The sequence below is a fragment of the Bradyrhizobium sp. INPA03-11B genome, from assembly GCF_040446015.1.
GTDB classification, from domain to species: domain Bacteria; phylum Pseudomonadota; class Alphaproteobacteria; order Rhizobiales; family Xanthobacteraceae; genus Bradyrhizobium; species Bradyrhizobium macuxiense_A.
In genome coordinates this window covers 1-44186 of the sequence record NZ_JASGSR010000069.1, presented here as the reverse complement: position 1 = coordinate 44186, position 44186 = coordinate 1, and the positions used below count along the sequence as shown (strand labels likewise).

At 65.0% G+C, this 44186-nt stretch carries 43 protein-coding genes; 16 read left to right on the top strand and 27 right to left on the bottom strand.

Annotated elements, in window-relative coordinates:
* Positions 1 to 248 precede the first annotated feature (248 nt).
* Positions 249 to 1481: a Zn-dependent hydrolase gene (locus tag QMZ05_RS25955; RefSeq protein WP_353703334.1), complete on the top strand. Its 1233-nt coding sequence runs from the start codon at positions 249 to 251 to the stop codon at positions 1479 to 1481.
* Positions 1482 to 1503: 22 nt separating this feature from the next.
* On the opposite strand, the gene QMZ05_RS25950 is transcribed toward QMZ05_RS25955, so the two are convergent.
* On the bottom strand, positions 1504 to 2409 hold the full coding sequence (locus QMZ05_RS25950; RefSeq protein WP_353703333.1) for a sulfite exporter TauE/SafE family protein: 906 nt from the start codon (positions 2407 to 2409) through the stop codon (positions 1504 to 1506).
* A 445-nt stretch (positions 2410 to 2854) separates the two neighbouring features.
* Here QMZ05_RS25950 and QMZ05_RS25945 point away from each other — a divergent pair, with 445 nt between their 5' ends.
* From QMZ05_RS25945 to QMZ05_RS25935, 3 genes are all read left to right on the top strand, one after another.
* On the top strand, positions 2855 to 3892 hold the full coding sequence (locus QMZ05_RS25945; RefSeq protein WP_353703332.1) for a PrsW family glutamic-type intramembrane protease: 1038 nt from the start codon (positions 2855 to 2857) through the stop codon (positions 3890 to 3892).
* Positions 3893 to 3927: 35 nt separating this feature from the next.
* The gene (locus QMZ05_RS25940) at positions 3928 to 4500 is read left to right on the top strand and encodes an HdeD family acid-resistance protein (RefSeq protein ID WP_353703331.1); all 573 of its coding nucleotides are present in this window, start codon (positions 3928 to 3930) and stop codon (positions 4498 to 4500) included.
* Between the two features lie 237 nt (positions 4501 to 4737).
* Positions 4738 to 5823, top strand: a complete 1086-nt coding sequence (locus QMZ05_RS25935; protein WP_353703330.1) for a 3-deoxy-7-phosphoheptulonate synthase — start codon at positions 4738 to 4740, stop codon at positions 5821 to 5823.
* A gap of 66 nt (positions 5824 to 5889) precedes the next feature.
* Here QMZ05_RS25935 and QMZ05_RS25930 read toward each other — a convergent pair whose 3' ends face one another.
* Genes QMZ05_RS25930 through epmA form a run of 4 tightly spaced genes read right to left on the bottom strand, consistent with a single transcriptional unit; the run spans position 5890 to position 8539 of the window.
* The gene (locus tag QMZ05_RS25930) at positions 5890 to 6156 is read right to left on the bottom strand and encodes a hypothetical protein (RefSeq protein ID WP_353703329.1); all 267 of its coding nucleotides are present in this window, start codon (positions 6154 to 6156) and stop codon (positions 5890 to 5892) included.
* A 22-nt stretch (positions 6157 to 6178) separates the two neighbouring features.
* Positions 6179 to 6427 (bottom strand): hypothetical protein, encoded by a 249-nt coding sequence (locus QMZ05_RS25925; protein ID WP_353703328.1) that lies wholly within the window; start codon positions 6425 to 6427, stop codon positions 6179 to 6181.
* The gene (locus QMZ05_RS25920; protein WP_353703327.1) at positions 6399 to 7490 is read right to left on the bottom strand and encodes a lysine-2,3-aminomutase-like protein; all 1092 of its coding nucleotides are present in this window, start codon (positions 7488 to 7490) and stop codon (positions 6399 to 6401) included. Before QMZ05_RS25920 ends, QMZ05_RS25925 begins: the two co-directional genes overlap by 29 nt.
* Positions 7487 to 8539: an EF-P lysine aminoacylase EpmA gene (gene epmA, locus QMZ05_RS25915; RefSeq protein ID WP_353703326.1), complete on the bottom strand. Its 1053-nt coding sequence runs from the start codon at positions 8537 to 8539 to the stop codon at positions 7487 to 7489. Before epmA ends, QMZ05_RS25920 begins: the two co-directional genes overlap by 4 nt.
* A gap of 243 nt (positions 8540 to 8782) precedes the next feature.
* Between epmA and QMZ05_RS25910 the strand changes: the two genes are divergently transcribed.
* The 3 genes from QMZ05_RS25910 (at position 8783) to QMZ05_RS25900 (ending at position 11976) form a co-directional block, all read left to right on the top strand.
* The gene (locus QMZ05_RS25910) at positions 8783 to 9511 is read left to right on the top strand and encodes a hypothetical protein (RefSeq protein WP_353703325.1); all 729 of its coding nucleotides are present in this window, start codon (positions 8783 to 8785) and stop codon (positions 9509 to 9511) included.
* Positions 9512 to 9674: 163 nt separating this feature from the next.
* Positions 9675 to 10241: an elongation factor P gene (gene efp, locus QMZ05_RS25905; protein WP_106326324.1), complete on the top strand. Its 567-nt coding sequence runs from the start codon at positions 9675 to 9677 to the stop codon at positions 10239 to 10241.
* A gap of 157 nt (positions 10242 to 10398) precedes the next feature.
* On the top strand, positions 10399 to 11976 hold the full coding sequence (locus tag QMZ05_RS25900) for a M23 family peptidase (protein WP_353703324.1): 1578 nt from the start codon (positions 10399 to 10401) through the stop codon (positions 11974 to 11976).
* Positions 11977 to 11993: 17 nt separating this feature from the next.
* On the opposite strand, the gene QMZ05_RS25895 is transcribed toward QMZ05_RS25900, so the two are convergent.
* The 6 genes from QMZ05_RS25895 to QMZ05_RS25870 form a co-directional block, all read right to left on the bottom strand.
* On the bottom strand, positions 11994 to 12998 hold the full coding sequence (locus QMZ05_RS25895) for a catalase family peroxidase (RefSeq protein ID WP_353703323.1): 1005 nt from the start codon (positions 12996 to 12998) through the stop codon (positions 11994 to 11996).
* Positions 12999 to 13114: 116 nt separating this feature from the next.
* Positions 13115 to 13507 (bottom strand): tautomerase family protein, encoded by a 393-nt coding sequence (locus QMZ05_RS25890; protein WP_353703322.1) that lies wholly within the window; start codon positions 13505 to 13507, stop codon positions 13115 to 13117.
* Between the two features lie 317 nt (positions 13508 to 13824).
* Positions 13825 to 14247 carry a chorismate mutase gene (locus tag QMZ05_RS25885; protein ID WP_353703321.1) on the bottom strand — a complete coding sequence of 141 codons (423 nt, stop codon included), beginning with the start codon at positions 14245 to 14247 and terminating at the stop codon, positions 13825 to 13827.
* 105 nt (positions 14248 to 14352) lie between these two features.
* Positions 14353 to 15246, bottom strand: coding sequence for a dihydrodipicolinate synthase family protein (locus QMZ05_RS25880; RefSeq protein WP_353703320.1), 894 nt, complete (start codon positions 15244 to 15246; stop codon positions 14353 to 14355).
* Between the two features lie 179 nt (positions 15247 to 15425).
* Positions 15426 to 15932: a cupin domain-containing protein gene (locus tag QMZ05_RS25875; RefSeq protein WP_353703319.1), complete on the bottom strand. Its 507-nt coding sequence runs from the start codon at positions 15930 to 15932 to the stop codon at positions 15426 to 15428.
* A 30-nt stretch (positions 15933 to 15962) separates the two neighbouring features.
* The gene (locus QMZ05_RS25870) at positions 15963 to 16442 is read right to left on the bottom strand and encodes a carboxymuconolactone decarboxylase family protein (RefSeq protein WP_353703318.1); all 480 of its coding nucleotides are present in this window, start codon (positions 16440 to 16442) and stop codon (positions 15963 to 15965) included.
* A gap of 82 nt (positions 16443 to 16524) precedes the next feature.
* On the opposite strand from QMZ05_RS25870, the gene QMZ05_RS25865 reads away from it, so the two are divergent.
* Positions 16525 to 17091 carry a MarR family transcriptional regulator gene (locus QMZ05_RS25865; protein ID WP_353703317.1) on the top strand — a complete coding sequence of 189 codons (567 nt, stop codon included), beginning with the start codon at positions 16525 to 16527 and terminating at the stop codon, positions 17089 to 17091.
* A gap of 54 nt (positions 17092 to 17145) precedes the next feature.
* Positions 17146 to 18381 (top strand): lytic murein transglycosylase, encoded by a 1236-nt coding sequence (locus QMZ05_RS25860; RefSeq protein WP_353703316.1) that lies wholly within the window; start codon positions 17146 to 17148, stop codon positions 18379 to 18381.
* Between the two features lie 94 nt (positions 18382 to 18475).
* On the opposite strand, the gene QMZ05_RS25855 is transcribed toward QMZ05_RS25860, so the two are convergent.
* The 7 genes from QMZ05_RS25855 to QMZ05_RS25825 all read right to left on the bottom strand — a co-directional run bounded on the left by QMZ05_RS25855 (position 18476) and on the right by QMZ05_RS25825 (position 26186).
* Positions 18476 to 19288, bottom strand: coding sequence for a glucose 1-dehydrogenase (locus QMZ05_RS25855; RefSeq protein ID WP_353703315.1), 813 nt, complete (start codon positions 19286 to 19288; stop codon positions 18476 to 18478).
* 18 nt (positions 19289 to 19306) lie between these two features.
* Positions 19307 to 21148 carry a single-stranded-DNA-specific exonuclease RecJ gene (recJ, locus tag QMZ05_RS25850; protein WP_353703314.1) on the bottom strand — a complete coding sequence of 614 codons (1842 nt, stop codon included), beginning with the start codon at positions 21146 to 21148 and terminating at the stop codon, positions 19307 to 19309.
* 55 nt (positions 21149 to 21203) lie between these two features.
* Entirely contained in the window at positions 21204 to 21923 is a 720-nt protein-coding gene (locus QMZ05_RS25845) for a haloacid dehalogenase type II (RefSeq protein WP_353703313.1), read from the bottom strand.
* A gap of 114 nt (positions 21924 to 22037) precedes the next feature.
* Complete coding sequence (gene glpX, locus QMZ05_RS25840) at positions 22038 to 23036, bottom strand: class II fructose-bisphosphatase (RefSeq protein ID WP_050420275.1); 999 nt, start codon at positions 23034 to 23036, stop codon at positions 22038 to 22040.
* Between the two features lie 79 nt (positions 23037 to 23115).
* The gene (locus tag QMZ05_RS25835; RefSeq protein ID WP_353703312.1) at positions 23116 to 24435 is read right to left on the bottom strand and encodes a homoserine dehydrogenase; all 1320 of its coding nucleotides are present in this window, start codon (positions 24433 to 24435) and stop codon (positions 23116 to 23118) included.
* A gap of 39 nt (positions 24436 to 24474) precedes the next feature.
* Positions 24475 to 25695 carry an LL-diaminopimelate aminotransferase gene (locus tag QMZ05_RS25830; RefSeq protein ID WP_074129372.1) on the bottom strand — a complete coding sequence of 407 codons (1221 nt, stop codon included), beginning with the start codon at positions 25693 to 25695 and terminating at the stop codon, positions 24475 to 24477.
* Between the two features lie 215 nt (positions 25696 to 25910).
* On the bottom strand, positions 25911 to 26186 hold the full coding sequence (locus tag QMZ05_RS25825) for a hypothetical protein (RefSeq protein ID WP_353703311.1): 276 nt from the start codon (positions 26184 to 26186) through the stop codon (positions 25911 to 25913).
* Between the two features lie 292 nt (positions 26187 to 26478).
* On the opposite strand from QMZ05_RS25825, the gene phaC reads away from it, so the two are divergent.
* Both phaC and QMZ05_RS25815 read left to right on the top strand, forming a co-directional pair.
* The gene (gene phaC / locus QMZ05_RS25820) at positions 26479 to 28287 is read left to right on the top strand and encodes a class I poly(R)-hydroxyalkanoic acid synthase (protein WP_353703310.1); all 1809 of its coding nucleotides are present in this window, start codon (positions 26479 to 26481) and stop codon (positions 28285 to 28287) included.
* A 107-nt stretch (positions 28288 to 28394) separates the two neighbouring features.
* Positions 28395 to 28793 (top strand): MAPEG family protein, encoded by a 399-nt coding sequence (locus QMZ05_RS25815; RefSeq protein ID WP_074129380.1) that lies wholly within the window; start codon positions 28395 to 28397, stop codon positions 28791 to 28793.
* A gap of 50 nt (positions 28794 to 28843) precedes the next feature.
* Here the strand turns inward: QMZ05_RS25815 and QMZ05_RS25810 are convergent, their stop codons facing one another.
* The 6 genes from QMZ05_RS25810 to QMZ05_RS25785 form a co-directional block, all read right to left on the bottom strand.
* Complete coding sequence (locus QMZ05_RS25810; RefSeq protein ID WP_353703309.1) at positions 28844 to 29434, bottom strand: class I SAM-dependent methyltransferase; 591 nt, start codon at positions 29432 to 29434, stop codon at positions 28844 to 28846.
* 14 nt (positions 29435 to 29448) lie between these two features.
* Positions 29449 to 30426, bottom strand: coding sequence for an N-acetyl-gamma-glutamyl-phosphate reductase (gene argC, locus QMZ05_RS25805; protein WP_353703308.1), 978 nt, complete (start codon positions 30424 to 30426; stop codon positions 29449 to 29451).
* Positions 30427 to 30550: 124 nt separating this feature from the next.
* Positions 30551 to 31597, bottom strand: coding sequence for an N-acetyl-gamma-glutamyl-phosphate reductase (argC, locus tag QMZ05_RS25800; protein WP_353703307.1), 1047 nt, complete (start codon positions 31595 to 31597; stop codon positions 30551 to 30553).
* Positions 31597 to 32268 carry an FMN-binding negative transcriptional regulator gene (locus tag QMZ05_RS25795; protein WP_353703306.1) on the bottom strand — a complete coding sequence of 224 codons (672 nt, stop codon included), beginning with the start codon at positions 32266 to 32268 and terminating at the stop codon, positions 31597 to 31599. Before QMZ05_RS25795 ends, argC (QMZ05_RS25800) begins: the two co-directional genes overlap by 1 nt.
* Positions 32269 to 32487: 219 nt before the next feature.
* Positions 32488 to 33477, bottom strand: coding sequence for an MBL fold metallo-hydrolase (locus tag QMZ05_RS25790; RefSeq protein WP_353703305.1), 990 nt, complete (start codon positions 33475 to 33477; stop codon positions 32488 to 32490).
* 151 nt (positions 33478 to 33628) lie between these two features.
* Entirely contained in the window at positions 33629 to 34159 is a 531-nt protein-coding gene (locus QMZ05_RS25785; protein ID WP_353703304.1) for a DedA family protein, read from the bottom strand.
* Between the two features lie 205 nt (positions 34160 to 34364).
* On the opposite strand from QMZ05_RS25785, the gene QMZ05_RS25780 reads away from it, so the two are divergent.
* The 4 genes from QMZ05_RS25780 to QMZ05_RS25765 all read left to right on the top strand — a co-directional run bounded on the left by QMZ05_RS25780 (position 34365) and on the right by QMZ05_RS25765 (position 38903).
* Positions 34365 to 34715: a hypothetical protein gene (locus tag QMZ05_RS25780; protein ID WP_353703335.1), complete on the top strand. Its 351-nt coding sequence runs from the start codon at positions 34365 to 34367 to the stop codon at positions 34713 to 34715.
* A 128-nt stretch (positions 34716 to 34843) separates the two neighbouring features.
* A complete protein-coding gene (parE, locus tag QMZ05_RS25775) occupies positions 34844 to 36904 on the top strand; it encodes a DNA topoisomerase IV subunit B (protein ID WP_353703303.1) in 2061 nt (686 codons plus the stop codon).
* Positions 36905 to 37131: 227 nt separating this feature from the next.
* Complete coding sequence (locus QMZ05_RS25770) at positions 37132 to 37923, top strand: porin family protein (RefSeq protein ID WP_050420262.1); 792 nt, start codon at positions 37132 to 37134, stop codon at positions 37921 to 37923.
* A 209-nt stretch (positions 37924 to 38132) separates the two neighbouring features.
* Positions 38133 to 38903: a glucose 1-dehydrogenase gene (locus QMZ05_RS25765; RefSeq protein WP_353703302.1), complete on the top strand. Its 771-nt coding sequence runs from the start codon at positions 38133 to 38135 to the stop codon at positions 38901 to 38903.
* An 88-nt stretch (positions 38904 to 38991) separates the two neighbouring features.
* Here the strand turns inward: QMZ05_RS25765 and QMZ05_RS25760 are convergent, their stop codons facing one another.
* The 3 genes from QMZ05_RS25760 to QMZ05_RS25750 all read right to left on the bottom strand — a co-directional run bounded on the left by QMZ05_RS25760 (position 38992) and on the right by QMZ05_RS25750 (position 42775).
* Entirely contained in the window at positions 38992 to 39768 is a 777-nt protein-coding gene (locus QMZ05_RS25760) for an outer membrane beta-barrel protein (RefSeq protein WP_353703301.1), read from the bottom strand.
* A 200-nt stretch (positions 39769 to 39968) separates the two neighbouring features.
* A complete protein-coding gene (locus tag QMZ05_RS25755) occupies positions 39969 to 41213 on the bottom strand; it encodes an FAD-dependent oxidoreductase (protein WP_353703300.1) in 1245 nt (414 codons plus the stop codon).
* Positions 41214 to 41278: 65 nt separating this feature from the next.
* Entirely contained in the window at positions 41279 to 42775 is a 1497-nt protein-coding gene (locus QMZ05_RS25750; protein WP_353703299.1) for a caspase family protein, read from the bottom strand.
* Positions 42776 to 42995: 220 nt separating this feature from the next.
* On the opposite strand from QMZ05_RS25750, the gene QMZ05_RS25745 reads away from it, so the two are divergent.
* Positions 42996 to 43949 carry a helix-turn-helix transcriptional regulator gene (locus QMZ05_RS25745; RefSeq protein ID WP_353703298.1) on the top strand — a complete coding sequence of 318 codons (954 nt, stop codon included), beginning with the start codon at positions 42996 to 42998 and terminating at the stop codon, positions 43947 to 43949.
* The last annotated feature ends 237 nt before the right edge of the window (positions 43950 to 44186 follow it).

Sequence of the window (44186 nt, the reverse complement as noted above, 5' to 3'; positions counted from 1 at the left end):
GAGAATATTGCGCGCAGGCGCCGAGCGCGATCGGAAGAAACAGCACAGCGGCCTTGCGGGCCCAGTTCCGGGATGCAGACATGATCACACTCACACGCTATTCGTACCGCGACCTAAGAGCAGAACCGCTAAGAAATCGTTTGCCCTGATTGTTCCGTCGCATTCAACCGCGACGGCATCAAGACGGGATTGCGGCGCCGAGCCGCCAATCGAGCCGCAAATCAGAGACGCTAATCCGGAGTCCAATCATGCCAGGCATCAACGGTCGCTTCGACGGCAAGCGCGTGCTAGCCGATCTCAATGCGCTGCGCGCGATCGGCGCCTACAAGACCGGCGTGCACAAGCCGACATTCTCGGAACCGCATCTGCGCTCGCTCGACTGGCTCGCGGCGCGCCTGCCCGACGCGGATCTTGTCGCGACGATCGACGGCATCGGCAACGTGCTCGGCACCAGCGCGAAAGCAGGGCCGAAGCTGCTCGCGGGCTCGCATCTCGAAAGCCAGAACCATGCAGGCTGGCTCGATGGGCCGCTTGGCGTGGTCTATGCGCTGGAAGCCGCGCGCGTCATCAACGGCGATCCCGGCATCAACGGCGCGGTCGAAGTCGCCGCATGGTGCGACGAGGAAGGTCATTTCGGCAGTTTCCTCGGCAGCCGCTCCTTTGCCGGCGCCGTGACCGAAGCCGATATCGATGCGGCGCGCGACCGCTCCAGCGATCGCACCATGCGACAGGCATTGCGCGATGCAGGCTTTGCCGGCCGCCCGCGCCTCAACGCCGAAGCCGGCCGCCATATCGGCTATCTCGAAGCGCATATCGAGCAAGGCGACACGCTGGAAAGCAGCGGGCTCAAGATCGGCGTCGTCACCTCGATCGTCGGCATCTGGCAGTATCGCATCAATTTCACCGGCGAGCAGAACCATGCCGGCACCACGCGGATGGCGGTGCGCCGCGATGCGGGCCTGGCGCTGGCGCGATTCTGCGTCGCGATCGACGACAACTTCCCTGCCCTCTGCGGACCACGCACGGTCTGGACCACCGGCCGCATCACGCTCGACCCCGGCGCGCCGAGCATCATCCCAGGCGGCGCCGAGATGCTGTTCCAGATCCGCGACGACAATCCCGAAGTGATCGCACGGCTCGAGGCGCAGTTGCATCGGATGGCCGACGAGGCCACCGCACACGGCCGCTGCGGCGTGAGGGTCGAGCGCATCCGCACCGGCGTGCCCGCGATGATGACGCCTGCGTTCCAGGACACGATCGAGGCCGCGAGCGCAGCCTGCGCCGGAGGCAAATCCATCCGCATGCCGAGCGGCGCCGGCCATGACGCCCAGGTCCTCGCCACCCTCATGCCGGCGGCGATGCTGTTCGTGCCGTCGATCGGCGGGATCAGCCATCACTGGAGCGAGAACACCGACGACGCCGACATCGTCACAGGCGCCGAGGTGTTCGTCGAAACCTGCCGGCGGTTGCTGGCCGGCTAGTCGCCTCGTCACGACGCCGCGTTCAGGTCGGGCCGCCCCGGTTGCCGGATCTGAGCGAAGCCAGCGCGTGCGAACTTTGTACCGTCCCTCTCCTCGCGGTGAAGAAGACGTACAGCAAGCAAATGTCGATCAGGATCGTGGCGGCCATGACGCCATAGGCCCATGGGCTTTCCATCAGCTTCACTTCGATCAGCACGCGTGACAGGCCAAATCCAACGACCCACGCATCAAAGCTCATGCAGATCCGGCGAAACGTCTCGGCATCCAGCCGCCGGATCAGCCAGGCACCAAGCGGTATGCCGACGACGACGCAGGGAACGAGCACGAACAGGATGCTCCGGCTCTCCTCGATGAACAGACCGAGCTTGTAGTACGCGATCGCAGTCAGACTGGACTCCGTCACCCGGACGAGAGCGAGACCGGCCCGAAACTCATCTTTGACGAGGCCCTGATTGTTGAAGAGGATCGCCAGTGGCGGTCCGGAAATGGTCGTGACCGAGTACAGGACGCCAAGCGTCGTGCCGAAGGGCAAACCGACCAGCCATTTCGACTGGATCGGCTTCCGCCAACCGGCCGCCTGCAGCAGGATCAGCGGCAGGATGATCGAGTAGGTGGCGAATTTGATCCAGCCGGGCTGAAGCGACGTCAGGGCAAAGGCTCCGACCGCGATGCCGGGCAACATGCCGATGAGGATCGGGAATATGCGTCGCCACACGGCTGGGACGCCGCTCAGGTTGATGCAAAGAACGTAAAGGTTGACGAAGACTTCGACGATGACAATCGCGGGATTGAGAACGCGATTGGTGTAAAACACGAGTGCGACCGGCACGGTGAGCGACGAGAACCCGTACCCCAACGCACCGTTTACAAAGGCCGCAAACAGGGCGCTTACGGCAAGAACGATCACAGCAGAATCAATCGAAGGCATCTCTGGCTTTTACCGGATCAGTCACTGCCCGCTGTACTATAACCCAACGAAGGGAACGCGGTGCTCGAAACTTGCGGCGGGCCTTGCGAGGCACCCTGTGCTCGCCGCGACAGCGCACGCTCCGTTCGCCCAGCGAAGAGGCAGACGCCACGCCCGCGCAAGTTCACCGCAATTTGTGGATCGGTGATGCCGTCGTGGCGTAGGCGGCGGTGCCGGGGCGCCGGTCCGCCGTCAGGAACCGTCCGGCAGCCCCTACTCCGCTGATCTGATCGAGGCCCGTACCGGTAGGTTTCGGCCGCGCTTTCGCGGGCCCCGTGGCATATTGGACACGAGAACGGCGCCAGCCGAACCGATTCCGCCAATCGTCCATTTGCAATCCGCTGAACTTGCTGCCATTTCTTCAAAACGCATCGCTGTGGTGCCATTGAAGGGGCCCGTTCGGCTCATGTTGTTGCTCGAGTCGCTTCCGACTGTGATCGGCGCCGCCGCCATCGCACCCGCACTGCTGGTGTTATGGCTGGTGATTGCCGCCGACGAGCGGCCCGGACCGCCGGTGCAGGTATGGCTCGCCTTCGTGCTCGGCGCGGCCAGCATCTCGCTGCTGGGCCTGGCCCGCATTCCCTTCAATCCGCTGCTGGCCATTCCCGACAATCCCTGGGCGACGCAGGGGGTGCGGGCGTTATTTGGCGTCGCGGCGCCGGAGGAGATCGTCAAGGTCCTCGTCATCGTCGCCATCTCGACGCGGCGCCGCGCCTTCGCCGATCCGATGGATACCGTGGTGTATGGCGCGGCGGCCGGCCTCGGCTTCGCCGCCTATGAGAACCTCGCCTATCTGGTCCAGCACAAGGACATGTGGCGCGCGCTCGCGGCGTTGCGCAGCGTGCTCACCGTGCCGTTCCACGGCGCGCTCGGCATCATCGCCGGCGCCTATCTTGCGATCGCGCGCTCGGGCGGCGCGCTCGGCGCCTACCGGGGTCATCGCGACTGGGCGCGGATCTCCAACTGGGCGCTGGTGCTGGTCGCACCAGTCCTGCTGCATGCGGCGTTCGATTTTCCGCTGCTCGCACTCCAGCGCATTCCCGATCTCAGCTCGACCGCGCACCTGCTGCTCGGTTCGGCCAGCGTGCTGATCGGCTTCTCTTCGATCGGGTTCGCAGTCCGCCTGGTGCACCGCCTCGGCAAGCATCATGCCCCGCGCACCGACATCGCGCGCGAGCGGCTGAGCCAGTTGCGACGGATGTGGGCGCTGCTGCTGATCGGCGGCGGGACAGGCTTTGCCGGCGTCTCCTTCCTGCTCACCTCGCTGCACCATTGGTATGTCAATCCCGAGCGCAACGCCTCGTTCATCCTGATCCCGATCGGCTTCACCTCGATCCTGATTGGCCTGGCGCTGCTGATCGCGACCACCGCCGTCTACTTCCTCGGCCGCAACCGGATGCGGACCGCCGCCGAGGGCTTTCCGTCCGCGCCAAGCCAGAGCTAGGATACGCCGCACGCTCGCAGATCCGGAGAGCCGCGATGACCCTGTCCAACGACCTCGACAAGTTGCGATCGGAGATGCAGGCCGCGGTCAAGGCGCATTGGAAGGCCTTCCTGTTCGAGGGCATCCTGCTCGCGATCCTGGGCATTGCGGCGATGATCGTGCCGACATTCGCCAGCCTCGCCGTCACCATCTTCCTTGGCTGGATGTTCCTGATCTCCGGCATCGGCGGGCTGATCGTGACGTTCTGGGCGCGCAACATGCCGGGCTTCTGGTGGTCGCTGATCTCGGCGGCGCTCGCCGTGCTGGCCGGCATGGTGCTGCTGGCGCGCCCGATGCAGAGCGTGCTGACGCTGACCATCGTCATTGGCGCCTATTTCGTCGCCGAGGGCGTCGCCACCGTCATGTACGCGCTGGAGCATCGCCGCGAATTGTCGGGACGCTGGTCCTGGCTGTTGATCGCCGGCCTGATGGATATCTTGGTCGCCTTCTTCATCATCGCGGGCCTGCCGGAATCGGCGGGATGGGCGATCGGCCTCCTGGTCGGTCTCAACCTGATGTTCGGCGGGGCGACCCTGATCGGGATGGCGTTGGCCGCGCGCAACACCTGACGGCGAACCGCGGCGGGCTTGTATTTGGGGGGGTGACAGCCCCAAATCCCTGGGCTATAGAGCCGCCCCATGATCACCGTCGCCACCAGCTATTTTTGGTACTTTAGCTACGACAGCTCGCTGGCGGCAGGAGGATCGCGCTCAATCTGAAGAATTGCAGCAAACGTCCAAAACAAGCCGCCAGACCTGGCGGCTTTTTTGTGCCGGCAGGTCCCGAAAAATCCAAAGGAGCCAGCCGTGTTGAGTACGACAGACGATCTTCGCATCAAGGAACTGAAGGAACTGAATACGCCCGAAGAGGTGATGCGGGAGGTCCCGCGCACCCTGACGGCGACCCGCGTGGTGATGGGCGCCCGCAACGCCATCCACGCGATCCTCAATGGCACCGATGACCGCCTGCTGGTCGTTGTCGGCCCCTGCTCCATCCACGATCCCGCGGCGGCCGTCGATTATGCCGAACGTCTCGCCGGCCTGCGCGAAGAGCTCGCCGACCGCCTCGAGATCGTGATGCGGGTCTATTTCGAGAAGCCGCGCACCACCGTCGGCTGGAAGGGGCTGATCAACGATCCCGATCTCGATAACAGCTTCGACATCAACAAGGGCCTGCGGCTCGCCCGCAACGTGCTGTCGGCGGTGAACAATCTCGGCCTGCCGGCCGGCACCGAATTCCTCGACATGACGACGCCGCAATACATCGCCGATCTGGTCTCCTGGGCTGCGATCGGCGCCCGTACCACCGAGAGCCAGATCCATCGCGAGCTGGCGTCCGGCCTGTCCTGCCCGGTCGGCTTCAAGAACAGCACCGACGGTGGCGTGCGGATCGCGGCGGATGCGGTGAAGTCGGCATCGCACCCGCATCATTTCATGGCGGTCACCAAGGGCGGCCGTTCGGCGATCGCTGCGACCAGCGGCAACGAGGACTGCCACGTCATCCTGCGCGGCGGCCGGGTGCCGAACTATGATGCCGCGAGTGTCGATGCCGCCGCCGCCGAGCTCGGCCGCGCCGGTGTCGCAGCGCGGCTGATGATCGACACCAGCCACGCCAACAGCAGCAAGAAGCCGGAGAACCAGCCGGCGGTTGCCGCCGACATCGCGCAGCAGGTCGCGAGCGGCGAACAGCGCATTATCGGCGTGATGATCGAGAGCAACCTTGTCGCGGGACGCCAGGACGTCGTGCCGGGCAAGCCGCTGACCTACGGCCAGAGCATCACCGACGGCTGCATCGACCTCGATGCGACGACTGACGTGTTGAAGCAGCTGGCCGATGCCGTCGACGCAAGGCGCCGCGTGCGGCGCGACGGCCTGCAGGAGCGCTCGGCCTGACGCGGCCGAACGGATTGAGCGTTGCCGGCGGGGCGCATATCGCGCTCCGCCGGTCTCTTCCGTGGCCTAGCAGCCGCGACAGATGCTCTTGATCTTCTTGTCGAGCGCAGCATCTTCCTTGTTGGCCTGGCTGTTCGGATCGCTGATGCTCTTTTCGTTGCCAACGTCGCCGCGGCGCGGCTGACGATGTCCGACCGGCGCATCCGGCACGCCCGTATTCTTCTGCATGGAGGACGATCCGCCCTGTTGCTGCGCCAAGGCCAGGGACGTTCCAAGCTGGGGCGCTCCGACCGCAACAATCATCAGAGCCGTCAACAAAACAGTCTTCCGCATCTCGCCTCTCCGCTTCTCAACCCTATTGCGCCCGTTCCGGCACCCCAACGCTAGCACAGTTGCGTCGTCCCTGCGCTGCGCAATCCTGAACCTTCCGTATATCGGCCATGGCGCCAAGGAGCCATATTCCGGCGGCGACCAGCGCCACAAAGAAGCCGAACATCACAGCATTTTCGACGCTGCGGTTGCCCTTGTCCTCGGGCGGTTCCTGCCGTCCGTCCCCGGCCCCGCCCATCGCCGGCTCACGATTGCGGCGGATAAATATGAACATCCCCGCAATAATCGACGACACGGTACCGCCGTTCCACGGGATCTTCACGATCGCGGGAAACCGGCTGCGACAAATAGGTCGGCCCGATCGGCGCCTTGCCGTAGCCGCCGGGAACGTCGAGCACATAGTCGGGCTGGCACAGCCCGGAGACGCGTCCGCGCAACGCCCTCATCAAGTCCTGCCCGGTCTCGATCGTGGTGCGCAAATGCGCGGTGCCGGGCGCAAGGTCGCCGTGGTGCAGGTAGTAGGGCTTGATCCGGCACTCGACGAAGGCGCGCATCAGGGCGGTGAGCGTCGCGGCATCGTCGTTGATGCCGCGCAGCAAGACCGACTGGCTCACCAATGGAATGCCGGCGTCGGCAAGGCGAGCGCACGCCGCGCGGGCATTGGCGCCCAATTCACGCGGATGGTTGGCGTGGATGGCAACCCAGGTCGCAGCCCCCTCGACCCGCAGCGCCGCGATCATCTCCGGGCTGATGCGTCCGGGATCGGCGATCGGAACACGGGTGTGGAGGCGGATGATCTTCACATGGTCGATACCGGCGAGATCGGCCATGATCTCGGTCAGCCTGCGCGGCGACAGCATCAATGGATCGCCCCCGGTCAGGATGACCTCCCAGATATCCGGATGGCTCCTGACGTAATCGAGCCCCGCGCGGTAGGCGTCGTCCGACAACGCCGAGGCCTTGCCCGGCCCGACCATTTCGCGCCGGAAACAGAACCGGCAATAGACCGCGCAGACATGCACCAGCTTGAACAACACCCGGTCCGGATAGCGATGCACGATCCCGGCGACCGGCGAATGCGCGTCGTCGCCGATCGGATCGGCGTTCTCGCCGGGCTGCTCCACGAGTTCGTCGGCGCTCGGGATGAACTGCCGCGCGATCGGGTCGGCGGGATCCGCCGGGTCGATCAGCGCGACGAGCTCCGGCGTCACCGCGACGGCGTAGCGCGCCGCCACCTGTTCGAGCTCGGCAAGAGCGTCGACGGGCGCGAGGCCGGCATCGATCAGCTCGCGCGGCTGGCGCAGCGTCGCCGCCAGTTTCGGATCGATCCTGTTCATGGCTCTCCTGCAGGCGGCATCCAGACCACCTGATCAATTCGTGGCGCGCCGCTCGCCAGCATCACCAGCCGGTCGAAGCCGAGCGCGACGCCGCTGGCTTCCGGCATCTGGCCGACCGCGGCAAGGAAATCGTCGTCGAGCGGATAACGCTCGCCGTAGCGGCGGGCCTTCTCGTCCATCGCTGCGGTAAAACGATGGCGCTGCTCGGCCACATCGGTCAACTCGCCAAAGCCGTTGGCGAGCTCGACCCCGCAGGCATAGACCTCGAAGCGCTCGGCTACGCGTGGCTCGCCTGCCTTGGTGCGCGCCAGCGCGGCCTCGGGCGACGGGTATTCGAACAGCACCGTCAGGCGGCCCCGTCCGAGATTGGGCTCGACATGCTCGACCAGCACCTTGCTGAAAATGTCCGACCAGGTGTCGTCATCGGCGATCCGCACCCGCTCGCGCGCGGCTGACGCCAGCGCCTCGCGGTCGCCCTCGCCGCCCGAGATCGTCGCCAGCAGGTCGATGCCGGCGAAGTGCTCGAAGCCTGCGGCAACCGTCAGCAGCTCCGGCTCGGCAAAGGGATCGGCCACCTTGCCGCGGAATGAAAACCGCCCGATCCCGGTCGCCTGCGCCGCATGGGCGATCACGACGATCGTGTCGGCCATGATGGCGTCATAGCCGGCATTGGCGCGGTACCATTCCAGCATGGTGAATTCGGGCAGATGCAGGTCGCCGCGCTCGCGATCGCGGAACACCCGCGCGAACTCGTAGATCTTCGGCTCGCCGGCGGCGAGCAGCTTCTTGCAGGCGAATTCCGGAGAGGTGCGCAGGTAGCGCGTTGCCTGCGAGCCATCGGCCTGCCTGAGCTCGGTCCGCGGGGCGTGCAGATGCGTCTCGTTGCCGGGCGAGATCTGCAGCACGGCAGTCTCGACCTCAGCAAATCCCTGCTCCTCGAACCAGGCCCGGAGCGCCCGCGTGATTGCGGTCCGCGCCTGCAGGAACGGCCTGCGATCGGCGTAGCGCTGCGGCGTCCACCACGGCGAGGGCTGATCATGTGCGGTCATCGGCCGGCCGCCCCGACGGCTGCGGATTCAACATCAACAAGCCGCCGCCTCCACTTAAGATTGGACTGCAAATGCCTGATTCCAAACAGATACATGATCCACACGGCCTTGGCCTCCGCGCCACGCGGCGGAGCTGATCCCTTTCTTGTCGAAAGATGCTGGCGTTGTCCATGCGCAGCCTCGGCTGAACCTGAACGGGTGGTCCAGCGTCCCACACCCAGTTCAACTGGAACGGATCAAGCCATGTTCCGCCGATTGCGAGCCGCTGGATGCACATTGCTACTTGGGCTGGCCCTACTCGCGCCGGCCAACGCCGACGGCCCAGGAAAGCAGTTCAAGCGCGTCACCGATGCACCCACGTTCACCTCACCGGACGGCAACATAAGCCTCGAGCAATTCGCGCGCGACATGGGCGACGATGGCCTGCTGTTTCAGTTCTGGACCTTTGACCGTGCCCACAAGCACGCCGCTCTCCTGAACGCGGGCGAAACTACCGATCAGGCCGGATATCGGGCCGGCTTCCGCTTCAGCCCGGACAGCCAGTGGCTGGTGCGAATGCAGAAGATCGGCTCCGGCACTCACACCCTCCACCTCTACAAACGGAACGGCGACCGGTTCGCACCGGCAACCGCGAAGCCGCTCGGCGATGCCGCCTGGGACTATTTCTTCACCCAGCCGGCCGCCACGGGCGTTCGGCACGATCCCGACGATCCCTATTCGCTCGACCATATGCGGGTCGGCCTGATCAAGGGGCTCGAGGACAACTATGCCTGGCTCGGCCAGCACTGGCCGGACAACCGCTATCTGGTCCTCGGCCTGTCGTTCGACATTCAGGGGGAAGAAACACCGTTTCCCTGGGTCGAAGACTGGCGCTGCCTCTACGACCTGACGACCGGCACATTCTTGGTCCCCGGGAGCTTCGCCGAGCACAACCAGAACGCACTGAAAATACCCGATCCGGCCCGAAAATAGCGCCTGATGGCACCGGCGGAACGGTTGGCAAACTGCCGAATTGGGCCGCAAAAGACTGGCATCTCAGGGACAAATCAGTATGTTGCAGCCCGAAATCGCCGCCACGGCCGAGGGGCTGCCGGTCCGGTTTGCGCCCCCGCTTCTCAAATTCAGGAAGACACCTTTGAAAGTCATCGCCAGTTCCATCCGCAAGGGCAACGTCATCGAGCAGGACGGCAAGCTCTATGTGGTCCTGTCCGCCGAAAACATTCATCCCGGCAAGGGCACCCCGGTCAGCCAGATCGAAATGCGCCGCATCGGCGACGGCGTGAAGGTCTCGGAGCGCTACAAGACCACCGACCAGGTCGAGAAGGCCACCGTTGAGGACCACAACTACAACTACCTCTATGAGGACGGCGACGGCTTCCACTTCATGAACAACGACAACTACGACCAGGTCCAGGTCTCCAAGGAGATCGTCGGTTCGTCTGCGCCGTATTTGCAGGAGAACATGACCGTGAAGCTGTCGATGCACGATGGCAATCCGGTCGCGATCCAGCTGCCCCAGCGCGTGACGCTGGAAGTCGTCGAGACCGAGCCCGTGACCAAGGGCCAGACCGCCTCGTCGTCGTACAAGCCGGCCGTGCTGTCGAACGGCATCCGCACCGGTGTGCCGCCGCATGTTTCCACCGGCACCCGCATCGTTGTCATGACCGAGGACGGTTCCTACGTCGAACGCGCCAAGGATTGAGCGGAAGGACTGAGCGGCAACGCGCGGTGACGTTCGGCATGAACCATCGCTGCGCATCAGGTTGTTGTTTAAGCTCAAACTTTCCGGAAAACTGCTACACACTTTTCCGGAACTTGCTCTAAAATCTCTCGCGATCAGGCATGACCCGGGGGGTGCAGTGAACAGGACGATTGTCAGCTTCATCAGTTGCTGGCTGGCAGTCCTGCTCTTGCCTCCTCCCGGCGCTCATGCCGACGAATTCCGAACGCCTTCGATCTCGGCCATGCGGGTCGAATGGCGCGCCGTGCTCGACCAGCTCCGGCAAGAGATCGCCACCCGCCCGGCCATCGCCACCAGCTTCACATTCGCCGGACAGCGCCGCGTCCCGGCCACCGATCCGCGCGCGATGCCCGCGCTGGTGCAGCTGAACGCGGTGACATCGCCGCTCTTCCCCGGCATTGCGCAGAGCCCGATCCCGGTGCTGCTGCCGTTCGACCCCGCAAGCTTTCTCGATGCGCAGCAAGGCGGCACGCCGGACGGCCTGCCGGTCGCACGCTACCAGGCCGACTTCCGCGCGGCCGATGTCTTCCATGCCGGCGCGTCCGGCTATGACGCGGTGTTCTCGCTCGATCCGGGCGCCAGCGACGGCATGCCGCCGCGGACGTTCACAAAGCCGGTCGAGGTGCAGATCTCGGGCTCGATGCTGGTCTACGACCTCGCCGACCGACTCGGCGGCAAGGGTGAACCGGTCAAGACGCTGGCCACACAGTTTCCGGACCTGCGCCGCTTCATCCGCGAGGGCTATGTCCGCTATGCCTTCACCCGCTTCGGGATCCCCTACGTCGTCTCGATCCAATGCCTCGATAGTGCACCGCGGCCGAAGCGGCTGGCGTGCCGCGAGGCCTACCCGGTCGCCGAGCGCTTCCTGAAGGCGTTGCGCATCGCCGGTGGCCGGCCGTCACGGCCGCGCAGCGACACCGCCTCCGACATCTCCGAGCGGCCGATCACGCAGTCGGCCGATTTCACCTACCGCCCGAGCGGTGACATCATCGCGGGCAGCGGCGGCCGCAGGCAGCCAGGCGGCCACGCCGACGTCACCGTCTATTCGCAAATCCGCTTTCCGCTTGCTAAGGCACCGGCCTTCGCACATTCGCAGTCCTTTCCGAAGCGCGGGCGGGTCGACGAGTACCCCTGGCAGGACAATTTCTGCGAGGCGCGCAGCTTCGAGGTCGGCCAATGCGCCAGCGGCTTCGGCCATCAGGGCCAGGACATCAGGCCCGGCGCGTGTCCCGTCGACAGCAAGGATGGTTGCGACCCCAGGCAGCAGGCTGTCGTCGCCGTGCGCGACAGCATCGTGATCCGCTCGGCGCAGCAGCAGGCCGTGACATTGCAGGTCAACACCCGCACCGAGCACGTTCGCTTCCGCTACATGCACATGAACCCGTCGGTGATGGATGCCGACGGCCTGCTCAACGGACGCCGCCTCAGCGAGGGTGAGAAGATCGGCGTGGTGTCGAACTATCTCGACCATCCCAACGGCACGTCACGGCATCTGCATTTCGACGTGCAGGTGTTCACGCGCGACGGCTGGCTCTGGGTCAACCCCTACACCACGCTGGTGTCGGCCTATGAGCGGCTGATCCGCGGCCGCGGCCGCGAGATCGGACCGGAGCCCGGACCTGCGGCCGCCGTGGCGCATGCCCTGCCCGACGACGTCGTGCATCGCATCGACACCCAGGAAGGCGGCGGCAATTAGCGCGCGAACGGCGACGGCTATTGTTGCCGGCGGCCGTAGGAGACCGGATACGCGGCCGACCGCGCCTCGATCATCGGATCCTGCACCTCGATGCCGGACGGAAGCGCGTTGGGCAGGAACAGCAGTTGGCGCTCGGCCGCGTCGCTGTCCTGGACAGCCTTCGTGATCGAAATCATCCCGAGTTCGACAGTCTGGCGGGTGTCCGGCCAGGCAATTGACGGATCGTCGAGCTTGTCCTCGGCCGCGGCGACCTGAAGCAGCATCCTGAAACTGACCGGCGCTTGCGCGACCCGTGCCCGGATCTCCGTGCTCAGATAGTCGGCCGCTCGCTTGGCCGCCTCCGCGTCGCTCAGGAAGTGCGCGCCCGCCACCGGCTGGAATTGATAGCGGCCGTAGGTGACCTTGCCGGCGCTGTTGACGAACTTGAACGTGTTGACGCCAAAATGCGGCAGCGTGCCATAGCTCTCCGGCGCCGGCTTCGGCGCAGTCAGGAACGCCTTAGCGACCGGGTGCGTCGCCAGATATGTGTCGAGCGGCGTCGGCTTGGCTGCATTGGCACCACTGCTTCCCAACGCAACCAGCAAATCGCGAAAGTCGTCCGCGGTGGGTGACGGAAAGCCGTTGAACGAGTGAGCGACGATGTCGCTGTCGCTGCCATCAGGCAGCTTGAACTTGATCGCGAAGCCGCGCGGACTGGCCAGTTCGTGATTGTCGGGAATATCGGGAATCCCGGCAAAGTCCGAGAAGCGCACCGTTATGGGCACCGTCGTGCTCTGCAGATGCGGCGCCTTGCTGACGCTTGATGCTTGCGCAGCCGGCGTGAACGTGCCCTCCAGCACAATGCCCTTGGCATGCACCGCGCGCGCACCGGGATGCTTGCCGAATACGCCGTTCAAGGCATCGACCAGTTGCTCCGGCGTCGACGTCTGGGCAGCCGGCGCGCCGGTCGTCGTCTGGGCGCCGGCGGCCCCCGTGAACCCCAGAGAGATCGCGAGCATGAAGAACGGCAAACTGCGAGGCATGATCAGACTCCAAAGCAAATGAAAACGAGATCGCCGTCTCGCGGCTTCGTTGCCGCGAGGTGAGTACATAGCGAAACACACGCAAGATCGAACGGACCGAAACGCCGCGTCCGGGGCTACTTCAGTTCGCCGGTGATGAACTGCGCGCGCCCCATGCCGAACGACCAGTCCTCATCGTCATTGATCACGAAGTTGATGACGAGATCGCTCGGCGCGATCCCGCAGGCCGACGACAGCCGCTCGGCGAGCACGCGATAGAAATCCAGCTTCAACGCCTTGTCGCGCGGACGGCTGGTCAGCTGCAGCATCACCAGTTTGTCGGTCCGGCCAATGCCCAATCCGGTATCGAGGGCGACGACGCGAGATCGCGGATGAACGTGCACGACCTGATAGCGGTCGCGCTGCGGCACGCGGAGGGTTTCGACCAACACCTCATGGGTGACATCGAGCAGCCGCTGGACCTCGGCATCGCTTCGTCCCTCGATCAAATCAAACCGCAGAAACGGCATGTTGATGGCTCCTTGCCCAATTTTCCGAGGTCCTAAGCTTCGGTGCAACTGCCGGCGATCAGTTGCCACCGCATAGCGAACCGACCAGACTGGAGGCGATCCAATCTGCGTCAGTTTCAATGTTTCGAAATGTCACGAGCGATCGCAGCCCTCGGTTCCACCCATCAGGCAAACCGAGCTGCTCTCGTCCGACTTGCTAGACTAAAGCACGCAGCTGGGCCGTTGGATAATGATTATCCGAGATGGTTGCGATCTGAATCCCAGATCACGTCTCGTCGATGCGCCGAAGTGAGCAAGCCGATGGCCGGCGCGTCCGCTTACTTCTTCCAGGGCGCATCGCCGCGTGCGGCAGCGGCCGCGAAGACGCCCTGCTCGTAATCGATGAAGGCGCGTATCATCGCGCGATAGGCGGCTTCCGCAACTTTGGGCGACAGCCCGTCCGCTTCCGCAAGCGTCATCGCCTTCTTCACGACGGCCTCGGCGCGCTCGGGCGCCTCGACCTGCGCCGGGTTTGCCTTGAAGCGGGCGGCCTCATGGACGTAGCGGCCGCGCTCGGCCATCAGGCGCACGATCTCGCGGTCGAGCCGGTCGATGTTGCTGCGCACCTCGCCAAGCGTCTTGCAGCAGGCGCCATTGTCGACGGTAGGACTGCCCCAAAGCGCCGGCGCGTTGGTTGCGGGTTCCTCGGCCCACGCCACGGCGGGAATCAGAATCGTCAACAGAACCACCGGCAATCGCATCGAACGCCTCCCAGGCAGAGCGCACACCCGGCGATTGTTATGCCGATTTTGTGCGCCGATGGAAGCCACGATGGCGGGATCCATCTCGCGGCTGCCTTGGCGCGATCAGCCGATGTCCATTGCAGCCAGCACCTCACCCACCTTCTTCTGGGCGTCCGGAGGCAGCGGCAAGATCGGACGCGGTGGCTCGGCCGCGCAGATCCCTCTGAGATTGGCGATCGCGTAAACGACGCGCAGGCTCGAGAAGGTCTTGAGCAGCTGCCAGACCGGCTGCAGACGCGCATCGAGTTGCCGCGCCCTGGCGGCATCTCCACTTGCCACGGCGCGGACGATCTCGATGCAGACCTTGGGGAAAATTCCTGCAAGGACGCTGTACCAGGTCTCGCCGCCCGCCAGCAGCGCCTCGGCGCAATTCCAGTCGGCGCTGTAACCCAGCGAGAAGCCGCCCGGCACCACGGCCCGCAGTTCAGCGACATGGCCCGCCAAGGCAGACGCGTCCAGCGCGGGACTCTTCACCGCAATAATCCCCTCCACGCGACTCAAACGGCCGATCAAGGCCGGTGTGAATCGGAAATGCGTGGTGCCCGGATTGTCGTAGATGCAGATCGGCAATTTGCTTTCGCGCGCCACCGTTTGGAAATGCTCGAAGACCTCGTCATCCGTGAGGGGCGTATAGGACACCGCCGCCAGCAGGCCGGCCGCCGCGCCGGCATCACGCGCATCCTGCGCCAGCCGCACCGCTTCGTCGGTGCGCAGCGCGCCGACGCCGACCAGGATCGGCGTTCTGCCATCCGCGAGGGCGGCAGCCGCCTGCACCGCCCGGCGTCGTTCATCGCGGCTGAAATACGGATATGAACCGGTGCTTCCGAGCAGCCCGATCGAATCCACCTTTGCGGCGATCAAGGGCTCCAGCAAGGCGCGGAGAGCGCCCGCATCGACCTGCCCGTCTCGAGACGAGGGCGTGATCGGAAAGGCGGAAAGCCCCTTGAGATTGACCATCGATTGCTCCTGTTCAGTAACCGCCGCGCGAACGGCGAAATCGCATTCCGGCCGTTGCCGCCGCGCCATCAATCGCCGCGCGCAATACCGCTTGCAAGGTCCAGTTTGCTGCGGACTTCACGGCAAACTGGTCCGGTGCTCGACGGATCCCGCGATCCGCGGGATTGCGCGGGCTGCGGTTATTCGAGCATCGTGGTCAGCTGCGCGCCTTCATCCGCGACGAACACTGCGATCAGCTCCGCCGGTTCCGTGATGCTCGCATTCGCCGAGACCATGTGGGTCGAGCCCGGCGGCTCGAAGAAGGACTGGCCGACCTTGAAGGTCTCGACCGGCCCGCCGCCGAGCTGGGAGCGGATCTCGCCCTTGGTGATGTAGGCCGTCACCGAACCAGAGTGACGATGCGGCGGCGTGAAGCCGCCCGGACCGTAGAACACGCGCACCACGGTGACGCGCTTGCCCGGTACGTTCGGCAACGCATGCGAGGTGATGACCTCGACCTTGTCGAGCGGCGATGCCGCATTCGCACTGGCGCATAGCGGCGCGATCACCGAGGCAATCGCGTCCATTGGGGTCGGCAGCGACCTGCCGATCACGAAGGCCGAAGCAAGTCCCGCGATTGCGGCCAGCAAGACCGGCCGCGGCGGCCTCACGAATGCAAGAGATGGTGTCATCGCCATCGAGGTCATCGGTTGTTCTCCCCTGCTCTTGAAATCGTCTCACGACGCCGCAGCGGCGGCCCGCTGCCGGCGCGGCGGCGGCGTCCAGCGATAGGCTGCGCCGAACCGGTTCCAGACATTGATCGAAGCGATCGCCGAGGTCAGGTAGGTCAGCTCCTTTTCGGAGAATTCGGCGCTGGCCTCGGCATAGACCTCGTCGCTGACGCCATTCGGCAAGGTCGTCAGCGCCTCGGTCCAGGCCAGCGCGGCACGCTCGCGCGCCGAGAACTGCGGCACCTCGCGCCACACCACGACGAGGTTGAGCTTGTCGACGGGCACGCCGAGGCTCTCGCCCTGCAGGATGTGATACTGCACGCAGAAGGCGCAGCCGTTGATCTGCGAGGCGCGCAGCTTGACCAGTTCGAGCAGCTGCTTGTCGAGACCTGCCTTCGCCGCGAACTGGCCGAGGTCACGCACGACGGCGAAGACGTCGGGGGCGAGCTTCTCGAAGTCGGTGTATTCCTTGCGGGCATGTGACATCGGCTTGGCCTCATGTTATCAGTGTACTGATATATTATCAGAGCTCTGATATTGAGCAAGACGAGGCATTCGCGAAGGCAACATGGCGGCAATGCAGAAACGAGGGAAATCCGGCTCAGCCGAGCGGCGACCGGCGGGGAAAGCGGCGCCGGGCAAGGTCGCGATCGGGGCGGAAGCAGACGCCCTGCCCGCCCGCGCCATCCCGCCGCCTGGCGAAGGCAAGCGCGGCGAACAGGGTTATCTCGCCTATCTGCTGCGCCAGGCGCATGCAGCCTCACGGCTGTCGATGGAGCGTCAGCTGGGGAGCCTCGGCGTCACCTCGCCGCAATTCGTGGTGCTGACTATGCTGAAGGCGTATCCGGGCCTTTCAGGCGCCGATCTGGCCCGGGTGGCGCTGCTGACGCCGCAAACGGTCAGCGTGATCATCCGCAACCTCGAGCGCGACGGCGCGATCCGCAAGACGCCGCATCCGGTCCACGGCCGGGTGCTGCAATGGAGCCTGACCAGCCATGGAACCGCGCTGCTGGATAAGTGCCGGCACATCGCCCAGGCCCAGGAGCGCCGGCTCGCCGCCGGCCTCGATGCCAAGTCGGAACAGGTGGTCCGGCAATGGCTGTCAAAAATCGCCACAGATTTGCAGGATAGCTAGTTCTTGCGGCGTCATGACTTTGGCCTGTCCGGAAGGCGCCGCTAGACTGGATGTATGAAACAGCTTGATTCTCCGAATTCCCTTGCGCGCCGCGCCGTCTTGAAGGCCGGGCTCGCTGTCGGCGTGACGCTTACCAACCCGTTCGGCGCGCTGGCCGCGGCGCCTCCGGGCTTCGACCAGTGGCGCGACAATTTCCGCGCCCGCGCGTTGGCAAAGGGCATTTCGGAGGCGACATGGAATCGCTGCATGGCGCGGGTCGAGCCCGACATGAGCGTGTTCAAGCAGATGCGCAATCAGCCGGAATTCCACGAGCAGATCTGGCAGTACATCAACCGCCGCGTCTCCGACTGGCGCATCATCCACGGCCGCGAGGCGCTAAAGAAGAACGAGGCGCTGTTCGCCAGGATCGAGCGCGACTTCGGTGTCGAGCGCGGCACGCTGCTCGCGCTGTGGGGCGTCGAGTCCGCCTATGGCGATCCGCTGGTGCAGCAGAACCACATGACGCCGGTGTTTCCCTCGCTTGCCGCACTCGCCTGGAACGAGCCGCGCCGCAAGGCCTATTGGGAGACCGAGCTGATCAACGCGATGAAGATCGTGCAGCGCGGCTGGAGCACGCCCGAGGAGATGAACGGCTCGTGGGCCGGCGCGATGGGCCATTCGCAGTGGATGCCGGAAGTCTGGCTCAATGTCGGCTTCGACTATGACGGTGACGGCAAGGTCTCGCCGTTCGGCCGGCCCGACGACGCGCTGGGCTCGACCGCGAAGTACCTCGTCAATCGCGGCAAGTGGCACCGCGGCGAGCATTGGGGCTACGAGGTGCGCGCGCCCGGCGGCAATGCCAGCGGCAGCCGCAGCTACGCAGCCTGGGCCAGCGCTGGCGTCGTCAGGGCCGACGGCCAGCCGTTCCCGCAGCCGAATGCATCGGCGCAGCTCTGGATTCCCGTCGCCGGCGGTCCAGCCTTCCTGCTCGGCCCGAACTTCAACTCGGTGAAGAGCTACAACCCGTCGATGAACTACGCGCTGGCGATCTGCCATCTTGGCGATCGCTGTCTCGGCGGCCCGCCGTTCATCCAGCCCTTCCCGGGCTCCGAGCGCGCGCTGACGCTGGCCGAAGTGCAGGAGATGCAGACACGGCTGACCAAGGCCGGCTTCGACACCGGCGGCACCGACGGCCGCGTCGGCAACGACACCATGCAGGCGATCAAGGATTTTCAGATCAAAGCCGGCCTGCTACCCGCCGATGGTTACGGCGGGCTCAAGGTGCTGGCGCGGTTGCGGCAGGGCGGCTGACCGCCGTCATTGCGAGGAGCGAAGCGACGAAGCAATCCATGGCACCGCATGTGTGGATCGATGGATTGCTTCGCTTCGCTCGCAATGACGGAGATCAGTTCGGCTGCCGCACCACCCCGCCGGCATTCATGCCACCGTCGATCACGAGCTCGCTGCCCGTCACGTAGCGCGATGCATCCGAGGCGAGATAGAGCACGCCCTGCGCAATCTCGATCGCCTGGCCGGCGCGGCCGAGCGGCGTCGCGAACCTTGCGCGCTCCTCCGGATCGATCGGTGCGTTCTGGCCGGCGCCGGTCGCACCGGTCGGAATCTTGCCCCAGATCGGCGTGTCGATGATGCCGGGATGCACGGAGTTGACGCGGATGCCATCGCCGACCTGCGCGCATTCCATCGCGATCGACTTGGCGAACAGCCGGACCGCGCCCTTGGTCGCGCTGTAGCCGGAGAGCGTCGCCGCACCACGCAGGCCGGCCAGCGACGACATCATGATGATCGAGCCGCCGCCATGCTTGCGCATCAGCGGCAGCGAATGCTTCACCGACAGGAACACGCCATCGATATTGATCGCCGTCTGCCGGCGCCAATCCGCGAGCGACATCTCGACAATCGAAGGCGCCCCGATGCCGATGCCGGCGTTGGAGACCATGATATCCAGGCGGCCATGGCGCTTGCCGATATCAGCGATGACCTCGATCCAGCGCTCCTCGCTGGTGACATCCTGCGACAGGAAGCTCACCTTGCGCCCGGCTTTAGTGAGCCGCGCTGCAAGCTCGGGCCCCCTCAACTCGTCGATATCGGTCGCAACAACCGTCGCGCCTTCCTGCGCCAGCAATTCGACGATCGCCTCGCCGATACCCGACGCGCCGCCGGTCACCAGCGCGACCTTGCCTTCAACCTGTCCTGCCATGTCCTCTCCCAACGTTTCTTATCGGATCACCGCCGGGCCCTGATCCGGTGCCGCGACGTCGAGGACACGGAATTGCACACGTTCGCTGCCTTGCCAACGGTCGACCGCAAGAGAGCCCGCCACGTGCAATTGCTGACCGCGATTTTGCGTCAAGGCGCTGCCGAGCTTCTGTCCGACGGAGCGGAATGCGATACCGTTGACGATGGAACCATCGCCAGACTTGAAGCGCAGCCTCAAATGCGCCTGCCCGACCTCGTCGGCATAGACCAGCTGATGCGACGGCAACGCGATCACCGGCTCCGGATTGGCGCTGCCGAACGGACCCGCGCGATTGAGCGTCGCGGCGAATTCCGGCGTCACCGCGCGCGCGGTCACGGCGCCGTCGATGAACAGCTCGTTCTCGTGACGCGAATTGGCGACGTCGGCCGCCAGCGCGCTTTCCATAAAGGCCCGGAATTCGGCGAGCTTCTCCTTGCGCAGCGTGACACCGGCCGCCATCGCGTGCCCACCGCCCTTCATCAACAAACCATCATGCACCGCCTGGCGCACCGCCTTGCCGAGATCGACGCCGCCGATCGAGCGGCCCGACCCGGTGCCGATGCCGCCCGGCTCGAGTGCGATCGCAAACGCAGGACGCGCGAACTTCTCCTTCAGGCGTGCCGCGACCAGCCCGACCACGCCGGGATGCCAGCCTTCCGCCGCGGTGACGATGACCGCGCCCTTGTCCTCGAGCCCGAGCGAAGCCAATGCCTCCGCTTCGGCCTGTGCTTCAGCCGCCTGCTCGATCACGCGCCGCTCGGTGTTGAGGCGGTCGAGCTCGGCCGCGATCCGCGCGGCCTCAGAGACATCGCCTTCGAGCAGCAGCCGCACGCCGAGATCGGCGCGCCCGATGCGGCCGCCGGCATTGATGCGCGGCCCCAGCATGAAGCCGAGATGCCAGGCCTCCGGCGGGCCATTGAGCCGCGCCACATCCATCAGCGCGGTATGGCCGACATGATCGCGGCGGCGCATCGCGATCAGGCCTTTTGCAACGAAGGCCCGGTTAAGCCCGATCAGCGGCGCGACGTCGGCGACGGTGCCGAGCGCAACGTGATGCAGCACGCTGAGCAGGTCGGGCTCCGGCATCTCGCGGGTCCAGAAGCCGCGCTGGCGCAGCTCGCGATTGACGGCGACCAGTGTGACGAACACCAGGCCGACGGCGGCGAGATGACCGAGCCCTGAGAGATCGTCGGGCCGGTTCGGATTCACCAGCGCGTCGACCTCGGGCAATTCATCGCCGGTCTGGTGATGATCGATGACAACCACCGACATGCCGAGCTTCTTCGCTTCCGCCAGCGGCTCGATGCTGGTGGTGCCGCAATCGACCGTGACCAGCAGCGTCGCGCCCTTGGCCGCCAGCGCGCGGACGGCGTCGACGTTCGGCCCATAGCCTTCGAAAATACGGTCGGGAATGTGGATCAGCGGGTCCAGCCCGCAATGGCGCAGATGCCAGGTCAGCAGCGCCGCCGAGGTCGCACCGTCGACATCATAGTCGCCGAAGATCGCGACCTGCTCGCCGCGCGCTGCGGCATCGGCGATGCGCTTGGCGGCATGCTCCATCTCGGTGACCGTATGCGGATCCGGCATCAGCTTGCGGATGGTCGGGTCGAGGAAGTCGGTGACCTCGTCGATTGCGACGTCGCGCCCGGCCAGCACGCGCGCCAGCATTTCCGGCAATTGATAGCGCTGCACGATCGCGAGCGCCCGCGCCGCCCCGCGCGCATCCAGCCGGTCGCGCCAGAGCTTACCGGTCAGCGACCGCGTCACGCCAAGGAACGCCTGTGGCGTCTCGATGGGTAATGCGGATGCGTGGAGCGTCATGATTCCTTGTCCAATTAGCAGGAATCGTAGCGCTTCAGTGAATCCCAGGCCAGTTCTAGCAGCCCATCCGGCTGGCGATTTCCCCGAAATCCTTCGCCACAATGTCCCACGCGCCGGTGGCCTCGAAATCGACCTTCTGCAGTGGGCCGTATTCGGTCGGCCGCGCCACGAAGGCGGTCTTCAGGCCGTGCTTCTGCGCGTGCTTCAGGTCGTAGTTGTGGGCGGCGACCATCATCACCTGATCCGGCGGCAGGCAGAGCAGCTTCGCGGCGCCGAGATAGGTTTCCGGATCGGGCTTGTAGTGCTCGAACAGCTCGGCCGACATCACGAGATCCCACGGCAGGCCTGCGAACTTCGCCATGTTGGTGAGCAGCGCGACGTTGCCGTTGGACAGCGGCGAGATGATGTACTTGGTCTTCAGCCGGGTCAGGCCGGCGACACTGTCGGGCCACCCATGCAGGCGATGCCAGCCCTTCGTCAGGTGCTGCAAATCGTCCTCGGTGAGGCCCTTGATGTCGAATTGCGCGACCAGCTTCTCCAGCGAGCGGCGGTGCAAGACATCCAGGATCACGTAGCCGTTCTGCGGATTCTTGCGCACCTCGTCCATCGAGGCGGCATAGACCGCACGCCAGCCGTCGACCAGCGCGGTCCAGTCGGCCTTGATCCCGCGCTTCTCTCCCCATGTGGTGAAATCGTTGATCAGGCTGGTGCGCCAATCGACCACGGTGCCGAACACGTCGAACACCAGCGCCTTGACCCCGGACAGATCGGACATGCGCGTCTCCCCTTGTTGTTTTTGTTGTCGTCATTCCGGGGCGCGCGTGAGCGCGAACCCGGAATCTCGAGATTCCGGGTTCGTCCTTCGGACGCCCCGGAATGACCCGGCATATCAATCCAGGTGGAACTTCTCGAGCTGCCGGTGCTCGGCCTTGATGTAGCGCACGGTGCCGGTGACCGAGCGCATCACGACGGTCTCGGTCTCGATCACGTCCTTCTTGAACTTCACGCCCGTCAGCAGCGAGCCTGTGGTGACGCCGGTGGCGGCGAACAGGCAGTCGCCCTTGGCCATGTCCTCGATGCCGTAGATCATCTTCGGATCGGTGACGCCCATCTTGTGTGCACGCTCGCGCTTCTCCTCGGTGTCGAGGATCAGGCGGCACTGCATCTGGCCGCCGATGCAGCGCAGTGCGACCGCGGCCAGCACGCCCTCGGGCGCGCCGCCGGTGCCGATATACATGTCGACGCCGGTCTCATCGGGCTTGGCGCAGTGAATGACACCGGCGACGTCGCCGTCGGTGATCAGCTGCACGGCTGCGCCGGTCGAGCGCACGCTATTGATGATGTCGGCATGGCGCGGACGGTCGAGCACCAGCACGTTGATGGCGGTCGGGTCGACGCCCTTGGCCTTGGCGAGCCGGCGCACATTGTCGGCCGGCGGCGCGTCGAGCTCGATCACATTCTTGGCGTAGCCCGGGCCGATCGCGATCTTCTGCATGTAGACGTCGGGCGCGTGCAGCAGCGTACCGCCGTCGGCCATCGCCATGGTGGCGATCGAGCCCGGCATGTTCTTGGCGCACAGCGTGGTGCCTTCGAGCGGGTCGACTGCGATGTCGACCTTGGGACCGGCGTTGAGGCCGACCTTCTCGCCGATGAACAGCATCGGCGCCTCGTCGCGCTCGCCCTCGCCGATCACGACCGTCCCCTCGATCGGCAGCTTGTTGAGCTCGCGACGCATCGCGTCGACCGCGGCCTTGTCGGCGGCCTTCTCCTGGCCGTGGCCGCGCAGCCGCGCGGCCGACACCGCGGCGCGCTCCGTCACGCGCACGATTTCGAGCGTCAGGATGCGCTCGAGCAGCATCTGCGGCGGAACGGAAATATGGGTCGACATCGGCGTACTCCTTAAGCCTCGGGGACAGGCCAGCCTGCCCGCATCAATCGTCTCACGCCCGACCCGTTCAGGCCATGCGTTAGTTTTTCTCGATCCGGATCACCTGCGGCCGGCCGCTGATGACCTTATCGCGCTGCACTGCGGCCAGCGCACGATGCACGGCATCCTCGCTGGTCGCATAGGTAATCAGAATGACCGGAACCGGTGAAGGTTTTTTGGCCGCACCGTTCACATCGACGCCATCCGGATGCCGCTGCACGATGGATTCCAGAGATATCTTCTGTTCCGCCAGGCGGGTGGCGATTGTTGCGGCAGTGCCTGCAAGATCGCGCGCCATCAGGCGGATATAGTAGCCACCCTCATGGCGTTCCATCGGCGCCTTGGTGGTGTCGCGCAACCGTTCCACCGGACGGCCGAACGGCTTGGCGCGGATGCCGCGCGCGACGTCGGCGATGTCGGCGACCACCGCCGAGGCGGTCGCACCGCCGCCGGCGCCAGGGCCCACCAGCGTGATCGGCGGAATGCCCTCGCCGTCGATTGCGACCGCATTGGTGACGCCCATCACCTGCGCGATCGAGGATGATTTCGGCACCATGGTCGGATGCACGCGCTGCTCAATGCCCTTTGCCGTGCGGACGGCAACGCCAAGCAGCTTGACCCGATAGCCGAGTTCCGAAGCCGCCTTGAGGTCTTCCGGCGTGATCGAGGAGATGCCTTCGACGTAAACCGCGCTTTCCGCGACCTTGGTTCCGAAGGCGAGGCTCGCCAGGATCGCAAGCTTCTGCGCGGTGTCGTGACCATCGACGTCGAACGACGGATTGGCTTCGGCATAGCCGAGACGCTGGGCGTCCTTCAGGCATTCCTCGAACGACAATCCCTCCTGCTCCATCCGGGTCAGGATGTAATTGCAGGTGCCGTTCAAGATGCCGTAGACGCGGTTGACGCTGGTGCCGGCGAGGCCCTCGCGCAGCGTCTTGATGACCGGGATCGCCGCACCGACCGCGGCCTCGAAATTCAGCGCGCCGCCGTGCTTTTCGGCGGCTGCGGCGAGACGCAGTCCATGCTTGGCGATCAGCGCCTTGTTGGCGGTGACGACCGACTTGCCCGCCTTCAGCGCAGTCTCGATCGCGGACAGCGCGGGATCACCGGCGCCGCCCATCAGCTCGACGAAGCAGTCGATGTTGGGATCTTCGGCCAGCGCCTCGGGGCTCTTCGCCCAGGCGATGTCGCGCAGGTCGAGGCCGCGCTTCTTGGCCTTGGAGCGCGCCGTGACGGCGACGACGCGAACGGACCGGCCGCTGCGCTCGGCCAGCGCCCGTCCTTGCGTTTCGATGAGGCGGACGACATCGGCACCGACGGTGCCGAGCCCCGCTATGCCCACGTTCAGGGGTGCGACCATGGATTTAAGGGACCTGGAGATTAAGCAAACCTGGAAGGATTAGCGTCGGTTGGCGAGAGGAACGACGTTGTGCAACGTTTCGATGCCGCTTTCAAGGAAGCGGCGCACACCGCGCGCGGCCTGCCGGATGCGCTGCTCGTTCTCCACCATCGCGATGCGGACATAGCCCTCGCCGTGCTCGCCGAACGCGACGCCCGGCGACACCACGACGCCGGATTTCTCCACCATCAGGGTTGCGAACTGCATGCTGCCGACGGCCTCGAACTCCTTGGGCAGCGGCGCCCAGGCGAACATCGAGGCCTGCGGCGGCGGAATGTCCCAGCCGGCGCGGCCAAATGACTCAACCAGCGCATCGCGCCGCTTGCGGTAGGTGTCGCGCATCTCGCGGATGCAGTCGTCGGGACCGTTCAGCGCCGCGGTCGCCGCCACCTGGACCGGCGTGAAGGCGCCGTAATCGAGGTAGGATTTGACCCGCGCCAGCGCTGCGATGATGCGCTCATTGCCGACCGCAAAGCCCATGCGCCAGCCGGCCATCGAGAACGTCTTCGACATCGAGGTGAATTCGACGGTGACGTCGATCGCGCCGGGCACCTGCAGCACCGACGGCGGCGGCTTGTCCTCGTCGAAATAGACTTCGGCATAGGCGAGATCGGAAAGGATGAAGATGTCGTGCTTCTTCGCGAACGCGACCAGATCCTTGTAGAAGTCGAGATCGGCGACATAGGCGGTCGGGTTCGACGGATAGCAGACGATCAGCGCGATCGGCTTCGGGATCGAATGGACGATCGCCCGCTCGACCGCCTCGAAGAATTGCGGCGTCGGCTCCGACGGCACCGAGCGGATCACCCCGCCCGCCATCAGGAAGCCGAACGCATGGATCGGGTAGCTCGGATTCGGGCACAGCACGACGTCGCCGGGCGCGGTGATCGCCTGCGCGACGTTGGCAAACCCCTCCTTCGAGCCGAGCGTCGCAACGACCTGGGTATCGGGGTTCAGCTTGACGCCGAAGCGGCGTGCATAATAGGCGGCCTGGGCCTTGCGCAGGCCATTGATGCCGCGGGAGGCCGAGTAGCGGTCGGTCCGCGGCTTGCCCAGCGTCTCCTTGAGTTTCTCGATGACGTGCGGCGGGGTCGGCAGGTCCGGATTGCCCATGCCCATGTCGATGATGTCGGCCCCGGCGTTGCGCGCGGCCGCCTTGGCCTGATTGACCTTTTCAAAGACGTAAGGCGGCAGACGGCGAATGCGGTAAAAATCTTCCATGGGACCCTTGCTCCGACAACCGCGATGCCAGAATCGCGCCCCTTTGGCTTGCTCACGGAAGCCTGCACGGCCTCTTACAGAAATCGCACTGAATCAATGACTTAGAGCGAATTCAGGGCACGATCAGGGGGCTGCGGCCGGATCTGCGGTTGAATTGGATTTCTTTTAGCACGGACGCCGGGCGGCGCCAGCGCTGATCGCCGCTTGAGGTGGCCTCACTTCCCAGCCTGGGCCGCCGTCGAGGCCTGGCGTTCGCGCGCCGCAATCAGCTCCTGCTCGATCTTGGCCTGATCCGCCGGCTTGATCGTCGGATCGGCCCTATCGGGCGGAAGGTCATGGACCGGGAGGTACCCGTTGGCATCCTTTTGCCGGGCCGGCGCGTCGGCCGGCATTGCCATATCGGCGATCGTGCTCGAGCACCCGCCCAGCGCCAGCAATGACGCGAGCAGCGCTGCGGCCGCGAGCCCCCTGTTCTTTCGATCGATCGGCATGCGCCGAATTGTCCCCAACAAGCTAGCGCGCACGTCGCACGGTTGCCGACACGGGTCGCACTGGTACGAGCCTTGCAGCGTCCCCGCTGCGTTAATTCCGGCTTCAGCGTTTCAAACCATTGTCGCCCGAAACGCTTAAACCGTGAACAACAAAAGCGACCCCTGAGGCTTCAATATGACGGAACAAAGATTTTTTGTCGCACCGCAACAGAGCGAAACATCTGATTTTCACTGATTTTCGTTGCCGCACCGCGCGATGACGCCCCCCAAACGACGCGATAATGTCCTTCAGATGAGCAACGTCAGCACCGACACCCAAGCCGCCCCGAAATTCAACGCCGAAGCCTTCGCCATGAACATCGCGCGGGCGATGGAGAGCAGCGGCCAGGCGCTGGCAGCCTATCTCAAGCCGCGCCAGACCGGAGAAGTCCGCGACAAGCCGCCGAACGAGCTTGGCGAGGTCATCAAGACCTTCAGCGTGATCGCCGAATACTGGCTGTCCGACAAGGAGCGCGCCTCCTCGCTGCAAATGCAGCTCGGCAAGGATTACCTCGATCTCTGGGGCTCGGCCGTGCGCCGCATGGCCGGCGAAGCCGATGCCAAGCCCGCGATCGCGCCGGCCCCGCGCGACAAGCGCTTCCAGGATCCGGAGTGGAAGTCGAATCAGTTCTTCGACTTCATCCTCCAGCTCTATCTGCTGACCGCGAAATGGGCGCAGCAGCTGGTCCACGACGCCGACGGGATCGATCCGCACACCCGCAAGAAGGCTGAGTTCTACGTCCAGCAGATCACCAACGCGCTGGCGCCGTCGAACTTCGTCTTGACCAATCCGGAAGTGCTTCGCGCCACGGTCGAGACCAACGGCGACAATCTGGTGCGCGGCATGAAGATGCTCGCCGAGGATATCGAAGCCGGCCACGGCACGCTGAAGATCCGCCAGTCCGATTCGAGCAATCTCGAGGTCGGCGTCAACATGGCGACGACGCCGGGCAAGGTGATCTACCAGAACGAGCTGATGCAGCTGATCCAGTATTCGCCGGCAACGGAGAACGTGCTGCGCACGCCGCTCCTGATCGTGCCGCCATGGATCAACAAGTTCTACATCCTCGATCTGCGCCCCGAGAAATCCTACATCAAATGGTGCGTCGACCAGGGCATCACGGTGTTCGTGATCTCCTGGGTCAACCCGGACAAGGAACTCGGCAAGAAGACCTGGGCCGACTACATGACCGAAGGCCCGCTCACGGCGATGGACGTGATCGAGAAGGTCACCGGCGAGATGAAGGTGCACACCGCCGGCTATTGCGTCGGCGGCACCATGCTCGCCTCGACGCTCGCCTATCTCGCCGAGAAGCGTCGCCAGCGCGTGACGTCGGCGACGTTCTTTGCCGCGCAGGTCGACTTCACCCACGCCGGCGACTTGCTGGTGTTCGTCGACGAGGACCAGATCTCGGCGCTGGAACGCGACATGCAGGAATCCGGCGTGCTCGAAGGCAGCAAGATGGCGATGGCCTTCAACATGCTGCGCTCGAACGACCTGATCTGGTCGTATGTCGTGAACAATTATCTGAAGGGCCAGCCGCCCTCCTCGTTCGACCTGCTGCACTGGAATTCGGATGCGACGCGGATGCCGTCGTCGAACCACTCCTACTACTTGCGCAACTGCTATCTGGAGAACCGGCTGTCGACCGGCACCATGGTGCTCGACAACACGCTGCTCGATCTGTCGAAGGTGAAGGTTCCGGTCTACAACCTCGCCGCACGCGAGGATCACATCGCTCCGGCGGAATCGGTGCTGTACGGTTCGCAGTTCTTCGGCGGCCCGGTGAAATATGTGCTGTCCGGCTCCGGCCATATCGCCGGCGTGGTCAACCCGCCCGCCTCGAAGAAGTACCAGTACTGGACCAACGACAACATCAAGGACATGAAGCTCGCCGACTGGCTGAAGGGCGCCGAGGAGCACAAGGGTTCGTGGTGGCCCGACTGGCGCGGCTGGCTGGAGAGCCATGATCCGGAGACGGTGCCGGCGCGCATGGTCGGCTCGAACGGAACGCAGGCGCTCGAGGACGCGCCAGGGAGCTATGTCCGCGTCCGCGCGTAGCGCCAAGTGTTCGTAACGCCAAGTGTTCGCGTAGCGCCAAGTCTCTCGCTCAGCTATAAACAGACGGTCCCGACGGTCGGGAATCGAATTCACGTGAGGGGGAGACGATGACGCGCGAACTGTTCTGGCTGTCGCTGACGGTGATCCTGACCGGGCTGTTGTGGATCCCCTACATCATCAACCGCTGCCAGGTACGCGGCCTCTCCGGCGCCATGGGCAATCCTTCGCGTGGCGACAAGCCGCATGCCGAATGGGCCAACCGGCTGATGTTCGCGCATGACAATGCGGTCGAGAACCTCGTGATCTTCGCGCCGCTGGTGCTGATCCTCAACGCGGCCGACTATTCCACCAAATGGACCGTGCTGGCCTGCGCCGTCTATTTCTGGGCCCGCGTCGCCCACCTGATCGTCTACACGCTCGGCCTGCCGGTGTTCCGCACCCTGGCCTTCACGGTCGGCTTCCTTGCCCAGGCCGTGCTGGCGCTCGCAGTGTTCAAGATCCTCTGAACCAGATCTTCCCGCCGGTTGCGGCACCAGCCGCACCGGCGCGGCGCCAGCTATCCGCCCTTGCGCACCACGATATGCAGCATCGTCGCGGGCGCCTCGTCAAAACTCTTGATCTCGCTGGTGTCCGACGAGACCTCGGTCCACGTCCCTGACGCCGCGTAGGTCGCCGCCAGCCAGTCGGCCGCGGGATAATTGTAGTAGCGGCCGATGCTGTCGCGGCCATCGCCATGGCCGATCTTGTAGCTCGCGTAGAAGACGCCGCCCGGCTTCAGCGCCCGATGGATGCGGCCGATTATGCCGGCCAATTCGTCGCGCGGCACATGCAGCAGGCAGGCGCTCGCCCAGACGCCGTCATAGGCCTCACGATCCTCGAGCTCGTCGAACAGCATCGCCTCGACGGGGTGATTGATGCGGCGCGCCGCGACCTCGGCCATCTCGGGCGAACCGTCGGTCGCGCGCAGCACGAAGCCTTCGGCGAGCATGACAGCGGCATGATTGCCGGCGCCGCAGCCGAGTTCGAGGATCGACCCGCCCGGCGGCAACAGCTTGAGAAAGCCGATCAGCCGGGTGGACGGTGCTTTCGCCCACCCGGCATAGGCCTCGGCATTGCGCCGGTAGAATTGCAGCGTGGCGTCGTCCACGATGCGCCCTCGCGTCAGCTGTCGGCGAGCCCCAGCATCAACCGCATGTTCTGCACGGCAGCACCCGAGGCGCCCTTGCCCAGATTGTCGAGCCGGGCGACCAGCACCGCCTGGCGGTGCTTGTCGCTGGCGAACACATAGAGCTCGAGGTGGTTGGTCTCGTTGAGCGCTTCCGGCTCGATCTTCCCGCCCGCGGCGGCCTCGTTCTGCAGCGGCATCGCCGAGACGTATTTGCTGCCAGCGTACCACTTCGCCAGCACGGCCTGCAGATCGGCACCATCAGGCTTGCCCGGCAGCGCGTCGAGCTGCAGCGGCACCGAGACCAGCATGCCCTGCCGGTAGTTGCCGACCGACGGGATGAAGAGCGGCCGCCGCGTGAGATGCGAATAAAGCTGCATCTCCGGGACGTGCTTGTGCTCGAAGCCGAGGCCGTAGAGATGGAAGGCCGGCGCCGAGCCGTCCTCGAAGCTCGCGATCATCGACTTGCCGCCGCCCGAATAGCCGCTCACCGCATTGATGGTGACGGGATAATCAGCGGGCAGCAGCCCGCCATCGACGAGCGGCCGCAGCAGCGCAATCGCGCCGGTCGGATAGCAGCCGGGATTGGAGACCTTCGGCGCGATGCGGATCTTGTCGGCCTGGCCGGGCGCGAGTTCGGCGAAGCCATAGGCCCAGTCAGGCGCGACGCGATAGGCGGTCGACGCGTCGAGCACCTTCGGCGCTGAATTGCCCATCGTGTCGATCAGCGCGACGGTCTCCTTGGCGGCGTCATCAGGCAGGCAGAGGATCACGAGATCCACCTCCTCCATCAGCGCGCGCTTGGCGCCGGCATCCTTCCGCTTGTCCTCGGCGATATGCTTCACCGCGACGTCGCCGATCGAATGCAGCCGCTCCTGGATGCCAAGGCCGGTGGTGCCGGACGCGCCATCGACGAACACGGCCTTGGTCGCACCGCTCTTGGTATTCGGCTGGTGGGTGTCGGCGAGGGTCATGGCACGTTCCTTTCGAGCTCGTTCGTTTCGTTTGCTAACACATCTGGCCGCGCTGCGCCGCCAATCGGGGGATGGGCAATTATCGTTGGATCGAGCGTATTCTCGTCCACGTCAAACACCCCCTTCATGGAAACAGCGCGATCTGCTCCAGTCCGGTGGTTTCGGGCAAGCCGAACATCAGATTCATGTTCTGGATCGCCTGTCCGGCCGAGCCCTTCACAAGATTGTCGAGCGTCGAGAGCACGATGGCGCGGTTCTCGATCCGGTCGGCGACGACGCCGATCTGGACGTAGTTCGAACCACGCACGTTCTGCGTCTGCGGCAGCACGCCCTTCTTCGTCACATATACGAACGGCTCGTTGGCGTAGGCCTTTTCCAGCTCGGCGCGCAAATCGTCCGGCGTAGCCCCGTTGAGCTTGACATAGGATGTGCAGAACTCACCGCGCGCCATCGGAATGAGATGCGGGGTGAAGTTCACCGTCACAGCCGAGCCCGCGGCTACGCCGATCTCCTGCTCGATCTCCGCCGAGTGTCGATGGCTTCCGATCGAATAGGGCGACAACCCTTCGCCGGCCTCGCTGAACAGCGTGTTCTGTTTCAGTCCGCGCCCGGCGCCGGTGACGCCCGACTTTGCATCGATGATGATGTCGTCGACGTCGATCAGCTTTGCCTTCGCCAGCGGAACAAGCGCCAGCAGCACTGCGGTCGGATAGCAGCCGGGACAGGCCACGAGTCGCGCGGCCGTGATCTTCTCCCGGTAGATTTCGGTCAGCCCATACACGGCCTCGCCCTGCAATTCGAACGCCCGGTGCTCATGGCCGTACCACTGCGCGTAGCTATCCTTGTCGCGCAGCCGGAAATCCGCGGACATGTCGAGGATCTTGATTGCGGGATTGGCTTTGAGCACCGCAGCGATGATCTCCTGCGTCGTCCCGTGCGGCAGTCCGCAGAACACCGCATCGAGCCCAGTCCAGTCGACCTTTTCCCATTCCACGAGTTTTGGCAGGTCGAGCATGAAGAAGTGAGGAAACACCTCGCTCATCGTCTTGCCGGCATGAGTGTTGGCGGTAAGCGCGGTGATCTCGGCATTCGGGTGCCGCGCCAGCAAGCGCACCGCGTCGGAGCCGGTGTAGCCGGACGCGCCCAAGATGCCGATTTTCTTCTTCGTCATCACACGCCCCCTTGAAGCGTCGTCATTTCGGTTTGCGTCGTTGCGAAAGCCTCCGGGCGCACCTCGCGCATCAAAGCGGCGATCTGCCGGGCACCAGCTTCGGCCTGCAAAGCGAGCGCGTTACCGACCGCAACAAAGTCGGTCTCGGACTTGTGCTGGTTCAGCTTGAAGCTGCCCTCCACCTCTTCCACCGTCATCTCAAGGCCCACGATCGCCTTCTTCATGGCATCGAGCCGCGCCGCTGTCATCTTGCCCGACGTCCACGGCGTCTTCGGCGACAACCGATCCTCGAACTTGGCGGTCAGCGCGTCGATCTGAACCGCAAGTTCCGCGCCTGACAGGACCCGCACCGGACCGGTCAGATGTACGGCCTGGTAGAGCCAGGTCGGCACCTGGTCGGGCGACACATACCAGTCCGCCGAGACATAGGCATCGGCACCGGTGACGGCCAACAGCCAAGGTGCTCCGCCCGCCAGCTTTACCAGCGGATTGTGACGGGCAACATGAAACAGCGCCCGCGGCGTGCCGTCGGCGGCGTAGCTCAGATAGAACGGCAGCGCGGAGGCGATCGGCTTACCGCCGCCCCATGCGCAGGCGATGCCGAATCCGCGCGCTTCGGCGAAGCCGAGGCTCGCGGCGCGGTCGGGCTTGAAAGGCGGTGGCGTATACATGGTCGAAACTCCTGCATGACGAAGGAGCCGCCAGATCGAACCGCGTGTCTTTTTGAGGAGCGCGCCGCGGGATCAGGTCCGGCGGCAGAGGCGATGGTCTTAAACGCGAGCGACCGCCCATACCGCGAGAATGCGGCGGCGGCGGGCAATGATGATGGTCGCGGCGTTGATCATGGGCGCGGCTATAAGGCCGCGGCCCTTTTGCGTCAAGGAAAACCGTCAGATCACCGGATTCCACGGCGCCGGCACGACACGGTAGCCGCTGCCATCCTTCACCACATTGCCGAGGCCCGGGAACGGATAGTGGAAGCCCTGCACCTGGAGCCGCTCCGCGACGATCATGTCGTAGACGCGGCGGCGGGTCTTCTCGGCGACGTCAGCGTCCTGGTCGAAGAACGCGTGCCAGCCGGGATTGGTCGCGAACAGATGCGGATTGTTGGTGACGTCGGACTGGATGAACACCTTCTCCGAGCCCGAGGCCAGCACGTAGGAGGTGTGGCCCGGCGTATGGCCGACAGTCTCGACCGAGGTCAGGCCCGGCGCGATCTCCTTGCCCCATTCGTAGGGCGTGACCTTTTTCTTCAGACCGGCCTCGAAGATGTTGCGGTTGTTCTTGAACAGGCCCTGCATGCGGCCGGCCGGCGCACGGCTCATTTCGCCATCGTCCATCCAGAACTTCCATTCGGTCGCCGGCACCAGCACTTCGGCGTTCGGAAACGCCGGCGTGCCCTCGGCGGTGAGCAGGCCGTTCACGTGATCGCCGTGGAAATGCGAGATCACGACCATGTCGACATTCTTGGGATCGAATCCGGCGGCGACGAAATTGTCGGCGAACAGACCGTTGGCCCCCTTCGTGCTGGCCTTGGCCAGCGCGCCATTGCCGGTGTCGATCACGACCAACTTGCCGCCGGTATTGAGCACCAGCGGCGCGTACCAGATCGTCACCATGTCGCGCGGCATGAACGCCTTATCCAGCGCCGCGTTGACATCGTCCCGCTTCGCATTCGGGATGAAGGAGTCTTCCAGCTTGAAGACGGTCTTGCCGTCGGACACCGCGGTGACCGTGATGTCACCAACCTTGTAGCGATAGAAGCTCGGCGCCTGCTTGTCGGCAACGGGCGAAGCGGCATTGGCCGGGAGCGCCGGCAACAACGGTGCGGCGGCGATGCCGGCGGCGCCGGCAAGAGCGTGACGTCGTGTCAATTCCATGTGTTGTCCTTCCCAGTGAAGCGGCGCCCAATGAATTCGCAGTTGGCGGGCGAGGTTGTGTCAACGTTTCGATGCTCGCGCGATGACCGACGGCGCGAGCCGTTTGTTCTCCCGCCTAACCCCTGCAGGTTGGCCTTATTCCGGGAACTCGCTACACCGCGCGCCACATCCATTCGAGGGCCTGGGCAATGACGTCGCCGAACAGCAGCAGCGCCGCCGACCAGACCAGCGCGGAGACGAAATTGGCGACCTGGAATTGCCAGTACGACATCTCGAAAATGCCGGCCGCGAGCGGCACCGAGGCGCGCAGCGGGCCGAAGAAGCGGCCGATGAAGATGCTGGGCACGCCCCAGGTCTTCACGAAGGCCTCACCGCGCGGCAGTATCTCCGGATAGCGCGACAGCGGCCACATCTGCGCGACCTGCTCCTTGTAGCGATAGCCGAACCAGTAGGAGACCCAGTCGCCGAGCGCAGCGCCAATGCCGCCGGCGATCCAGATCGGCCAGAAATTGATCCCGCTGACGCCGATCAGGGCGCCGATCGCAACCAGCGCGCCCCAGGCTGGCACCAGCAATGAGATGAACGCGAGCGATTCAGCAAACGCCAGCAACATGACGATCGGAGCGGCCCAGGCCTGGTGGTGGCGGACGAATTCGGCCAGGGCCCGCGCAAAGTCTTCCATTTCGTCGTGTGCCTTCCGCTCCGTTGGACCTCGAATGAACCTTTCTAACGGCACGCAGCCTAAGAACAGGTAAGCCAGCCCATTGCGTGACATCAAGTCACAAAGGCGGGGATCAAACGTGATCTCCGGTAAGGCCCCCTGGTCCAGGCTGGCTGGCATCTCCCCTACAAAAATAAGGAATCACTGGATGATCGGGTCATTGATGATGTGCGTGAGCGTTCTCGTCTTGCTGTTCGGAATGCTCGCAGGCATCGCCATGGGTATCCAGCACGACTTCACGTTGGGGCCGGCGCACGCGCATCTCAATCTCATTGGCGGCGTGCTGCTGTTCCTGTTCGGCCTCTACTACCGGCTGGTGCCGGCGGCCGGCAGCATGCTGCTGGCCAGGATCCAGGGCTGTCTGCATATCGTCGGCGGCGTGCTGTTTCCGGCCGGCGTAGCTGCCGTTCTGCTGAAGGGTCCCGCGTTCGAGGCGGCGCCGATCGTGGGATCGCTCATTGTGGTTGTCGCAATGGCCCTGTTCACGGTCATTGTATTCCGCACCTCGCGGGCGTAATCGCGGGCTCCTATCTACAGGGATGGTCAGCCCCCCAGGGTGCGGCCGTCCCCCATTGGCAGCCCATCCGTGGCATAGTCAAAGCAACCGATTCGCCGCGCCATAACTGGCGCGCCACTTGAAGAAACATGGCCAAGTCATTGAAGTCGAACGCCAAAAGCAAATCTGCTGACGATCTGTTCGGAGCCTCGGAACCGAAGGCACGCACCCCTGCGAAGGCCGCTTCCCGGCCCGCGGGAGGCGCCGAAGCCGGCTACACTGCCGCCGACATCGAGGTTCTGGAGGGCCTGGAACCGGTCCGCCGGCGCCCCGGCATGTATATCGGCGGCACCGACGAAAAGGCACTGCACCACCTGTTCGCCGAGGTGATCGACAACTGCATGGACGAGGCGCTGGCGGGTCACGCCACCTTCATCGACGTCGAACTGACCGCCGACGGCTTCCTGACCGTAACCGACAATGGCCGCGGCATTCCGGTCGACCCGCATCCGAAATTCCCGAAGAAGTCGGCACTTGAAGTCATCATGTGCACGCTGCACTCGGGCGGCAAATTCGACTCCAAGGTCTACGAGACCTCGGGCGGCCTGCACGGCGTCGGCGTCTCCGTCGTCAACGCCCTCTCCTCGCGGCTCGAGGTCGAGGTCGCGCGCAGCGGGCAGCTGCATCGCATGACCTTCGAGCGCGGCCATCCCAAGGGCAAGCTCGAGGACCTCGGCAAGGTCAATAACCGCCGCGGCACCCGGATCCGCTTCAAGCCTGATACCGACATCTTCGGCGCCAAGGCGGCGTTCAAGCCGCAGCGCCTGTTCAAGATGACGCGCTCGAAGGCGTATCTGTTCGGCGGCGTCGAGATCCGCTGGCACTGCGATCAGGAACTGCTGAAGGGCATCGAGGACGTCCCGCCGGAAGCCAAATTCCACTTCCCCGGCGGCTTGAAGGATTATCTCGCCGCGGCGATCCATGCCGACACGCTGGTGCATCAGGATATCTTCTCCGGCAAATCCGGCCGCAGCGGCGCGCATGGCGCCTGCGAATGGGCGGTGGCCTGGACCGCCGATGCCGACGGCTTCCTGTCGTCCTACACCAACACGGTGCCGACGCCCGACGGCGGCACGCATGAATCGGGTCTGCGCAGCGCGCTGCTGCGCGGCCTGAAGGATCACGCCGAACGCGCCGGTCAAGGCAAACGCGCAGCCTCCATCACCTCGGAAGACGTGATGGTGGGTGCGGCCGTCATGCTCTCGGTGTTCGTGCGCGAGCCTGAATTCCAGGGCCAGACGAAAGACCGCCTCGCCACCGCCGAAGCGCAGCGCATCGTCGAACAGGCGATGAAGGATCCGTTCGACCACTGGCTGTCGGGCAATCCGAACCAGGCCAACCGGCTGCTCGACTTCGTGATCGATCGCGCCGAGGAACGGCTGCGCCGCCGCCAGGAAAAGGAAACGGCGCGCAAGACCGCCGGCAAGAAGTTGCGTCTTCCCGGCAAGCTCGCCGATTGCTCCGATGCCGGCACCGAAGGCTCCGAGCTCTTCATCGTCGAAGGTGACTCGGCAGGCGGCAGCGCCAAGCAAGCGCGCGATCGCAAGACCCAGGCCGTGCTGCCGCTGCGCGGCAAGATCCTCAACGTCGCATCGGCCGGCAAGGACAAGCTGACCGCGAATGCGCAGCTCTCCGATCTCGTGCAGGCGATCGGCTGCGGCACGCTCGCGCACTACCGTGAAGAAGATCTGCGCTATCAGCGCATCATCATCATGACCGACGCCGACGTCGACGGCGCGCATATCGCTTCGCTGTTGATCACCTTCTTCTACCGGCAAATGCCGCGGCTGATCGACGAGGGACATCTCTACCTGGCGGTGCCGCCGCTCTACAAGCTCAAGCACGGCACCAAGTCGATCTACGCCCGCGACGACGCGCACAAGGAAGAGCTGCTCAAGAGCGAATTCAACGCCAACGCCAAGGTCGAGGTGAATCGCTTCAAAGGCCTCGGCGAAATGATGCCGGCGCAGCTCAAGGAGACCACGATGGATCCGGCCAAGCGCACGCTGCTGCGCGTGGTGCTGCTGGCCGACGATCGCGAGGGCACCGCCGACTCGGTCGAGCGGCTGATGGGAACCAAGGCGGAAGCCCGCTTTGCCTTCATCTCCGACAAGGCCGAATTCGCCAGCGACGATCTGCTCGACGTTTAGGCCTCAACCGACTGATTTGAAATGATTTTCCGGCCGCCTCCAGATCGGGGCGGCCGTTTTCATTCGCCGTCCAGGAGAGCCCCCTCGGTTTCGTTTTCGGGCGGTTGTGTCTCACCCGCAACAGCATTTCCGGCGGAACCACGTATAGTCCCCAACATGAGTTTCGGGAATCGGTGCCAGCGCACTCCCGTCAGCGACCCGATCGAACGCTAGTCGAGGATTTGGATATGAAGAAGATTTTGCTCGCTCTGACCGCGGTTGCTGCGATGACGGGTTCCGCGTCGGCCGCCGATCTGGCCGCCCGCCCCTACACCAAGGCTCCGGCCCCGATCGCAGTGGCGCCGAGCTGGACCGGCTTCTACATCTTCGGCGGTGGCGGCGGCGGCGTCTGGGACGCTGACACCGGCGTCCAGTCGACCGTTACGGGCGCGCCGATCCTCGGCTTCAACCAGCGCCAGGGCGGCGACGGCTGGTTCGGCACCGTCGGTGCCGGTTACGACTGGCAGACCGCCAACAGCTGGGTCATCGGCGTGTTCGCCGACGGTCAGTTCGGCAGCCTGAAGGGCACCATCCAGGATCAGGGTCTCGGCATCGCCGGCAACATCAAGAACGACTACAGCTGGGCCGCTGGTGCGCGCCTCGGCTATCTGGTCGCTCCGAACGTTCTGTCCTACGTCAACGCCGGTTACTCCAGCTCGCACTGGAAGGGCACCACCCTGTTCAACACCGCGACCGCTCTTCCGGTCGGTGGCCACACCAACGGCTTCGACCGCAGCGGCTGGTTCGTCGGCGGCGGCGTCGAGAACAACCTGAACATCTTCGGCATCACCGCGCCGGGCTGGTTCATGAAGACCGAGTACCGCGCTGCCTACTACGACAACAAGAACATCTCGGAACTCGCCGACGTCACCAACATCTCGAACGGCCGCGACATCACCTTCAAGCCGTTCGTCCAGACCATCAGCACCTCGCTGGTCTACCGCTTCAACTGGACCGGCCCGGTTGTCGCCAAGTACTGAGCGACGTATCGATCCCTGCTGATCTGGCAGACGAAAAGCCCCGGCATTGTCCGGGGCTTTTTTGTTGTCCCGATGTCTTCGGGAACAACCTCGCGCGCTCACGTTCTTCACACATACTTGGCGCAGGGCCGACCGGCCGCGCCCGATCTGGTCAGCGTTCCGACGATCGGGCACTCTCGCCCCGGTTCAAACCACAGCGGACAACAACAATGAGAAACGGACAGTTTGATCTCACGGGCCGGGTCGCGATCGTCACCGGTGGCAATGGCGGCATCGGGCTCGGCATGGCGCGCGGCCTGGCGGATGCCGGCGCTGCGGTCGCCGTGGTCGGCCGCAACGAAACGAAATCGAAGGCCGCCGTCGAGGATCTGGTCAAGCGCGGCGTCAAGGCGATCGCGGTTGCCACGGACGTGACCGACAAGGCGGCCGTCGCGGCCATGGTCGAGCGGGTCAATGGCGAGCTCGGCCGGATCGACATCCTCGTCAACAACGCCGGCATGAGCATCCGCAAGCCGCCGCACGAGCTCGAGCTCGACGAGTGGAGCAAGGTGATCGACACCAACCTCACCAGCGCCTTCCTGTGCTCGAAGGCGGCCTACCCTGCGCTCAAGGCGTCGGGCCACGGCAAGATCATCAATATCGGCTCGATGATGTCGATCTTCGGCGCAAGCTTCGCTGCGGCCTATGCCGCGAGCAAGGGCGGCATCGTGCAGTACACCCGCGCCTGCGCCAACGCCTGGGCGGCCGACAACATCCAGGTCAATGCCATTCTCCCCGGCTGGATCGACACCGATCTGACCAAGGGCGCGCGCCAGCAGGTTGCCGGGCTGCACGAACGCGTGCTCGCGCGCACGCCGGCGGCGCGCTGGGGCGCCATCGACGACTTCGCCGGCATCGCCGTATTCCTGGCGTCGCCGGCGTCGGATTTCGTCACCGGCACCGCCATCCCCGTCGACGGCGGCTATTCGGTCATGGCCTGAAACACACGAGCCCGAAACACACGGGCCCGAAACACAGAAGCCCCGGCGACCGCCGGGGCTTCTGCATCCTGTTCGCCTCAGTCTTGGTTCAGTAGCGCGCGATGACCGGCGCGTCGAACTTGTAGTTCACGCGCACCACCGCCCACTGGATATCGCGCGGCTTGGCGTCGAACGTATAGGTGCCCGCGGCTGTGCCGGCGAGCTGATAGGTCTGACGCTCGAAGGCCGCGTAATTATACTCGACGCCAATGGTCCAGTTGCGGGTGATGCCGTATTCCCAGCCCGCACCGATGGTCCAGCCGCTGGCCCAATGGGTCTGGCTGCCGGAGCCGGTCGACGGCGGAACGTTGTCGACGACGGACAGGCGGTTGTTCACGCCGGCATAGCCGCCCTTGAAATAGAGCAGATTGTTCTGGATCGCATAGCCCGCGCGGCCGACGATCGTGGCCATGACATTCGAGCGCCAGCTGAACTGATCGTCGCGGCCGATGCCGAACACCGTGTTGGTGACGCGGCCGGAATTGTCGAGCCCGGAGACCGTGCCCTCGACGCCGAACACGAAGTTGTTGGCCTGCCAGTTGTAGCCGATCTGGCCGCCGCCCATGAAGCCAGAGCCGCGCTGCCGAAAGCCCTGGCCGGGTGCGAGATCGCCGAACACCGTCGTGTTCGCGCTGTTGACCCACTGCTCGTTGGTCCAGGCACCGCCGAGATGGCCGCCGACATAGAAGCCGGACCAGTTATAGAGCGTTTCGACGTAGGCCGGCGCCTTGGTGTAGGGACGCGCAGCGAGATCGGCGGCCGCGGCGGCGCCCACGCCGAGCGCGGTCGTTGCAGTCAACACGGCAATGAATTTGGCACGAAACACGGCGGCACCCCCAGGTTGTCTGATGGGCACCAGCTTTCCCAGAGAGACCCTTACCAAAAGAAAACCGCGGGAACCGGCAGTGCAGAATCCGTGTCCGCCGGTTTCGAATCATGTCCCTCTGTTGCAACCGCGCAACTTCTAACAGCTAAATTAAGCAGCTGTTATCCCTGATAAATTCCTTCCACACGCGGGGCCGCGCGTCAGCTCGCGGCCGGCGAATGCACGTGCTCCGGCCGCACCCCGACCGCGACGAGACGGGCCGTCAGCCCCTGCAGCCAGGGCATCGCCGTGATCAACCGCAACGCGAACGGCACCGGTTGATCGCCCCCCTTCAGCGCAGCGCTGATGAGGTTGTCCTGCGCGATCACCTGCATGCGCTGCGTGACCCGCACCGGAAATTCACGACGACGCCGCACCGCATCGAGCTCGTCCTCCGACGGACAGCCCTGCACGAGCTTCGCCGCCAGGATGTTGGCGGTCGCGACCGCATCCTGCACCGCGAGGTTGACGCCGACGCCGCCGATCGGCGACATCGCGTGCGCGGCGTCGCCGATGCAGAGCAGGCCCGGAAGGGTCCAGCGCGCCAACCGGTTGATCGCAACCGTGAGCAGCTTGACGTCGTCGAAGCTTTTCACGTCGGCGATCCCGGCCTTCAGGATCGGCGCCAGCCGCAGCACGTCGTTGAGCAGCGCCGGCAATCCCCTCGCCTTCACGGCCTCGTATTGCCCCTTGGCGATCACATAGGCGCATTGCCAATAGTCGCCGCGATCGAACGTCACCATCATCTTGCCGTTGTCGATGCGGGCGAACAAATTCTCGGTCTCGTCCGGACGCCGCCCGACGCGAAACCACAGCACATCCATCGGCGCTCCGATCTCCTCGACGTTGAGACCGGCGCGCTCGCGCACGATCGAATGGCGGCCGTCGCAGCCGATCACAAGATCCGTCTCGATCTCGATCGGGCCGTCAGGCGTGTTCACGCGCACGCCGGCAACAGCATCGCCGCGCCGGATCAGGTCCGTCGCCTCGGCGCTCATCAGCACGCGCAGTGAGGGAAAGCGCCTGCCGCTCTCGCGCAGGAAATTGAGGAAGTCCCACTGCGGCATCATCGCGATGAAGGGATATTTGACGCTGAGGCGGCTGAGGTCGGCGATCCGCACCGAGGTGCGGCCGAACATGCCGTCGAGCCTCTGGATGTTCTGGTGCGGCAGCTTCAGGAAACCGTCGATCAGGCCGAGTTCGTCCATCACCTGCAGGGTCGAGGGATGCACGGTGTCGCCGCGAAAGTCGCGGAAGAAGTCGGCGTGCTTCTCCAGCACCACGACGACGATCCCGGCGCGTCCGAGCAGATAGCCGAGCATCATGCCGGCCGGCCCGCCGCCGACCACGCAGCAGCGCACCTTCATCTGACGTGTGTTCGATCCTGCCGGATTGCCCGCATCCATGACGCCGTCCTTAACGTTGTCTCGCCGCTCCGTTTGTAACGCGGGTCGGACGACAAGGATGCAAACTATCGCCGGAAGGTCTTGATTTCCGACACGCTGCCGTCGCGATAGGTCAGCTCCACCGAGATCGATTTGGTCTGCGGCGCGAGCTTCAGATAGGGCTGCGCGTCGGACGGGATGGCGCTGGGATCACGCGAATTGCAGGCCGGCATCTTCAGCACCTTGTCCGGCACCGCGGTGTCGATGCCGATCCGCACCTCGCGGATCGCGCAGCGATACGACATCAAATGGGTGTAGTAGACCAGCAGCCCGTTGAATTCGCGGAACGACAGCCAGCTCGTCGCGGTCATGTCGAGGATCTTGCGCTGGTCGCGGATCAGCGCCGCGTCGGGATCGAACTTGATCGGGAACGGTCCCTGCATCTCGCCCTGGGTGTCGACATAGCGCAGCTCGATCGTCGCCGCCGGCGCGTCGGCCGGCAGTTCGATCGATGGATTGGGCATCCGCTTGCGCGTGCGCGGATCCAGCGTGTCCATGAAGCCGGTTTCGCGGAAGTCGCCGCTATCCCCCATCCGCCAGGAAATGCCGAGCGTCGGATCGGCGATCGAGAACACGACGGTCCAGCCGCCATTGTGCCGCGAGAAGCTCGCGATCGGCGCGTTGATCGCGTCCTCCTTCGGCAGCTTCGGCACCGAGACCGGCGGCAGCGCGGCCACCTGCTGCGGCGGGGCGGACGGCTTGGCCGCCTCGGCCTGCGCCTTCGCGGCCCCGTTCAAGAAGACGTCGTCGACCATCTGGTCGAAATAGACCGGGATCTGCTTGTGCTTCACCGTCTCGGCCATCTCGCTGACCAGGCGCCGCGTACGCTGGGCGACCTGCACGAGGTTCTCGCCGGGCTGCAGCAGCTCCCTGGCAAAGGTTCGCGTGAACACCGAATTGGGATTGGCATCGTCGTTCGACAGCCGGTCGAGCGCGGTCTGGCGCGGCCCCGCGGAAAACACCGAGAACACGCCCTCGGGCAGTTGCGTCATCGGCGCGAGGCCGCCGCCGCCGGCAACCGCACGCGTGCCGGCCCGCTCGAACGGATTATTGCGGCAGGCGTCGAACACCAGGATCGAGGTGCGCGCCTTCTTGTTCTGCAACCGCTCGATGATGCGATCGGCGAGAACCGAGGCGTCGCGCACCAGCTCCTCCTGCCCTTCGGTCGCCGCCGGTACGTCGGTCGGCAGCAGGAAGTTCTGGCCCGCGATCTCGAAGCCGTGACCGGCGTAGAAGAAGAACGCGGTATCGCCGGGTTCGACGACGCGGTCGAAGGCGAGCAGCGTCTCGGAGAACGCCTGCCGGTTCAGATTCTCGGCCACCATGACGTTGAAACCGAGCTGCTTCAGCGTGTCGCCCATGGTGCGGGCGTCGTTGACCGCCTTCTGCAGCTTGGGCACGTTCCTGTAATCATTGTTGCCGATCACCAGCGCGACGCGCTTTTCGGCCTGGGCAGGCGCCGCCGATGCGACGAATGCGACCGCCAACAGGGTCGCCGAAAGTCTCGAAAGCCAGCTCTTCATCCCGATTCCCGCCTGCGCCGCGCATGCGACCGCCGCCTAATAGTCGGATCAGCCGTTTGGCCGGTTCAAGGCCCGCGGCGGATGGCCGTCATGGCCGCCCATCCCGTAGCGACCATGGGGCGTCCCGTCCGTCCCAGGTCAAGTTTCTTTTTACAGCCCGCGTGATAGATTCGGGGCTTCACTCTGCCGCGAGTTCTCCACAGGTCCCAGGCGTTTTTCCGTGTACACATGGTCCACTGAGCAGGTCGATCCCCGGGATCGCTTCGACTATTGGCGGGAGGTGCGCGCCAAGGGGTTGTTCGGCGTCACCGCCGAACTCGAACCCGAGCACCGCCGCAACTTCTTCGGCGAGTTCTCGCTGCGCAAGCTCGGTGATGCCGGCCTGGTCGAGCTGCGGGCCTCGCCCTACCGCGTCGAACGGGGCGCGGGCGACATCGCCGACGCACGCAGCGACAGCCTGTGCATCTACCAGCAGCTCGGCGGCGGCGGCTGGTTCGGCGGCGCGCGGCTCGATGAGTTCGCGGTGCGCGACGGCATGTTCGCGACCAGCTATTCGGACCTGCCCTATCGCACCGTCCCGCTGCACGACGACGGCTTCCACCTGCGCATCATCAAGATCCCGGTGACCGACATCGTTCCGCGGGGCGCCGAGCTCGGCGAGCTCGTCCCCAGCCCCGTGCAGGATGAGGCCGCGCTGCAGCCGCTGCTGAAATCATGCTTCCGCGACCTCGTCGAGGGGAACGGCGCCACGGTGGCGGACCCGGCCCCGATGGTGCAGGCGCTGGCCCATATCGCGCTGATCGAGCGCGGTGTCATGCGGCCAAAGAGCCGGCTCGCGCAGCAGGCGCTGCGAACCGCCCATCTGTCGCTGGCCCGCCGCCTGATCCGGCGGCATCTGCCCAATGCGGCGCTGACGCCAACCCTGATTGCCGGCCTGCTCGGCATCTCGGTGCGTCACCTGCACATCCTGTTCGAGGAGACGGAGATGAGCTTCTCGGAGACCGTCACCGCGCTCCGCCTCGCGCAAAGCCGCCGCCTGCTCCGCGAGCAGTCCGGGCAGACCATCGCCGAGGTCGCCTTTGCCTGCGGCTTCGAGAGCCTCGCGACGTTCTACCGCCTCTTCAACGCCTCCGAATCGATGACGCCGGGCGATTACCGGGCCCGACCGGCCTGAGCGTCCGTCCGGACGCGGCGGGCGAACCAGGCTCTTGCGGGTTGCTAAAGCGCCTTGATGCCCGTAATCGGGATTCCCGGCGTCATACGCCGTTCCTCGTCGTCCCCGGACTCCTGATGTCGAAGAAGATGATCAAGCCTGGACCCGACCTGCTGACGCAGGTCAATCAGGCTTTTCTCGACTACGGCTATAGCGGGCTGTCGATGGTCGGGTTGGCCAAGGCCTGCGGTTTCACGC

Excerpts from the sequence above, each read along its gene's own strand:
- QMZ05_RS25855 (WP_353703315.1), bottom strand. The coding sequence starts at position 19,288 with ATGGCAGGACAGGTTGAAGGCAAGGTCGCGCTGGTGACCGGCGGCGCG.
- QMZ05_RS25765 (WP_353703302.1), top strand. The coding sequence starts at position 38,133 with ATGAGAAACGGACAGTTTGATCTCACGGGCCGGGTCGCGATCGTCACC.
- argC (WP_353703308.1), bottom strand. The coding sequence starts at position 30,426 with ATGACCCTCGCCGACACCCACCAGCCGAATACCAAGAGCGGTGCGACC.
- QMZ05_RS25830 (WP_074129372.1), bottom strand. The coding sequence starts at position 25,695 with ATGGAAGATTTTTACCGCATTCGCCGTCTGCCGCCTTACGTCTTTGAA.
- parE (WP_353703303.1), top strand. The coding sequence starts at position 34,844 with ATGGCCAAGTCATTGAAGTCGAACGCCAAAAGCAAATCTGCTGACGAT.
- QMZ05_RS25865 (WP_353703317.1), top strand. The coding sequence starts at position 16,525 with ATGGCGGCAATGCAGAAACGAGGGAAATCCGGCTCAGCCGAGCGGCGA.
- QMZ05_RS25870 (WP_353703318.1), bottom strand. The coding sequence starts at position 16,442 with ATGTCACATGCCCGCAAGGAATACACCGACTTCGAGAAGCTCGCCCCC.
- QMZ05_RS25930 (WP_353703329.1), bottom strand. The coding sequence starts at position 6,156 with ATGCGGAAGACTGTTTTGTTGACGGCTCTGATGATTGTTGCGGTCGGA.
- QMZ05_RS25925 (WP_353703328.1), bottom strand. The coding sequence starts at position 6,427 with ATGTTCATATTTATCCGCCGCAATCGTGAGCCGGCGATGGGCGGGGCC.
- QMZ05_RS25945 (WP_353703332.1), top strand. The coding sequence starts at position 2,855 with ATGTTGTTGCTCGAGTCGCTTCCGACTGTGATCGGCGCCGCCGCCATC.
- QMZ05_RS25890 (WP_353703322.1), bottom strand. The coding sequence starts at position 13,507 with ATGCCGTTTCTGCGGTTTGATTTGATCGAGGGACGAAGCGATGCCGAG.
- QMZ05_RS25815 (WP_074129380.1), top strand. The coding sequence starts at position 28,395 with ATGACGCGCGAACTGTTCTGGCTGTCGCTGACGGTGATCCTGACCGGG.
- QMZ05_RS25835 (WP_353703312.1), bottom strand. The coding sequence starts at position 24,435 with ATGGTCGCACCCCTGAACGTGGGCATAGCGGGGCTCGGCACCGTCGGT.
- QMZ05_RS25895 (WP_353703323.1), bottom strand. The coding sequence starts at position 12,998 with ATGCCTCGCAGTTTGCCGTTCTTCATGCTCGCGATCTCTCTGGGGTTC.
- glpX (WP_050420275.1), bottom strand. The coding sequence starts at position 23,036 with ATGTCGACCCATATTTCCGTTCCGCCGCAGATGCTGCTCGAGCGCATC.
- QMZ05_RS25790 (WP_353703305.1), bottom strand. The coding sequence starts at position 33,477 with ATGGAATTGACACGACGTCACGCTCTTGCCGGCGCCGCCGGCATCGCC.
- QMZ05_RS25920 (WP_353703327.1), bottom strand. The coding sequence starts at position 7,490 with ATGAACAGGATCGATCCGAAACTGGCGGCGACGCTGCGCCAGCCGCGC.
- QMZ05_RS25880 (WP_353703320.1), bottom strand. The coding sequence starts at position 15,246 with ATGGTCAATCTCAAGGGGCTTTCCGCCTTTCCGATCACGCCCTCGTCT.
- phaC (WP_353703310.1), top strand. The coding sequence starts at position 26,479 with ATGAGCAACGTCAGCACCGACACCCAAGCCGCCCCGAAATTCAACGCC.
- QMZ05_RS25910 (WP_353703325.1), top strand. The coding sequence starts at position 8,783 with ATGTTCCGCCGATTGCGAGCCGCTGGATGCACATTGCTACTTGGGCTG.
- QMZ05_RS25825 (WP_353703311.1), bottom strand. The coding sequence starts at position 26,186 with ATGCCGATCGATCGAAAGAACAGGGGGCTCGCGGCCGCAGCGCTGCTC.
- QMZ05_RS25755 (WP_353703300.1), bottom strand. The coding sequence starts at position 41,213 with ATGGATGCGGGCAATCCGGCAGGATCGAACACACGTCAGATGAAGGTG.
- QMZ05_RS25940 (WP_353703331.1), top strand. The coding sequence starts at position 3,928 with ATGACCCTGTCCAACGACCTCGACAAGTTGCGATCGGAGATGCAGGCC.
- recJ (WP_353703314.1), bottom strand. The coding sequence starts at position 21,148 with ATGACGCTCCACGCATCCGCATTACCCATCGAGACGCCACAGGCGTTC.
- QMZ05_RS25955 (WP_353703334.1), top strand. The coding sequence starts at position 249 with ATGCCAGGCATCAACGGTCGCTTCGACGGCAAGCGCGTGCTAGCCGAT.
- QMZ05_RS25885 (WP_353703321.1), bottom strand. The coding sequence starts at position 14,247 with ATGCGATTGCCGGTGGTTCTGTTGACGATTCTGATTCCCGCCGTGGCG.
- QMZ05_RS25875 (WP_353703319.1), bottom strand. The coding sequence starts at position 15,932 with ATGACCTCGATGGCGATGACACCATCTCTTGCATTCGTGAGGCCGCCG.
- QMZ05_RS25785 (WP_353703304.1), bottom strand. The coding sequence starts at position 34,159 with ATGGAAGACTTTGCGCGGGCCCTGGCCGAATTCGTCCGCCACCACCAG.
- QMZ05_RS25750 (WP_353703299.1), bottom strand. The coding sequence starts at position 42,775 with ATGAAGAGCTGGCTTTCGAGACTTTCGGCGACCCTGTTGGCGGTCGCA.
- QMZ05_RS25795 (WP_353703306.1), bottom strand. The coding sequence starts at position 32,268 with ATGTATACGCCACCGCCTTTCAAGCCCGACCGCGCCGCGAGCCTCGGC.
- QMZ05_RS25950 (WP_353703333.1), bottom strand. The coding sequence starts at position 2,409 with ATGCCTTCGATTGATTCTGCTGTGATCGTTCTTGCCGTAAGCGCCCTG.
- QMZ05_RS25860 (WP_353703316.1), top strand. The coding sequence starts at position 17,146 with ATGAAACAGCTTGATTCTCCGAATTCCCTTGCGCGCCGCGCCGTCTTG.
- QMZ05_RS25770 (WP_050420262.1), top strand. The coding sequence starts at position 37,132 with ATGAAGAAGATTTTGCTCGCTCTGACCGCGGTTGCTGCGATGACGGGT.
- QMZ05_RS25780 (WP_353703335.1), top strand. The coding sequence starts at position 34,365 with ATGTGCGTGAGCGTTCTCGTCTTGCTGTTCGGAATGCTCGCAGGCATC.
- argC (WP_353703307.1), bottom strand. The coding sequence starts at position 31,597 with ATGACGAAGAAGAAAATCGGCATCTTGGGCGCGTCCGGCTACACCGGC.
- epmA (WP_353703326.1), bottom strand. The coding sequence starts at position 8,539 with ATGACCGCACATGATCAGCCCTCGCCGTGGTGGACGCCGCAGCGCTAC.
- QMZ05_RS25845 (WP_353703313.1), bottom strand. The coding sequence starts at position 21,923 with ATGTCCGATCTGTCCGGGGTCAAGGCGCTGGTGTTCGACGTGTTCGGC.